The sequence below is a fragment of the Mucilaginibacter terrenus genome (genome assembly GCF_003432065.1).
Taxonomy (GTDB): Bacteria; Bacteroidota; Bacteroidia; order Sphingobacteriales; family Sphingobacteriaceae; genus Mucilaginibacter; species Mucilaginibacter terrenus.
This window is the reverse complement of record NZ_QWDE01000001.1, coordinates 173,015-230,685: the sequence shown is the minus strand read 5'-3', so window position 1 is coordinate 230,685 and position 57,671 is coordinate 173,015. Positions and strand designations below refer to the sequence as shown.

General features: G+C 43.4%; 52 protein-coding genes (2 of these 52 running past the window's edge). 31 read left to right on the top strand and 21 right to left on the bottom strand.

The genetic code is table 11. The features are described 5' to 3' along the window. Nucleotides 1-219, bottom strand: the start of a protein-coding gene (locus tag DYU05_RS00980) for a TonB-dependent receptor (RefSeq protein ID WP_117381125.1). It extends 2,148 nt beyond the left edge of the window; 219 of the gene's 2,367 nt are visible here — the first part of the coding sequence; it begins with the start codon at nucleotides 217-219; its stop codon lies beyond the left edge, outside the window. Nucleotides 220-429: 210 nt separating this feature from the next. Here DYU05_RS00980 and DYU05_RS00975 point away from each other — a divergent pair, with 210 nt between their 5' ends. Genes DYU05_RS00975 through DYU05_RS00965 form a run of 3 tightly spaced genes read left to right on the top strand, consistent with a single transcriptional unit; the run spans nucleotide 430 to nucleotide 2,942 of the window. Then, nucleotides 430-1,146, top strand: coding sequence for an SDR family NAD(P)-dependent oxidoreductase (locus DYU05_RS00975; RefSeq protein ID WP_117381124.1), 717 nt, complete (start codon nucleotides 430-432; stop codon nucleotides 1,144-1,146). An 18-nt stretch (nucleotides 1,147-1,164) separates the two neighbouring features. Continuing rightward, nucleotides 1,165-2,229: an oxygenase MpaB family protein gene (locus DYU05_RS00970; RefSeq protein WP_117381123.1), complete on the top strand. Its 1,065-nt coding sequence runs from the start codon at nucleotides 1,165-1,167 to the stop codon at nucleotides 2,227-2,229. A gap of 32 nt (nucleotides 2,230-2,261) precedes the next feature. Next, on the top strand, nucleotides 2,262-2,942 hold the full coding sequence (locus DYU05_RS00965) for a MarR family winged helix-turn-helix transcriptional regulator (protein ID WP_117381122.1): 681 nt from the start codon (nucleotides 2,262-2,264) through the stop codon (nucleotides 2,940-2,942). A gap of 87 nt (nucleotides 2,943-3,029) precedes the next feature. Here DYU05_RS00965 and DYU05_RS00960 read toward each other — a convergent pair whose 3' ends face one another. Continuing rightward, entirely contained in the window at nucleotides 3,030-3,683 is a 654-nt protein-coding gene (locus tag DYU05_RS00960; protein WP_117381121.1) for an NAD(P)-dependent oxidoreductase, read from the bottom strand. Nucleotides 3,684-3,918: 235 nt separating this feature from the next. Between DYU05_RS00960 and DYU05_RS00955 the strand changes: the two genes are divergently transcribed. Then, on the top strand, nucleotides 3,919-5,574 hold the full coding sequence (locus tag DYU05_RS00955; RefSeq protein WP_117381120.1) for a gliding motility-associated C-terminal domain-containing protein: 1,656 nt from the start codon (nucleotides 3,919-3,921) through the stop codon (nucleotides 5,572-5,574). A 17-nt stretch (nucleotides 5,575-5,591) separates the two neighbouring features. On the opposite strand, the gene DYU05_RS00950 is transcribed toward DYU05_RS00955, so the two are convergent. The 4 genes from DYU05_RS00950 to DYU05_RS00935 all read right to left on the bottom strand — a co-directional run bounded on the left by DYU05_RS00950 (nucleotide 5,592) and on the right by DYU05_RS00935 (nucleotide 9,353). Then, complete coding sequence (locus tag DYU05_RS00950) at nucleotides 5,592-6,722, bottom strand: TIGR03364 family FAD-dependent oxidoreductase (protein WP_117381119.1); 1,131 nt, start codon at nucleotides 6,720-6,722, stop codon at nucleotides 5,592-5,594. Further along, complete coding sequence (locus DYU05_RS00945; protein WP_117381118.1) at nucleotides 6,719-8,008, bottom strand: DUF5690 family protein; 1,290 nt, start codon at nucleotides 8,006-8,008, stop codon at nucleotides 6,719-6,721. Before DYU05_RS00945 ends, DYU05_RS00950 begins: the two co-directional genes overlap by 4 nt. Beyond that, entirely contained in the window at nucleotides 7,998-8,696 is a 699-nt protein-coding gene (locus tag DYU05_RS00940) for an HAD-IA family hydrolase (protein WP_117381117.1), read from the bottom strand. The genes DYU05_RS00945 and DYU05_RS00940 overlap by 11 nt, the downstream gene beginning before the upstream one ends. Nucleotides 8,697-8,768: 72 nt before the next feature. Further along, complete coding sequence (locus DYU05_RS00935) at nucleotides 8,769-9,353, bottom strand: helix-turn-helix domain-containing protein (protein WP_117381116.1); 585 nt, start codon at nucleotides 9,351-9,353, stop codon at nucleotides 8,769-8,771. A gap of 162 nt (nucleotides 9,354-9,515) precedes the next feature. Between DYU05_RS00935 and DYU05_RS00930 the strand changes: the two genes are divergently transcribed. The 14 genes from DYU05_RS00930 to DYU05_RS21375 all read left to right on the top strand — a co-directional run bounded on the left by DYU05_RS00930 (nucleotide 9,516) and on the right by DYU05_RS21375 (nucleotide 34,321). Next, nucleotides 9,516-10,115 (top strand): HDIG domain-containing metalloprotein, encoded by a 600-nt coding sequence (locus DYU05_RS00930; protein ID WP_117381115.1) that lies wholly within the window; start codon nucleotides 9,516-9,518, stop codon nucleotides 10,113-10,115. Between the two features lie 234 nt (nucleotides 10,116-10,349). Continuing rightward, on the top strand, nucleotides 10,350-13,571 hold the full coding sequence (locus DYU05_RS00925; RefSeq protein WP_235853928.1) for a SusC/RagA family TonB-linked outer membrane protein: 3,222 nt from the start codon (nucleotides 10,350-10,352) through the stop codon (nucleotides 13,569-13,571). Between the two features lie 18 nt (nucleotides 13,572-13,589). Then, on the top strand, nucleotides 13,590-15,188 hold the full coding sequence (locus tag DYU05_RS00920) for a SusD/RagB family nutrient-binding outer membrane lipoprotein (protein WP_117381113.1): 1,599 nt from the start codon (nucleotides 13,590-13,592) through the stop codon (nucleotides 15,186-15,188). 59 nt (nucleotides 15,189-15,247) lie between these two features. Further along, on the top strand, nucleotides 15,248-16,339 hold the full coding sequence (locus DYU05_RS00915; RefSeq protein WP_117381112.1) for an alkaline phosphatase family protein: 1,092 nt from the start codon (nucleotides 15,248-15,250) through the stop codon (nucleotides 16,337-16,339). A gap of 274 nt (nucleotides 16,340-16,613) precedes the next feature. Next, on the top strand, nucleotides 16,614-18,212 hold the full coding sequence (locus DYU05_RS00910; protein WP_117381111.1) for a DUF6377 domain-containing protein: 1,599 nt from the start codon (nucleotides 16,614-16,616) through the stop codon (nucleotides 18,210-18,212). A gap of 641 nt (nucleotides 18,213-18,853) precedes the next feature. After that, the gene (locus DYU05_RS00900; protein ID WP_117381109.1) at nucleotides 18,854-21,865 is read left to right on the top strand and encodes a SusC/RagA family TonB-linked outer membrane protein; all 3,012 of its coding nucleotides are present in this window, start codon (nucleotides 18,854-18,856) and stop codon (nucleotides 21,863-21,865) included. A gap of 40 nt (nucleotides 21,866-21,905) precedes the next feature. Next, the gene (locus tag DYU05_RS00895; RefSeq protein ID WP_117381108.1) at nucleotides 21,906-23,486 is read left to right on the top strand and encodes a RagB/SusD family nutrient uptake outer membrane protein; all 1,581 of its coding nucleotides are present in this window, start codon (nucleotides 21,906-21,908) and stop codon (nucleotides 23,484-23,486) included. Nucleotides 23,487-23,560: 74 nt separating this feature from the next. Then, nucleotides 23,561-24,622, top strand: coding sequence for a SusE domain-containing protein (locus DYU05_RS00890; RefSeq protein WP_117381107.1), 1,062 nt, complete (start codon nucleotides 23,561-23,563; stop codon nucleotides 24,620-24,622). Between the two features lie 66 nt (nucleotides 24,623-24,688). Further along, entirely contained in the window at nucleotides 24,689-26,542 is a 1,854-nt protein-coding gene (locus DYU05_RS00885; protein ID WP_117381106.1) for a glycoside hydrolase family 13 protein, read from the top strand. After that, complete coding sequence (locus DYU05_RS00880; RefSeq protein WP_205771754.1) at nucleotides 26,539-27,936, top strand: MFS transporter; 1,398 nt, start codon at nucleotides 26,539-26,541, stop codon at nucleotides 27,934-27,936. The genes DYU05_RS00885 and DYU05_RS00880 overlap by 4 nt, the downstream gene beginning before the upstream one ends. Before the next feature lie 35 nt (nucleotides 27,937-27,971). Then, nucleotides 27,972-29,927 carry a type I pullulanase gene (gene pulA / locus DYU05_RS00875; RefSeq protein WP_117381105.1) on the top strand — a complete coding sequence of 652 codons (1,956 nt, stop codon included), beginning with the start codon at nucleotides 27,972-27,974 and terminating at the stop codon, nucleotides 29,925-29,927. A gap of 47 nt (nucleotides 29,928-29,974) precedes the next feature. Further along, nucleotides 29,975-31,894, top strand: a complete 1,920-nt coding sequence (locus DYU05_RS00870) for an alpha-amylase family glycosyl hydrolase (RefSeq protein ID WP_117381104.1) — start codon at nucleotides 29,975-29,977, stop codon at nucleotides 31,892-31,894. A gap of 409 nt (nucleotides 31,895-32,303) precedes the next feature. Next, the gene (locus tag DYU05_RS21380) at nucleotides 32,304-32,966 is read left to right on the top strand and encodes a M13 family metallopeptidase (RefSeq protein ID WP_205771752.1); all 663 of its coding nucleotides are present in this window, start codon (nucleotides 32,304-32,306) and stop codon (nucleotides 32,964-32,966) included. After that, on the top strand, nucleotides 32,948-34,321 hold the full coding sequence (locus DYU05_RS21375; RefSeq protein ID WP_317127852.1) for a M13 family metallopeptidase: 1,374 nt from the start codon (nucleotides 32,948-32,950) through the stop codon (nucleotides 34,319-34,321). Before DYU05_RS21380 ends, DYU05_RS21375 begins: the two co-directional genes overlap by 19 nt. Nucleotides 34,322-34,770: 449 nt before the next feature. Here the strand turns inward: DYU05_RS21375 and DYU05_RS20850 are convergent, their stop codons facing one another. Further along, on the bottom strand, nucleotides 34,771-35,019 hold the full coding sequence (locus DYU05_RS20850) for a hypothetical protein (RefSeq protein WP_133300141.1): 249 nt from the start codon (nucleotides 35,017-35,019) through the stop codon (nucleotides 34,771-34,773). Between the two features lie 84 nt (nucleotides 35,020-35,103). Here DYU05_RS20850 and DYU05_RS00855 point away from each other — a divergent pair, with 84 nt between their 5' ends. Further along, complete coding sequence (locus tag DYU05_RS00855) at nucleotides 35,104-35,457, top strand: YidH family protein (protein WP_205771748.1); 354 nt, start codon at nucleotides 35,104-35,106, stop codon at nucleotides 35,455-35,457. Nucleotides 35,458-35,681: 224 nt separating this feature from the next. Here DYU05_RS00855 and DYU05_RS00850 read toward each other — a convergent pair whose 3' ends face one another. From DYU05_RS00850 to DYU05_RS00830, 5 genes are all read right to left on the bottom strand, one after another. Beyond that, a complete protein-coding gene (locus DYU05_RS00850) occupies nucleotides 35,682-36,437 on the bottom strand; it encodes a LytR/AlgR family response regulator transcription factor (RefSeq protein ID WP_235853991.1) in 756 nt (251 codons plus the stop codon). Then, nucleotides 36,430-37,473 carry a sensor histidine kinase gene (locus tag DYU05_RS00845; RefSeq protein WP_117381100.1) on the bottom strand — a complete coding sequence of 348 codons (1,044 nt, stop codon included), beginning with the start codon at nucleotides 37,471-37,473 and terminating at the stop codon, nucleotides 36,430-36,432. The genes DYU05_RS00850 and DYU05_RS00845 overlap by 8 nt, the downstream gene beginning before the upstream one ends. Beyond that, the gene (locus tag DYU05_RS00840) at nucleotides 37,470-37,949 is read right to left on the bottom strand and encodes a hypothetical protein (protein WP_117381099.1); all 480 of its coding nucleotides are present in this window, start codon (nucleotides 37,947-37,949) and stop codon (nucleotides 37,470-37,472) included. The genes DYU05_RS00845 and DYU05_RS00840 overlap by 4 nt, the downstream gene beginning before the upstream one ends. A gap of 2 nt (nucleotides 37,950-37,951) precedes the next feature. Further along, the gene (locus DYU05_RS00835) at nucleotides 37,952-38,881 is read right to left on the bottom strand and encodes a heme-binding domain-containing protein (RefSeq protein WP_117381098.1); all 930 of its coding nucleotides are present in this window, start codon (nucleotides 38,879-38,881) and stop codon (nucleotides 37,952-37,954) included. A gap of 140 nt (nucleotides 38,882-39,021) precedes the next feature. After that, nucleotides 39,022-40,002: a YeiH family protein gene (locus DYU05_RS00830; protein WP_117381097.1), complete on the bottom strand. Its 981-nt coding sequence runs from the start codon at nucleotides 40,000-40,002 to the stop codon at nucleotides 39,022-39,024. A gap of 172 nt (nucleotides 40,003-40,174) precedes the next feature. On the opposite strand from DYU05_RS00830, the gene DYU05_RS00825 reads away from it, so the two are divergent. Beyond that, a complete protein-coding gene (locus DYU05_RS00825) occupies nucleotides 40,175-41,068 on the top strand; it encodes a LysR family transcriptional regulator (RefSeq protein ID WP_117381096.1) in 894 nt (297 codons plus the stop codon). Between the two features lie 50 nt (nucleotides 41,069-41,118). Here the strand turns inward: DYU05_RS00825 and DYU05_RS00820 are convergent, their stop codons facing one another. Next, nucleotides 41,119-41,535 carry a winged helix-turn-helix transcriptional regulator gene (locus DYU05_RS00820; RefSeq protein ID WP_117381095.1) on the bottom strand — a complete coding sequence of 139 codons (417 nt, stop codon included), beginning with the start codon at nucleotides 41,533-41,535 and terminating at the stop codon, nucleotides 41,119-41,121. 106 nt (nucleotides 41,536-41,641) lie between these two features. Here DYU05_RS00820 and DYU05_RS00815 point away from each other — a divergent pair, with 106 nt between their 5' ends. From DYU05_RS00815 to DYU05_RS21270, 4 genes are all read left to right on the top strand, one after another. Next, on the top strand, nucleotides 41,642-42,388 hold the full coding sequence (locus tag DYU05_RS00815; protein ID WP_117381094.1) for an SDR family oxidoreductase: 747 nt from the start codon (nucleotides 41,642-41,644) through the stop codon (nucleotides 42,386-42,388). Nucleotides 42,389-42,511: 123 nt separating this feature from the next. Beyond that, on the top strand, nucleotides 42,512-42,685 hold the full coding sequence (locus DYU05_RS21280) for a hypothetical protein (RefSeq protein ID WP_235853927.1): 174 nt from the start codon (nucleotides 42,512-42,514) through the stop codon (nucleotides 42,683-42,685). Continuing rightward, the gene (locus DYU05_RS21275; protein WP_235853926.1) at nucleotides 42,682-42,864 is read left to right on the top strand and encodes a hypothetical protein; all 183 of its coding nucleotides are present in this window, start codon (nucleotides 42,682-42,684) and stop codon (nucleotides 42,862-42,864) included. The genes DYU05_RS21280 and DYU05_RS21275 overlap by 4 nt, the downstream gene beginning before the upstream one ends. Nucleotides 42,865-42,880: 16 nt before the next feature. Beyond that, a complete protein-coding gene (locus DYU05_RS21270) occupies nucleotides 42,881-43,354 on the top strand; it encodes a polysaccharide deacetylase family protein (RefSeq protein WP_235853925.1) in 474 nt (157 codons plus the stop codon). A 166-nt stretch (nucleotides 43,355-43,520) separates the two neighbouring features. Here the strand turns inward: DYU05_RS21270 and DYU05_RS20975 are convergent, their stop codons facing one another. After that, nucleotides 43,521-43,685, bottom strand: coding sequence for a hypothetical protein (locus tag DYU05_RS20975; RefSeq protein ID WP_165851969.1), 165 nt, complete (start codon nucleotides 43,683-43,685; stop codon nucleotides 43,521-43,523). A 240-nt stretch (nucleotides 43,686-43,925) separates the two neighbouring features. Here DYU05_RS20975 and DYU05_RS21480 point away from each other — a divergent pair, with 240 nt between their 5' ends. Then, complete coding sequence (locus DYU05_RS21480; RefSeq protein WP_117381093.1) at nucleotides 43,926-44,048, top strand: ketopantoate reductase C-terminal domain-containing protein; 123 nt, start codon at nucleotides 43,926-43,928, stop codon at nucleotides 44,046-44,048. Between the two features lie 366 nt (nucleotides 44,049-44,414). Here the strand turns inward: DYU05_RS21480 and mnmE are convergent, their stop codons facing one another. Next, the gene (mnmE, locus tag DYU05_RS00800; protein WP_235853924.1) at nucleotides 44,415-45,794 is read right to left on the bottom strand and encodes a tRNA uridine-5-carboxymethylaminomethyl(34) synthesis GTPase MnmE; all 1,380 of its coding nucleotides are present in this window, start codon (nucleotides 45,792-45,794) and stop codon (nucleotides 44,415-44,417) included. A gap of 87 nt (nucleotides 45,795-45,881) precedes the next feature. Between mnmE and DYU05_RS00795 the strand changes: the two genes are divergently transcribed. Both DYU05_RS00795 and DYU05_RS00790 read left to right on the top strand, forming a co-directional pair. Further along, nucleotides 45,882-46,940, top strand: coding sequence for a nucleoid-associated protein (locus DYU05_RS00795; RefSeq protein ID WP_117381092.1), 1,059 nt, complete (start codon nucleotides 45,882-45,884; stop codon nucleotides 46,938-46,940). 24 nt (nucleotides 46,941-46,964) lie between these two features. After that, on the top strand, nucleotides 46,965-47,348 hold the full coding sequence (locus tag DYU05_RS00790) for a hypothetical protein (protein WP_117381091.1): 384 nt from the start codon (nucleotides 46,965-46,967) through the stop codon (nucleotides 47,346-47,348). Nucleotides 47,349-47,357: 9 nt separating this feature from the next. Here DYU05_RS00790 and DYU05_RS00785 read toward each other — a convergent pair whose 3' ends face one another. Continuing rightward, the gene (locus DYU05_RS00785; protein WP_117381090.1) at nucleotides 47,358-47,723 is read right to left on the bottom strand and encodes a DUF5655 domain-containing protein; all 366 of its coding nucleotides are present in this window, start codon (nucleotides 47,721-47,723) and stop codon (nucleotides 47,358-47,360) included. A 100-nt stretch (nucleotides 47,724-47,823) separates the two neighbouring features. Here DYU05_RS00785 and DYU05_RS00780 point away from each other — a divergent pair, with 100 nt between their 5' ends. Continuing rightward, entirely contained in the window at nucleotides 47,824-48,723 is a 900-nt protein-coding gene (locus tag DYU05_RS00780; protein WP_117381089.1) for an NAD(P)/FAD-dependent oxidoreductase, read from the top strand. Nucleotides 48,724-48,726: 3 nt separating this feature from the next. Here DYU05_RS00780 and DYU05_RS00775 read toward each other — a convergent pair whose 3' ends face one another. The 5 genes from DYU05_RS00775 to proS all read right to left on the bottom strand — a co-directional run bounded on the left by DYU05_RS00775 (nucleotide 48,727) and on the right by proS (nucleotide 53,185). Further along, nucleotides 48,727-49,602 (bottom strand): TIGR02757 family protein, encoded by an 876-nt coding sequence (locus tag DYU05_RS00775; RefSeq protein WP_117381088.1) that lies wholly within the window; start codon nucleotides 49,600-49,602, stop codon nucleotides 48,727-48,729. A 1-nt stretch (nucleotide 49,603) separates the two neighbouring features. Then, the gene (locus DYU05_RS00770) at nucleotides 49,604-50,020 is read right to left on the bottom strand and encodes an SMI1/KNR4 family protein (RefSeq protein ID WP_117381087.1); all 417 of its coding nucleotides are present in this window, start codon (nucleotides 50,018-50,020) and stop codon (nucleotides 49,604-49,606) included. A 29-nt stretch (nucleotides 50,021-50,049) separates the two neighbouring features. Further along, nucleotides 50,050-51,189, bottom strand: coding sequence for a cystathionine gamma-synthase (locus DYU05_RS00765; protein WP_117381086.1), 1,140 nt, complete (start codon nucleotides 51,187-51,189; stop codon nucleotides 50,050-50,052). Between the two features lie 64 nt (nucleotides 51,190-51,253). Then, on the bottom strand, nucleotides 51,254-51,628 hold the full coding sequence (locus DYU05_RS00760) for a four helix bundle protein (RefSeq protein ID WP_117381085.1): 375 nt from the start codon (nucleotides 51,626-51,628) through the stop codon (nucleotides 51,254-51,256). Between the two features lie 84 nt (nucleotides 51,629-51,712). Continuing rightward, a complete protein-coding gene (proS, locus tag DYU05_RS00755; protein WP_117381084.1) occupies nucleotides 51,713-53,185 on the bottom strand; it encodes a proline--tRNA ligase in 1,473 nt (490 codons plus the stop codon). A 104-nt stretch (nucleotides 53,186-53,289) separates the two neighbouring features. Here proS and DYU05_RS00750 point away from each other — a divergent pair, with 104 nt between their 5' ends. The 3 genes from DYU05_RS00750 to DYU05_RS00740 form a co-directional block, all read left to right on the top strand. Beyond that, nucleotides 53,290-54,168, top strand: coding sequence for a hypothetical protein (locus DYU05_RS00750; RefSeq protein WP_117381083.1), 879 nt, complete (start codon nucleotides 53,290-53,292; stop codon nucleotides 54,166-54,168). 25 nt (nucleotides 54,169-54,193) lie between these two features. Beyond that, a complete protein-coding gene (locus tag DYU05_RS00745) occupies nucleotides 54,194-55,699 on the top strand; it encodes an OmpP1/FadL family transporter (protein WP_117381082.1) in 1,506 nt (501 codons plus the stop codon). A gap of 271 nt (nucleotides 55,700-55,970) precedes the next feature. Next, nucleotides 55,971-57,671: the 5' portion of a patatin-like phospholipase family protein gene (locus tag DYU05_RS00740; RefSeq protein WP_117381081.1), read on the top strand. Its footprint extends 1,620 nt past the window's final position; 1,701 of the gene's 3,321 nt are visible here — the first part of the coding sequence; it begins with the start codon at nucleotides 55,971-55,973; its stop codon lies beyond the right edge, outside the window.

Sequence of the window (57,671 nt, the reverse complement as noted above, 5' to 3'; positions counted from 1 at the left end):
TGTAAACAGCAGGCTGTAGTTGCCCGGTTTAAGCTGCAGAGTATAGTTACCTGCCGAGTCGGTTACCGTACCCTCGTTTGTGTTGGCCACCTTAACGGTAACGTTTTGCACTACTGTGTTTGACAAGCCACTGGTGACCGTACCTTTTATAACCGCAGTTTGCGCGGCAGCCGAAAAACAGATAACAAACAGGATTATGGTAGATAGAATTAACCGCATATAGTTTTATAAAGCTTTAACAGCACTGCTCCGGGGTGTACTTGCAGGTTTATGCTCCAAATATAAATAAACATCCAAGCGCAAAATCATTGCTTACCTTGATAATGCTATTATCATTTTGTTACAAAAATATACCAAAAATCATGTAAATAGCATTTATTTGTACATAATAAATATCTGTAACCTCTATTTAGTAGCTAGCACCACCAGATGAATTTAAAAAACAAGAACATTTTAGTTGTTGGCGGTAGTACCGGCATAGGTTTATCGTTGATTAAACAACTATCAGCAGCAGGAGCAAACATCTACAATATCTCCAGGAATGGATCGGTGGAGTGGCCGGCAAATGTAAATCATCTTGCGTTGGACATCTTAGGTGATGTTACCGCAACGGCAGCATTCCTGCCTCAGCAATTGCACGGGCTGGTATATTCTGTAGGAAGTATTAACCTTAAGCCTTTTAACCGCCTGTCGGAAGATGACTTCCTGAATGATTACCGGCTCAACGTTTTAGGGGCCGTTAAAGTAATTCAACAAGCCTTAAAGCCACTTAAAAGCGCTGCAGGTGCTTCTATTGTGCTTATCAGCTCAGTTGCCGCACGTACGGGAATGAGTTTCCACGCAAGTATCGCCTCAGCTAAAAGCGCGGTTGAGGGCCTGGCATTATCACTTGCTGCGGAGCTGGCACCAAGCCAGGTACGGGTTAATGTGGTTGCACCTTCGCTAACCGAAACGCCTTTGGCACAAAACCTGCTTAACACCCCTGAGAAAAAGGAAGCTTCGGCCAAACGCCATCCGCTCAATAAATATGGGCAGCCAGAGGACATTAGTTCGGCGGTAGCTTATCTTTTGGCAGATGAGAGCGCATGGATGACCGGACAGGTAATTGGCATTGACGGCGGCCTTGGCAAGCTAAAAACCAGCTAGTAGAAACAAATATACAGTATGCTTAAAAGCAACCCCTACCCGGATAATGTACTTGCGGCAAAACGGCTACAGGGAGATAACGCTGCCGACAATTTTATTGCCGGTGTATTTGCCAATACAGAAAACAAAAAGGCTTTATATGAATGGCTGGGCACTTTAAGCCATAACACGCAACTATTACACCTGCCAACCCTGTTTGCTAATGAGCCTGTACTAACTACAGCCGCTACCCTGCCGCATTGGGCCAATACCAGGATGATGCAAAGGGGTTCGGTGTTCTTTATTCGCCATTCCGAAACTATAATGAACCTCCTGGGTTTGCTTTCCCTACCATATTGTTACACAGCAGCCAATGGCGCAATGGTGCTCTATTTGTCTGACAGGATGCGGAGCGATACCACCAAACGACTTTACGAAACGGCCGCCTTTGTTTGGGAGGTGATGGCACCAGATGCTTTTGCAAGTACAGGTGAAGGTTTTGCCAGTATCTTGAAAGTGCGTTTAATGCACGCCGCCGTTAGGTTTTATACCTACAAAAGTGGCCGTTGGAACGATGAATGGGGCACGCCGGTAAACCAGGAAGACATGGTCGGCACTAATTTGTCGTTTTCGTTATTGGTAATGCGCGGCCTTAGAAAGCTGGGCATCACCGTGGGTAAAGAAGATCAGGAAGGTTTTATGCACTTGTGGAATGTGATAGGCGCGCTATCCGGATTAGATGAGTACCTGCTACCCGGTAGTGTTAAAGAAGCACAGATACTGGATACCATCATCAGCAAAAGACAATTTTCTTCTTCAGCACACGGAGAAGAGTTAACATCATCATTAACAAAACATATAACCGGCGTTAACAACACGGGTGCCTCGGCAAATGATATTTTAGGCTTGATGCGCTACCTGCTTGGTGCGCCTGTAGCCGACATGCTGAAGATAGATGCACCTGAGCTGCCGTCTTACAAAATACAGTTGCTAAAGCTGACTAACCTTGTAAAAGGATTAAAGCCTGTGGGCAACACTAACCTGGCTTACAAAGAGGCATACAGCCGGTTTAAGCAGCAGAGCCCTGCCGAAGCTTTAACTTAACCCCGAATACGTACTTTATAAATGTTAGCTCAATGAAATCGTACAAACTTATACACGAATTGATTTCCATGGTTGAAAAGCTGGAAACAGAGAACAACGGCGTAGAGGTTTCCTTACATGATTTCGCGGGATTTTTGGTAAACCAACTGGAAACAACAAGCTTATACACCAGCCAGGCCGATGCGCGGTTTGGAGAACAGGAACAACAAGCGCAGCAACTTGCCTACCAACTGGACAACAGCATAGGCCGCTTATTTGTTTATATGAGCCGCTATGCAAAATCTTACATTAAGAAAGCGCTTGAGGGAACCCCTTTACAAAGTGGCGAAGATTTTACCTGTTTGGCCATATTGCTTACGCATGAACAGCTTTCCAAATCGGACCTGATAAGCCGTAACCTGCAGGAGAAAACTTCGGGCACGGAGGTGCTAAGGCGACTGATAGGTAATCAATTGATAACGCAATGGGATGATACTGGCGACAAACGCGGCAAGTGTGTTGCCATAACCGAAAAAGGGAGGCAGTTGCTTTACCAGGTATTTAATGAAATGAACCATGTTGGCAAGATGATAGGCGGCAATTTAACCATTGCCGAAAAGCTTTCGCTACGGTACAAATTACAAAAGCTGGAGAACTTTCACCACCAGCATTATCAACACAAAACGATAACGAACAAAGCAGCTTTAAAGGAAGTTACAGCCCAACTTGTTTAATGGCGGGGTTGGAGTCGTGGGTTCGAGTCCCAGCGGGACCAGCATTTTTGAGCGGACTTGTTACATACAGCGGCAATTGTCCGCCCGTTACCACGAAATTGCAGGAGCTAAACGTAAAAACGTGTTTTCTTCCAATATTTTTACCGCAAACCTGGCTACATCCAGCCGGCTTATAATAATTGAGGGCTTATCCTTACGGTTAAGAATAACTTTAATCTCTTTTTTTGCTTTTGAGTTTATAAGACCCACGGGCCTTACAGCGGTCCAGTCGAGATCAGATGCTGCAAGTAAGTCCTCCTGCCTGCCGTGATCCAGGTAACCATATTTAATGTTACTATAACGGATTGTCCACCTAAACCACCAGGGTATATCGGCCATGGTTTCGTTAACGCCCCAGGCCGACAGGACTATAACCCTCTTTAGCTTCATTTCTTTTGCAATAGCGATAACGTTTTTTATAGTTGCGGACATTAATAACTCAGGTGTGCGCAGCCGGGACCATGGAAAGTCGCTATACCGGGAGATGTTCAATGCGCTAATTACTGCATCGCAGCCGTTCATTGCCGAACGCATTAAAGTTTCATCGAGCGTAGATCCCTCAAAAACGGCAAGCACAGGCGAGTTTATCGATATCTTATTTTTATTGCGTACGATTACTTTAACAGCATGCCCCCTGGCTAATAACTCACTGAGTATTAACTTACCTGTGCGCCCTGTACCCCCTAACAAAAGTACTGTCATGTTTAAAGGTAATAATTATATGACAAATGACCAACGCGACACGACGCATGGACGCTAGTCTTTAAGATTAAGGCTAATTATCAGCAAACCAAATTATTATACTATATTTATAGCACCCATTGTAGCCGCTGCCTGTACCTCCTTAAAGAGAATCATTGTAGTTATTGTATTTGCCGTTTAAATAAAAAACAAACATAGTAGCGACAATTTAAGCCGGTAGGCGAAGTGAACACCGATGAAGTTTTTTGCTGTTGTATTATCGATAATCTTTTCGCTGGTTTGTTTTACAGCCGAAGCGCAAAACATCGGTTTTGAGAAAGGCAACTTCGACAACTGGGAATTTGCCGTCGGAACGATAGACACAGCAGGTATCATAACAACTACACCAACCATCGCGGTACCCGGCAAGTTTGAACTGCTAAAAAATACCAATGACGGGATGATCGATCTCATAGGCGGCTTCTCTGTATACTCCCCCAACGGCAGCAAATACTGCATGAAATTAGGTAACATTGATCAAGGTAATGGTGTGCAACAAGCATCTTATACTTACAATGTGCCGCCAGAAGGTGCAAGCAGTATTATACTTAACTACGCGGTAGTACTGGTAAACCCGGGCCATCCGCCCAATCAGCAGCCCAGGTTCACCGTGAAAATTTACAATGTAACCGATGGTAAGTATTTGGCTTGCCCGGCGTTTGATTTTATATCCTCCTCAGATCTTCCCGGCTTTAAATACAACAGCGATGGTGTGTTTTACAAAGACTGGGCTACTACTTCTATAAACCTTACAGGATTAAACGGGAAGCAGGTACGCATGGAGTTTACTGTAAACCACTGCCCGTTTAAAGAACATTACGGCTATGCCTACCTGGACATTAATGAGGATATAGGTTCGCCTATAAAGGGTAATATCTACTGTGCTGATCAAAAAGATGTGACACTTACCGCCCCTCCCGGCTTTAAAACCTACACCTGGTACACTGCGGACTTCTCGAAAGAACTAGGCACCGGGCAGGTAATTAACTTATCGCCGGCACCGGCCGACCTTACCAGCGTGGCGGTTACTATTACGCCTTACAACGGCCTGGGTTGTACCGACACCTTGTACAGCACCGTGAAGAAAATAGCAGAACCATTTAACTTTGTAGTACAAAAAGATATAAACGTTTGTCCCGGCTCGCCTTTAGACCTAACAAGGCCTGAGTTCAAAGCAGGCAGCAGCAGCGGGCTTACTTTCCGGTATTTTGCCGACGAAGCTGGATTGATCCCGTTACCTTCTCCATCAGAGATTACTGCTGCCGGCACTTACTACATCAGCGCGGTAAATGCAGGTGGTTGCAGCGGTATATTACCAGTAAACGTAACGTTTAATGCGCCGGAACTAACTATAACCGATCCGCCGGCTGTTACATTCCCGGCGACTGTTTCTATTTTAAACAGCTATAATCCGCAAGCGGGAGTAAGTTACTCATACTGGAAAGACCCTTCGGCCACTATTGCTCTTGATGATGCCTCTGCCCTTACACAAAGCGGAACTTATTACATTAAGGCCGAGCTATTAGGCTGTACAGCTATAAAGCCGGTTAAAGTTACCATCTTACCTCCACCGCCCTCTATTATAGACGCTCCTACCGCTTTCACGCCTAACAACGACGGTGTAAACGACTGCTTTAGGTTTTATGTTAAAGACTTGGTGTTTGGGTCACTGGAGATATTCAATCGCTACGGAACTATTGTTTACCGAACAACAGCTCCTGACTGGTGCTGGGACGGTAATTCAGGCAAGCAAGCGCTCCCGGCAGGCACCTATTATTGGGTATTCCATGGGATAGACGGATATTCCCGTAAACCGGTGCAAACAGCATCGTACATAACGCTGATAAGGTAGATTTTGATTATTTCTGACTAGTCGAACTTTGCCGCGATAGTTTGTTCACAAAGGCCAAACGATAACGTCATGCCGTTGCCCCCCAGTCCGTTTATGATGGTAACGCTGGGTTCCGGCTGGTGGACAAATTCCGTTTCGCCGTTTGTCATTTTTGCATACGTCCCGTTCCATGTTTGTATAACCTGTTGGTTTTGCAACTGTGTAAAGGTGGCAAGATAATCCAGGATCATTCGGTTGATGAAATCTTTATCGAACGGATCATGCACCAGGCCATATTCATGAGAATCGCCCACTGTAAGCTCACCTAAATGGTTTTGACAAACCATTACGTGTATACCCCATTTCAACTGTTCCCCATACTGCTCCTCATAACGTGCGCGCAAGGCAGGTAAGCTTGCTGCCGATTTAAAACCAGGATAATGTATCATAGACAAGCTACCGCAAAGCGCGGGGCCGATTCGCTGGTTTGCCGGTTGCGCAGCTAATCTCAGCATCTGCAACTTGCACTTAGTGATGGCGGTAGCCGCAAAGAGTTCCGGGTATAAGGTTTCAAACTCAACGCCGCTGCAAATAAATATTTCATCGGCCTGCCAGGTGCGTTCGCCGGTAGTTACCGTAGTGCTGCTTACCCGGCTTACTGCCGTGTTCCAGTAGAACTGAACGCCGTATTTCTCTGACAAATGTTTTGCAACAGCGCCAATTGCATCGCGAGCTTCAACTATCATTTCGGTACCGCTCCAAAGAGCGCCTTTAAGCCCGTTAGTGTTCACCGCCGCCGACTTGTTTAGCGCTTGTTGCGGCGTTAATAAGCTTACATCTCTTAGTCCGCTGTTAATGGCTGCGTATTGCTCCATTACTTCCAGCTCGTCGTCATGGTAGGCCAGGTGCATAGATCCTACCTCATCATGCCAGATACCAGCCTCGGCACATACCTGTTTCCATATACTTTTTGACAGCATTGCCCGTTCGAACAACGTGCCCGTAGGCTGCCCTATTGGCCATACCATTCCAAAGTTGCGTATTGAAGCGCCAACAGCACGCTCATTACGTTCAAAAACGGTTACATCGTATCCTCTAACGGCCAAGGCGCGCGCTGTTGCAAGGCCAACTATGCCAGCACCTATTACTATGGCAGACGGTCTATTCATAAAGATTTAGCAATGATCTGAGCATCTTTTCGGTAAGATCTCAGGAAATAAATAAGTGAAAACACACAGCTTAGTCCGCCAATCAGCGCGACCGCTATCAAGCCATCTTTAAAAAGATCGCTCCAGCTTACAGTTGGGTTGCCGAGCTCTTTTATCAGCAGTACCGTTACGCTGCCAAGGTATCCCACAGAATCGGCAACATAGATGAGGAAACCAACATTACCTTTGTAGTGGAATGTAGCGATCATACGCTCAAAAAAAATAGCATTGTAAGGTACGTAACCCAGATAAAGGCCAAGGCCGGCCAACGTCATCCAGCTTACAGGGCCTATTATACTCATGCTAAACATAACGGTAGAAATACCAGCAATGGCACATCCTAAAATGATCATCAAGTGTATTAGCGTAAACGCCTGTAAATTCTTCTTCACTAAAACCAGCAGGCCCATAGCCGCTAAAACCATTATGGATATGGGCGTGTCAATCCGCGCGAAAATGTTTTTATCAGTTACGCCCAGGCTGTGCCATATCTCCACGTTGAAGTTATCCCGTACATCGCGCATAACGGTAAGTATCACGTAAATGATGATGGTTAACACCATTCCGGGCCAAAAACGGGCAAGAAATACCTTTCGTTCTTCGCTGTTCATGGGCAGGCGCTCGGTACGCAGCTGCTTATCCTCAACTGTTGGCGATGGCATCAGCTCCAGCAAGAATACAAACAGTATCAATGGGATAATAAACATAGCGCCGGTTACAAATGGCATGTAGTTTTCACTCACTCCATAGTTAAGCATCAGCGTTTGACCAACTGTCTTTACAAATCCAGATCCAAATATAAAGCTGATAGAAAGCACCGCTGCCATGAACTCTGTAGAACGCCTGCCTTCTATATACCCAAACACCAAACCCCATATCAGCCCAAGCGGAAACCCGTTTATAAATAAGAATATGATATTATATGGCCTGGGGGTTACGGCAAATAAAAGCAACGCCAGCCATGATATACCCACAAGCAATATAATGGTCTGACCTCGTTTGGCTTTTATCTCGGCAATAAACCTGATCCCATAAAACTTGCTGAACATATAACCGAAAATCTGCGCAATCACCAGCCAAACCTTAAAGTCGATATGCAGGTACTGGTCGCCTGCAAAAGTAGCTGCGGTAAAAGCCTTGCGAAACGCGTACATAGATGTATAAGCCCCAAATGCCGAGAGTGCAGCCATAATGGTTACGGCGCTGTACGGCCATTTGGCAACACGTTGTTTAAGCTTAAGCAGCATGCGGCTCGTTTATGATCTTTTGCACATCTGCAATATCGTCAATTATGTGTGTAGGATGATAGGGCTGTAATTGCTCTTTGGTAAAAGCGCCTGTAGTTACGGCTATTACATATCGGCAGCCAACGTTCTGGCCTTCGCGGATATCTACCTCTGTGTCTCCAACTTTAGCCACTTCTTTTGGGTCTGTTATGCCAGCCTGCTGCATCATGATGCTGATCATTGCAGGGTCTGGGCGGCCTTGTAGCACTTCGTCAGAACATACCATGTAGTCGAACATGCCTCTCTCGCGCCAGCGCAGCTTGGTTATAATGTTTTCGGCTATTTCCCGCGAGAAACCCGTATTAATACCAATTTTCTTACCCTCAGAACGCAAAGCCAGCATTGTTTCCTCTGCATTTGGAAGTGGTTTTAGGTCTGTCGCATCCTTATAGTACTGAACCATTGATTGCACAAAATCTCGGTGTATATTACCAATTAGCTCGCCGGTTATCTTGCTTTTATCTGCTTCGTTTTCAAGGAGCATTTTTTCTATAGCAACCTTTTTTTCATAGCCCATGATAGGATTAATCTGCTCGATAGCAACATTATAGCCGTATTTAGCCATAGCAGTTTTGAAAATGGCTGTTACACCATTCTCATCAGCAACCGTGGTTCCGGCCATATCAAAAACAACAAGTTTGATAGACATGTTAAAACATTTATGTTTAGCAATATTAAACTATGTTTATTAAAATTAAACCAACACAATGTTAAAATATTTTTAAGAAAGTAGGTCAGCTTCAAAAAAGTACACCACCAACATGCGGGCTACATTTTTCCCAATGTTTTTAGGTGTATGTGGGGCACGACCATCAAACAGCATAGAGTCGCCCTCGTCAAGCACATACCTATCTTCACCAAACTGGTATTCTATTTTACCACTTAGTATGTATTTATATTCAAATGCTTCGGTTTGTACCTGCGGGCGGTGTGCATCCGTATCCAGTTCAAGCAATACTATATCTACTGTAGACCCTTTTATTGACTGTGTAAAAATACGTTTGTAGTAAAAGCCCGCTGCGTCCTCCTTTTCAAATCCTTCGTATTCCTGCTTACGCTTTATAATAATGGGATATGGAGTTGTTTTGGAACGGATATCTTTAAAAAACACATTTAAATCTATATCCAAGGCCTTTATAATATCTATTAATACAATGAGCGAAGGAATGGTGCGGCTGTTCTCTATTTGTGATATTAATCCTTTACTCACATTGGCTTTGTTGGCCAGCTCTTGTACGGTAATATTCTTTTCACGCCGCCTCTCCTTTATCCGGTTGCTTATTTGTATCAAAACATCATCTTGCATCTGTGCGCTTATAGTTGGTTGGCGGGAAAGTAGAAATTATATAAAAAGCAAACAAGAAAAGGTTTACAATATTGATTGTTAAATAGCATAAAGTTGTATTTTGTATAAATATTACGCTGGTTTAATACAGGCGTAACACTAACCCTCGTCATTTGCCCTATTATGATAGATCCTACTTTTCACCGCGCGCCGCAACTCATCACCGATAAAGTATTTGCCTTGTATGAACTGCATGGCGATGAGGATTACATTGGCGAACCCGTATCGCAACTAGAGCATATGGCGCAGGCAGCATTGCTTGCCAAAGAAGAAGGATATGATGATGAGGTGGTACTGGCTGCATTCTTCCACGACATAGGCCATTTATGTGCTGCCGAAGGAGAGGCAGAAAGCATGGATGGTTTGGGGAATGTTGACCACGAAAAACTTGGGGCCGAATATTTGTTGAACCTGGGGTTTTCGTCCCGGGTGGCCAGCCTGGTGCAAAGCCATGTTGTAGCCAAACGCTATCTTACCTTTAAATACCCCGACTACTATAATAAGCTATCACCTGCCAGCAAGGGTACGCTGGAATTCCAGGGAGGGGTGATGACTGCTGAAGAAGCGGCTGCTTTTGAGGCTAACCCGGACAAAGATCTCATTATCCGTTTCCGGCACTGGGATGATGAAGCAAAACTGCAAAACCTTCCTGTTAGTAATGTACCTGAGCTAAAGCAGATGACCATTAAGCATCTAGCTGCACAACTATCAGAAAGGCACTAATGTTAACTATGTTTAACTTAAACATATAGCTTACATTACCATTTCACCTACGTCTTAACCTTGTTTCAACATACCTTTAAGGTTTACTTAACTTAAACTTAGTTTATAAATAATAAACAAAGTTTAGTATTGCTGCTGACAAATTCCAACTAATCACATTAGAATTTTTGTAAGCAGATGAAACAAATTTACCCCCATTTTAAAAGGTTTGCTATGCTACTGTTATGCAGCCTTATGCCGCTTATTTTGTTTGCACAAAACAAGATTACCGGTACAGTAAACGACGAAAACAAACAGCCGCTGCCTGGTGTAAGCGTAATGCTTAAAGGCACCACGCAAGGCACCACTACTGATGTTTACGGCCGTTTTATTATTACAGCCAGCCCCGGCCAGGTGCTGGTATTTAAATTTTTAGGCTTTGCACCCCAAGAGGCTACGGTTGGCACCGGCACAACCATGGTAGTTAACCTTACAGGAGACAGTAAGGCCCTCAACGAAGTTGTAGTAACCGCACTCGGTGTAAAAAAAGAAACCCGCCGTGTAGGTTACGCGCTGCAAACCGTAGCTGGTGAAGACCTAACACTGGCACGCGACCCCAATCCTATCACCGGCCTTACCGGTAAAGTAGCCGGCCTTTCGGTAGGTCCGTCTGCAGAGTTACTCGGCGCGCCAAGTGTGCGCTTACGCGGTAACGCCATTTCATTGTACGTGGTTGACGGGTTTCCTATTAACACCGACACTTACAACATCAGCCCGGACGACATAGAATCGTATACAGTACTTAAAGGCCCTGCTGCAGCGGCTTTGTACGGTAACCGTGCATCGTATGGCGCTATTCTGATCACCACAAAAAAAGGCAACAAAAACAAAAAAGGTTTAACTGTGGATGTTAACAGCTCAACAGTAATAAACTCTGGCTTTCTTGCATTTCCAAGAGTACAAAAATCTTATGGTGCAGGTGAGAACACTTTTTACCAGTTTGTTGACGGCAAGGGCGGTGCACCGGGCGGTGTAGACGCTGATTACGACGTATGGGGCCCGTATTTTAACGGACAATTGATACAGCAGTATGATAGCCCTGTTATAAACGGCATTCGGCAGGCAACTCCGTATACCGCGCGTGGAGCAAACAACCTTAACAATTTCCTGCGCACCGGTTACCAAACCAACAACAACGTTGCTTTAAGCGCTAACGGTGATAACTACACTGTGCGTTTTTCGGCTTCACAGCAACACCAAAACAGCTATATTCCGGAACAATACCTGGATATTGCCAATGCAAATATCTACGCATCTTTCAACCCAAACCCGCGCTGGAAATTTGAGGGCAACGTAAACTTTAACCGTCAAACTACAGACAACTTTCCTGACGTACAGTACGGCCCTAATAGCTTAATATACAATTTAGCTGTATGGACCGGCGCAGACTGGGACGTAAACGCGCCGGACATTAAAGCCATATGGCAGCCCGGTAAAGAAGGTATTCAGCAGCAATTTGCCGAGTATACCCGTTACCATAACCCGTGGTTCATGGTTAAAGAATGGACCCGCGGTCATTACAAAAACAATACAACTGGTTACTTATTGGCTAACTACAAGATCAATAATAACCTGAATGCCACTCTTCGTTCACAAATAGATACTTACAACCTGCTGCGTACCGAAAAAATGCCGTTCTCGGCACACCCTTACGGCCGTGAAGGTAACGAAGGTGACTACCGTGAAGATCGCCGGGACCTGTTCGATAACAACACCGAGTTGATGGTAAACTATGATTATACCATCAAAAAGTTCCTGAACCTGTCGGGCTTGGTAGGTGGTAATATGCGCAACCTAACCTATAACTCTAACTGGACATCTACCGATTACCTGAACGTGCCGGAAGTGTATTCTTTCAGCAACTCAAAAAACCCGGTGCAGTCTACCAGTTTCAATGCGGATATGCGTGTACTAAGCGCTTACTACTCGTTAGATGCAACCTTCGGTAAGTATGCTACTATTTCCAGCACAGGCCGTATAGATAAATCTTCGGCTTTCCAGGTACCAACCACCTATTATTATCCAAGTGTATCAGTAGCTACAGTGATATCAGACTACGTTAAAATGCCGGAGTTTATCTCCTTTCTTAAAGGCAGGGCTTCGTTCTCTAACATCCGTTCAGACGCAACCTCTACAACAATTGGCCCTGCACCGTTCAACTCCATTACGGTGTTTGGTGGCAGCACGGGTTCTTCGTTATTCACCAATCCACTTGGTTACGGCTCTACCTACAACTCGCCGTACAATGGGCCGGATTACTCATTGGCAACATCGTACAACATCAGCAAACCGTACAACAGCCAAACCGCAGGTTACGCATCAGATTACCTGTACCAAAATGGCATTAAAACCTCTACCCGTGTAAACTACGAAGAAGGGTTTGATATTAAGTTCCTGCAAAATCGCTTAGGGTTTTCCGGTACGGCTTTCCAATACATAGATGGTCCAAGGATCTTGCCTAACGTGATATCAACAGCAACCGGTTATAATATTGAGTATCTGAACGCGCTAAAAACTAAAAAGACCGGCTATGAAGGATCGCTCAGCGGTACACCATTTAAAAACCCGGATGGTTTCTCATGGAATGTATTGGCCAACATCTCAACCTTTAAGGAGGTGTATAAAGAGCTACCTGAAGGACAGGATACTTATGCTACATTCTTTGCAGCAGGAGACCGTACAGATAAATTATACGGAAGTGCATTTGTGCGCAATCCACAAGGCCAGATCATTAACGATGCTGCCGGCAAACCGCTTATTAATCCTGTTGCACAATACCTTGGCAACATGAACGCCAAGTTCGCCTGGAGTATATATAACAAATTTGAGTACAAGAACTTTAGCCTGGGCGTACAGTTTGATGGTTCTGTAGGCGGCGTTATTGTAGACTACATGCACAACAAGACCATGCGTGGCGGTGCTAACGCAGAAACCGCCGAAGGTGCGCTGGGCGCAGCCCGCTACCAGGACTGGTTAAACTTTGGTAAAGCAGGTTATAGCGGTACTTACGTTGGCGAAGGTGTTGTTATATCAAACAATGCGTCTATCAACTACGACTCTAAAACCGGTGCGGTGCTTAACTATAGCGCTTTGCAGTACGCACCTAATGTTACAAAAGCTTTTGTGCAGGATTATGTAAGTAAGTACTACAATGCGGACGAAGCCAACCTGATGAGCAAAACTTACACCAAATTGCGCGAGGTAACACTAAGCTTTGCATTTCCTAATAAAGTAGTTGAGAAAACTTTCATAAAGAAGGCATCAGTTACTGTATATGGCCGTAACCTGCTTTATTTCTATAAAGATAAACGCTTTAAAGATGTGGATCTGGATCAGTATAACTACGCTACCAGCTTAACGGGCCTGCAATCGCCTACTGTACGCAGCTTTGGCCTTAACCTAAATGCATCATTCTAACAAAGAGGACCAGCGATCATGAAAAAAACATTAAAATTATACATACTACCTGTAGCAGTTTTGCTATCGGTAACCGGGTGTAAAAAGAGTTTTGACGAGCTTACTAAAAACACCAACAAACCAAATAATGTATCTGCAGCGCTGTTGCTGAACGGTGTTGAGAACAGCATTGCAGAATTACCGGACGGACAAAAAGAAGTAGTAGACCAATACTATCTGTACAACTATGATTATTACGGCAATAACCGTTATGATTTTGGTGGCGGTGACGACTACTATACTACACTAAAGAACGTGCTGGCTATGGAAAAACAGGCGGCGGCCAGCGGTGGCGCTGCAATAAACCCGTACGAAGCGTTGGGCAAGTTCTTTAAAGCATACCTGTTTACCAAAATGAGCCTGGAGATGGGCGATGTACCTATGACCGAGGCTTTACAGGGCTTAGATAACCTGGCGCCGAAGTACGACTCGCAAAAAGCGGTTTTTAAACAATCTCTGGATTGGTTGGAAAGTGCAAACAGCGACCTGGGCCAAATGATTGCTAAACCTAACGACTTTGGTACCGGCGAAGGCGCGGTGCTGAAGAATGACTTTTATTATAGCAATGATCTTAGCAAATGGCAAAAAGCTGTTAACGCCTTAAGGATACGCTTACTTGTTCAGCTAAGTAAAAAGACATCTGATGCAGATCTGAACATTACCGCACAATTTGCAAATATTATTGGCAACCCATCAAAATACCCCTTGATGACAAGCTCTGCAGACAATCTGCAATATGTGTTTGTATCGCCAAGTAATTACTACCCGCAAAACCCTAACAACTTCGGTCAAAGCGGGTCGCGCAAGAACATGTCCAGCACCTATGTTGGACTGTTGACTTCGCTCAAAGACCCAAGGGTATTTGTAACTGCTGAACCCGTACGCGACCTTGTTGACAACAAAAAACAAAGCGCAACAGATTTCGCCTCTTTTGTAGGTGCAGATGCTGGCCTTGATCAGGGTGTAATGTACAATAATGCAGGCTTACAACAGTACTCGTTCTTAAACCGCAAATACTTTTACTCTACTTATACAGGTGAGCCGAGTATACAGATAGGGTATCCGGAGTTGATGTTTAACGTTGCAGAAGGCATTAACAGGGGTTGGGCAGCGGGCAATGCCGAGACGTGGTACCAGGCGGGCATTAAAGCATCAATGGCATCATACGGTATTCCTGAAAATGGCACCTTCACTGCTTACTTCTATCGCCCGGGTTCTACCAGCGTAACCGCAAGTGGCAACTACGACACCTTCCCTATCAACTTCAGCTTTGCTGATTACTACAATCAATCTGCTGTAAAGTACGCGGCGGGAACAGATGGTCTTACCAAGATATTGAAGCAAAAGTACGCTGCACTGTTCCGCCATTCGGGTTTGGAGTCTTACTTCACTTATCGCCGTACCGGTGTACCAACCTTTACCACCGGGCCAGGAACAGGCAACGGCAACCGTATAGCCCAGCGCTATCAGTACCCGTCTGCCGAGCGCACGGCCAACCGCGCTAATTACCAGGCGGCCCTGGATGCACAGTTTGGCGGTAACGACGACATTAACGGCCTGATGTGGATACTTAAATAATTGAATTAATTACCTGCCGGGCCGTTAGCAATAGCGGCCCGGCTTTTTTACAACCTACCATGAAAAAACTGATCTTAATTGCAGCTATAGCAATTGGCATCCTGCCGGCTTCAGCACAAAAGCATCAAACACAAAATGTGATTATAGTAACTCTTGATGGAATGCGCTGGCAGGAGGTGTTCCGCGGAGCCGACTCAGCACTTATTAGTTCTAACTTCACCGAAGACAAAGAAGAGGTAAGGAAGAAATTCTGGGCAACATCTGCTGAAGAAAGACGCAAGTTATTGTTCCCGTTTTTGTGGTCGGTTATAAGCAAGCAAGGCCAACTATACGGAAACCGCGATTTGGGTAACAAGGATGAAGTAGCCAATCCTTATCGTTTCTCCTACCCTGGCTATAACGAAATATTCACCGGCTTCCCTGACAAGCGGATGAACACCAACGACCCAATTACCAACCCTAACATGAATGTGCTTGAGTACATTAACAAACAAAAGGGTTTCGAAGGCAAAGTTGCAGCTTTCGCATCGTGGGAACGATTTCCGCAGATTTTAAATAAGCAGCGCTCCGGCTTGGCGGTGTATTCTGGTTACGTTGATGTAAATAAGCCCGATGCCAACGAGCGTATAAAATATCTCAACGAATTACAACACAATGTGCCCCATTACCTGGGCGATTCAACCCGTCTAGATTTCATCACCTACGAATACAGCAAAGAATATATAAAACAATTTAAGCCAAGGGTACTCTACATGGCATTTGATGAAACCGACGACATGGCTCATGCAGGCAATTACAAATCTTACCTGGAACGCGCCAAGCAGGAAGACGGGTACATTAAGGCTTTATGGGATATGATACAGAATGATCCGGTTTACAAAAACAAGACAACCTTGCTAATTACCTGCGACCATGGCCGCGGCGAAAAGCCACTAGATTCGTGGAAACACCACGGTGCCGAAGTGGCAGGCGCGGAACAAACCTGGTTTGCAGTCATCGGCCCGGATACGCCCTCATCAGGAGAAGTAAAAACCGCCACGATTAGTTACCACAAACAGTTGGCACAAACTATAGCGCAGCTACTAGGCTTAAACTTCGAGGCTAATGCAGGTCATGAAGTTGGCGACGCTGTCACATCCGTGATGAAGTAGAACAAATTACTAAATCTACTAATACCAGTTACCGAGGGCTGCATTATATAAATGCAGCCCTTTTTGCTTTATATACTCCGTTGTAATTATTGACACATTTACAGCACTACTTTCGCAAAGCTCGTCCTAACTGTAAACTCACGTATTCATTGTAGAGTAAGTACCTAATTGCATAACTTACCAGCGCACTAAACTGATGCTGATTTATGTTGTATAAAGGTGTTATATTAGTTTACTTTTTCGATTGCCAGGCGACACTGGCTTGTTGTTGATTATGAGAGGATTATTGCTCTTTATTTTCAGTCTTTTACCATTTGTACTGTTTGCCGACAACGGCAACGGTGAGCTTTTTGATGAGTTAAAGACAGAGTTTAGCAAAAAACACGCTTACGATAAAAAAAAAGAAGAGCAAATTCAGGTTATTAAAACCACGCTCCGGCAATTACCCGCTAGTGATCTTAACGGCCAGTTTGAGGTTTGTAATAAGCTATATGACGAGTACAAATCTTATCAGTACGACTCAGCTTACGTTTATGCTAACAAGTTACTGTCATTAAGCCAATCACTTCACGACAAGTCCAAAGAAGATTTTAGTAAAATAAAGATGGGCTTTATCCTGCTGTCGTCGGGAATGTTTAAGGAAACCTTCGAGAGCATGCGGGGTATTAACGTAAAAAGCCTGGAAAGTTCCGTTAAAATGGAATATTATTCCATAACCATGCGCGCCTATTATGACCTGGCTACTTATAATAACGACAAGCATTATACACCTGTTTATACCTCACTGGCAAATAAGTATATTGATTCGGCCATAGCTTTAAGTAAACCCGGCTCTTACGATAACTTATATCTTTCCGGATACAAAAAATACAAGAACGGGTTGAATGACTCTGCGGCAACAATATTCTACCAACTCCTAAAGTCGAAGAAGCTTACCGAACACCAGGATGCAATTGTAGAATCTACCTTAAGTAACGTGTACCAAAGCATGTCGCAGCCCGATAAAAGCATCGCGTTGCTTATACGTGCAACCATAAGTGACATTCGCTCGTCTACCAAAGAAACCATTGCATTATTTTGGCTGGCCGAAATATTATACAAAAAGGGCGACATAAAAAACGCCTACGTAGCGCTTGAGCATGCGCTTGACGATGCAGAATTTTATGGTGCCAGGCAGCGAAAAACCCAGATTGGTTCGTTACTGCCCATGGTAGCCTCCGAAAAACTTTTGTTTATAGAACGTGAAGAACGCTTATATATAAGGAGCCTTAGCATGATTACTGCTTTAGCAGTAGCTGTTGTGGTAATTTCTGTCCTTTTATATAAGCGAAATAAAAAACTGAAAGCAAAAGAGCGGGTAATAGAGCGGGTGAACGAAAAGCTTATAGAAGGCACCAAAATCAAGGAAGACTATATTGGCTATTTTTTCAATGTAATATCAGGATACATCCTCCAACTGGAACGCATCAAACGTTCTGTAGATACAAAATTACCTGCAAAACGGTATGAGGATATACAGTTGATGGCTAACAACATCAACATAAAAAAAGAACGGGAAACGCTGTTTAACACCTTCGACCAGGTTTTCTTAAAAATCTTCCCAAACTTTGTTGAAGAGTTTAACACTCTCTTTAAAAAGGAGAACCAAATATGGCCGAAAGAGCATGAGGTACTTACTACCGACCTGAGGATATTCGCTTTAATGCGAATGGGAATTACAGACACAGAGACGATCGCAAAAATACTGGAGTACTCAGAGAAGACCATCTACGTATACAAAATGCGAATTAAAGCCAAGGCACTCATCCATGGTGACGAATTTGACCAGCGAATAATGGCAATTAAAGCCGTTGACACGGGCGCAAAAAACTAACAATGCAACTTCTCCAATCAGGAGCAAAACCGGTACTACTTTCCGTACTTAATACACTAAGGTAAAATACTTCCTTTCTTACTTCCCTTTTTATAAGCCTTATACAAGTTGAGGTTTATGGCTACAAGTTAGATCTTCTAAATTTAGCTCTTTTCGACCCCTCCTATCGCATGGAAATCGATTTTTAAACATGCTTCGTGTATTGAAATATGCTACAGCCGTTAAATTTTTGCAGATTTTTAAAATTTATATTATTGATTATCAATACTATAAATTTAAACAAATCGCCTTTTTATTAAATTTTATGTAAATAAATAGCTTACCGTTTTTCAGCTCATTTAATTTGTATCAGCGAAGCAAATCATCCCGTTAACACTGGATACTCTTCGAAAACAAACCAATTATAATTTATCTGCATAGCAAAAATTTCTGCTTGCATAACAGTTGATCTAATCATATAGGCACTAGTTATGGCCATTGGCAATACACATACTTTATGAATTGCCGGGCCGATTGGAAAGTCTGTAAATAAATATTGATCAACAAAAATTATTAATACGATAACAACCGTGCAGCCTTTAAGCAATTGATGGCTGTAATTAAAAGCAACCAATTTAAACTATTAACCAACTTAAAATTAAATGAGAAACAATTACCTAAAGAAGTATTTGCTCCTTTTTGCAGTGATGCTGATATCGCAAGCGATATTTGCGCAAACAAGAAGCATTACCGGTAAAGTGGTTGACGAGAACAACCAGCCGTTAACAGGTGCAACCGTACTTATTTCTGGCACCACTATGGCCGGTGCTGCTGATCTGAATGGCATTTACAAGATAAACGGAGTGGCGCCGGGTACTTACACCTTAACAGCCAGCTTTATCGGCTATACATCTGCACCTCAAAGTGTAACTGTTGGTACAGATAATGCTACAGTCAATTTTTCTTTACAACCATCATCAAAATCACTGAACGAGATTGTGGTCATCGGCTATGGTACCGTTAAAAAGAAAGATCTTACGGGCGCTGTTACAACAGTGAGTTCAAAAGATTTCCAAACAGGTAACATTACGTCGCCCGAGCAATTAATTGCCGGTAAGGTAGCAGGTGTATCCATAACGCCAAACGGTGGCGCACCAGGCGCAGGTAGTACCATCCGTGTACGCGGTGGGGCATCTATCAGCGCCAGCAACGATCCGCTGATTGTAGTGGACGGTGTACAGTTAAGCAACGACGGTATTGCCGGTGCCCCTAACGCATTAACGCTGATCAACCCGAACGATATTGAAACTTTTACCGTGTTAAAAGATGCGTCAGCAACTGCCATTTATGGTTCAAGGGCATCTAACGGTGTAATTATCATCACCACCAAAAGAGGCGCGACAGGCAAGCCGGTAGTAAATTTAAATACCCAGGTTTCCGCTTCGGTACTTACCAAAGAAGTAAGTGTACTGTCTGCAGATCAGCTGAGGGATTATGTAAAAGCTAACGGTAATGCAACCTTCCAGGGCCTTTTAGGTACAGAAAGTACAAACTGGCAAAAAGAGATCTATCAAACCGCTATCAGCAACGACAATAATCTGAGCGTATCCGGCGGGTTAAAAAATCTGCCATACCGAATCTCTGTTGGGTATTTGGATCAGAAGGGAATTCTACGAACCGGCTACTTAAACAGGGCTTCAGCTTCTATTAACTTGTCTCCAAAACTGTTCGATAATCATTTGAAAATCGATTTTAACGTGAGGGGTACCGCAAGCAAAGCGCGCTTTGCCAACCAGGGTGCAATAGGTGCTGCCATAAGTTTCGACCCTACTAAACCTGTGTTGTCAGGCAACACTAACTACGGTGGCTATTTTGAATACTTAGACAGCGACCCTTCATCGGCAACAGGCCTTAAACAGCTTGCACCACGCAACCCGGTAGGTTTGTTAGAAGAACGTGAAGACAAAAGCGATGTAAAAAGAAGTATTGGTAACCTGCAGTTAGATTATAAATTTCACTTTCTGCCTGATCTGCATGCCAACGTAAACTTTGGCTACGACGCATCTGAAGGTAAGGGTACAATTGTACAGCCTGATTTTGCTGCATCAAGCTTCAGGAGGTATAAAGACGCCAACAACGTATTACATAGTGGTGTAAACAACCAGTATAACAACAAAGTATTAAATACCACATTTGAGGGCTACTTAAACTATGTTAAAGAAGTTAAGGCCATTGATACACGGATTGATGCGGTAGCTGGTTACGCTTATTACGATTACAAAACTACGATAACCAATTACCCGGATCTTACAACAGACGGTACAGTTGTATCAAGCCCAACTTATCCGTTTGATATTCCACGCAACCGTTTGTTGTCTTACTACGGCCGTTTAAACTTAACAATTGCCAATAAATACCTGTTAACAGGTACTATCCGTCGTGATGGTTCATCAAGGTTTAGCCCGTTAAACCGTTACGCGGTATTCCCTTCAGGTGCGCTGGCCTGGAAAATTAAAGAAGAGTCTTTCCTGAAAGACAATACATTATTTTCTGATCTGAAACTGCGTGTTGGCTATGGTTTAACCGGTCAGCAGGATGGTTTATCCAACTACGCTTACACACCATATTATTCACTTAGTTCACAAACCGCTTCGTACCAGTTCGGTAATACATTTTACCAGTTATACCGCCCGATTGCTTATGACCCTAAACGTAAATGGGAACAGAGTGCTACCACAAATGCAGGTATCGATTTCGGTTTCCTTGGCGGACGCTTAACGGGTAGCATCGATGCCTATTACAAAGAGACCAAAGACCTTTTGGCACCAGTTAACGTAGCTGCGGGTGCAGGGTTCTCTAATACATTTGTTACCAACGTTGGTACCATGACCAATAAGGGTATCGAGGTATCGTTAAATGCACAAGTGGTGAGAAGTAAAGATGTAGCCTGGGATGTTGCCTTTAACGCCACTTACAACCAAAACAAAATTACAAAGTTAACTTTCGTAAATGATCCTAACAGTACGGGGATTGCGTCTGGCGGTGTATCAGGCGGAACAGGCTCTAGCGTACAGCGTATTATTGTTGGTCAGCCTCGTGGTGCATACTACGTTTACCAGCAGGTGTATGGTACAGATGGTAAACCGTTAGATAACGTGTACGTAGACAGAAACGGTGATGGATCTATTAATGATAAAGACCTGTATCTATACAAACAGCCGGATCCTAAGTATATATTCGGTTTCTCCAGTAATGTTAGCTACCGCAACTTCAATCTTGCTGTAGTAATGCGTGCTAACGTAGGTAACTATGCCTACAATAACGTTTATTCAAGTACAGGTACCAGAAACAGCATTCTTAATCCGCTTGGTTATTTAAATAACGGCTCCACCAATGTATTGGAAAGTGGCCTGATAGGTGCAAACGATAAAAATGTTTTATCTGATTACTACATCCAGAATGCATCATTCGTGAAGATGGACAATGCGAGCCTTGGTTACAACTTTGGTAAAATACTAGGCGGCTCTGCACAGCTTAGCGTAAGTGGCAACGTGCAAAACGTGTTTACTATCACCAAATATAAAGGGGTAGATCCGGAAGTAAACGGTGGTATAGATAATAACATTTACCCACGCCCGCGTACTTACGTACTAGGCGTAAACCTGAAATTTTAACTCAATCGTATATTAACGTATACAGCTAATAATAAGCGATATGAAAAAGAACTTTTTAAAAGCATTTACAATTACAGTGCTTACAGGCAGTGTATTTTCGTGTGACAAAAAACTCGATTTACTGCCAACAAACGACATCACCTCGGCAACGGTTTACAAAAATGCCGACGGTTACAAACAGGCATTTGCCAAAGTTTACGGCTCCTTTGCCTTAACAGGTAACCAGGGCCCTGCCGGTAACGGCGACGTACAAGGCATAGACGAGGGTACATCAGACTTTTTACGCCTTTATTGGAAAGCGCAAGAACTAAGCACAGACGAAGCTGTAATTGCCTGGGGCGATGTAGGCATACAGGACTTCCATAACATGAACTGGTCTGCAGCCAATCCTTTCCTGAAAGGCCTTTATTACCGTAGTTTGTACCAAATCACGCTGGCTAACGAATTCATCAGGCAATCTGCCGATGACCAGTTAAGCAGCCGCGGTATCTCCGGAGAGGACGCAGATAAAATCCGCAGGTTCAGTGCTGAGGCTCGTTTCCTTAGGGCATTTCAATACTGGGTTTTGCTTGACCTCTATGGTTCAGTACCATTGGTTACAGAAAGTGACCTAATAGGTGTTACCGTACCTAAACAAGCAGATCGCAAAACGCTCTTCAATTATGTTGAATCGGAATTGAAAGCCATAGAACCAACATTAGCTGCGCCAAAATCAAATGAATACGGCCGTGCCGACCAGGCTGCTGATTGGGCTTTACTAGCCAGGCTTTATTTGAATGCCGAAGTTTATACTGGCACAAAAAGATTTGATGACGCTATTACTTATGCCAACAAAGTTATTGGTTCCGGTTACTCACTTATAAGCAATTATCAGTGGTTAATGCTTGCCGACAATCAGCAAAACACCAGCGAAAACATCTTTACTATTAATTATGATGGCTTACGCACCCAAAGCTACGGCGGTACAACTTTCCTGACCCACGCACCGGTTGGCGGCTCAGAATCTGCCAGCAACTTCGGTATCAGTGGCGGTTGGGGTGGCGCACGTACTACCAAGAACCTGCCCAACCTTTTCCCTGATTATACAGGAGCTGCAGACAAACGCGCACAGTTCTACACTAACGGCCAGAACTTAGAGATTAAAGATCAGGGTGCATTTACCGATGGCTTTGCCGTTACCAAGTACCGCAACGTTAACCGTTCAGGCGCAGCCGGCCAAAGCCTTGATTTTGCTGATGTTGACTTTCCACTTTTCCGTCTGTCAGAGGTGTATCTTATTTACGCAGAAGCCGTTTTGCGCGGAGGCGCTGGCGGTAATTTAGGTAATGCGTTAACTTATGTTAACAATATCCGCACACGTGCTTATGGCAATACAAGCGGCAACGTAACCTCTATTTCGCTGGATTTTATCTTGGACGAAAGGGCACGCGAGCTGTATTGGGAAGGTTTCCGCCGCACTGACCTTATTCGTTTCGGTAAATTTACCACAGGCACTTACCTGTGGCCATTTAAAGGTGGTGTTGCCAACGGTAAAAGTGTAGAAGACTTCAGGAACATCTACCCTATCCCAACAGACGATATTACAGCCAACCCTACACTAAAACAAAATCCGGGTTACTAAAACAACTTACAGGCCCGGCATTGCCAGGCCCGTAATACTGCTATAATTTAAACGTATTCAAACAAGATTTTACAATGAAAAGAATCATTACCAAATTTTTAGCATTCAGCTGCCTTGCCGTATTTGTGCTGGCATCATGCAAAAAAGATGAAGTACGGGTTACAGCACAACCAGCCACTGGGGGTGCCTTAGCGGCTTCAACAACCAGCCCGGCACTTTCAAAAGCTAATTTAACCCAAACAGCAATTACCATAACAGCCAGCCCGCAAGATTATGGGTACAAAGCGGCGGTAACCAACACCCTGCAAATTGCGGCTAAGGGCACTAACTTTGCTTCTCCAACAGAAGTCGCATTAGCAACTGGCGCGTTAACCAAAACCTATACCGTACAAGACTTCAATAATTTGCTTTTAGCCATGAATATGCCAAGTGGTGCTGCTGCGCAAATAGAAATGCGGTTAAAATCATCTTTAAGCTCAACTACTCCGGGTAACATTGCTTACTCAAATGTAGTTACAATTACCGCTACTCCGTTCGCCTTGGTGTCTTACGTTTATGTGCCGGGTGCTTATCAGGGCTGGAACCCACCAACTGCCGATAGCTTGCAATCTGCAACAGGCAATGGCATTTATACGGGTATAATAAACTTCACTACTGGTAATTTAGATTTTAAGATAACACCTGAAAAGAAATGGGATGTTGCTTATGGTATAGTTAGCGGCAGCGCAATTAGCACATCCGGAGGGAACATAAGTGCACCTGGTGTAGGTCAGTACTTTGTAACGGTAGATTTAAATGCAAAAACGATTACAATGGTAGCCGTTGATGCTTACTACAGCCTGATAGGCGACGCAACAGCCGGTGGATGGGGCAGCGATACTGATATGAAGTTTAACAACGGTACACGCGCTTGGGAAATCACTCTTCCGCTTATTTCGACAGGGCACTTCAAAGTAAGAAAAAATCACGATTGGGGAACCAGCTACGGCGTTCCTAAAACTGGCGCGGACGGCGCAACTCTGGCATCGAGCAACTCCGACGATATCCCGGTTGCAACAAATGGAACTTATAAATTCACGTTCACGCCAATCGGCACAGATAACGCGAAAGCTGCGTACACACTGGTAAAACAGTAGTACGCTAAGGCTGGCCTTTTAAAGTAGGCTGGCCTTTTATTATTCCGGTTCTTAACTTACACCATTATGAAATTAAGGTTTAATATTACGCTGACCTTTTTGTTATTGTCAGGCTGCCTGCTGGCGCAAATTCCTGCCCTTGAACGGATAGAACCTGCTTTTTGGTGGGTAGGTTTCAAGAATCCTAAAGTACAGCTTATAGTACATGGTGACAAAATATCTGCAAGTGCTGTGAGCTTAAGCTATCCGGGGGTGAAACTTACTGCAGTGCATAAAGTAGAGAATAGCAATTACTTGTTTCTTGATCTTAACATTGGCGCGGCAACCCGCCCGGGCAAATTCCCTATCACCTTTAAGCAAGCTGGGAAAAAAGATGTGGTTTACACCTATGAGCTTAAGCAGCGAAATAAATCAGGACAATGGGCGCAAGGAGTAACCAATAAAGATTTGATATATCTGCTGATGCCCGATCGTTTTTCAAATGGTGATCCGTCTAACGATGTGGTACCAGGCATGTTAGAAACAGGGCTGCACCGAGATTCGATGTATTCTCGTCACGGCGGAGATATACAAGGGTTAATCAACCACCTCCCCTACCTCAAAGACTTAGGTGTAACTGCAATATGGATGACACCCGAGATAGAGAACGATGAGCCGCATGCATCTTACCATGGCTACGCCGTTACAGATTACTATAAAATAGACAGGCGTTTTGGCACCAACGAGTTATTTAAAACTTATGTTGCCAAAAGCCACGCGATGGGATTAAAAGTGATAAAAGACCTCGTACACAACCATATTGGCACCGAAAGCTGGCTTATACAAGATATGCCGATGAAAAGCTGGGTGCACCAATGGCCTAAATACACAAATTCTAACTTCCGTGATGCTGCAGTGATGGACCCACATGGTGCTGCTGCTGACAAAAAGCAGATGCTGGATGGATGGTTTGACAAACGCATGGCTGATGTAAACCAAAGCAACCCTTACGTGCAAAACTATCTTACGCAAAACCACATATGGTGGATAGAATACGCTGGTATAGATGGATTAAGACTGGACACTTACCCTTACAATGACGCTGCATACATGGCAGACTGGGCCAGGAAAATAAAAGCAGAGTTTCCTCACCTTTCCATCTTTGGTGAAACATTGGTATGGTCTGTTGCTAACCAGGCGTATTTCACACAAGGAAATACAGTAAACCGTGGCTTTGACACTCAGTTACCCGGCATTACCGACGCGCAGATCAAAGACGCTATTACCGAAGCATTAAATGGAAAAGAAGGATGGACAGATGGCGTGAACAGGTTGTACAATATTGTAGCACAGGATTTTATGTATCAGGACGCCACGCGCAATACAATTTTTTTGGACAATCATGATATGAGCAGGTTCTACTCTGTGGTGAATGAAGATTTTACAAAGTTTAAATCTGGTATGGCCATGCTGTTAACTATGCGCGGTGTACCGCAAATGTACTACGGCGATGAAATATTAATGAAAGGCTATTCCAACCCGGACGGGCTTGTTCGTGAAGATTTTTCCGGCGGATGGGCTGGCGACAGAAAAGATAAGTTCACCGCTGATGGTCGTGATAAACAGGAAAACGAAGCTTTTAATTATGTGCGTACCCTGGCCAACTATCGTAAAACCACACCAGCGCTGCAAACCGGCAAGCTTATGCAATACATACCGCGAAATGGCATTTACACCTACTTTAGGTACGATGCGCAAAAAACCGTTATGATAACCTATAACGGCGGCGAAAAAGATGCTGTTTCAAATGCTGAAGACTTTAAGGAGCGCACAACTGGTTTTACAACTGGCACTAACATTATAACTCACGAAAAACTGGGTAATTTAAAGCAGCTAAACATCCCTGCAAAAACCGCCCTGGTAATAGAACTAAGCAAATGACAGTTTTAACAGAACAGGCAACGGGGCAAGCTATTGTAGAACCGCACAAGGTTATTGAGCGCCCGCAACTTACCTTCTGGCAGATATTCAATATGAGCTTTGGCTTTTTGGGTATTCAGTTTGGCTTTGCGCTTCAAAACGGCAACGCATCACGCATATTGCAAAGCTTTGGTGCAGATGTGGAGCACTTGTCACTATTTTGGCTTGCGGCGCCAATTACCGGCATGATCGTTCAGCCTATCATAGGGCATTACAGCGACCGCACCTGGAACCGCCTGGGCCGTCGCAAGCCGTATTTTTTAACAGGTGGCATTCTGTCTGCTTTGGCGTTACTATTTATGCCAAACTCAGCTATGCTGATGTTTTTACCACCGGTAATGGTAGGTGCAGGTATCCTTATGATAATGGATGCGTCTTTTAATGTTGCGATGGAACCCTTTCGGGCGTTAATCGGTGATAACTTGCCGGATAACCAACGCAGTTTAGGATTTTCTATCCAAACGTTTCTGATTGGGCTGGGCGCTGTTACGGGTTCTGTACTACCTTGGCTTATTAGTTACTTCATGGGTACCAAAGCAGCAGCTCCGGGTCATGTACAACCAAATGTGATTTACTCCTTTTATGTAGGGGCTGCTGTAATGATTATTTGCCTGTTGTGGACAGTTCTGCGAACCAAAGAGTACTCACCTACCGAATATGCGCAATTTCACCCGGAAGAAGCAGAAGCGGAACAGTCCAACGGATTAGGTGAAATTATAAAGGATTTTAAACGTATGCCAATGGCGATGAGGCAACTGGGTTTAGTGCAATTCTTCTCCTGGTTTGCGTTATTCTCTATGTGGGTATTTGCGTCGCCCGCCATCGCTACCCATGTTTTTCATGTAGATTTAAAAGATACAACATCCGTCAATGCGGCAAAAGCCGGCGATTGGGTAACGCTAATGTTTGGGGTTTATAACGGTATCTCAGCGTTGTACGCTTTATGCTTGCCAGCCATTGCCCGCGCAACAAGCCGTAAGCTGGCACATTCATTTTCGCTGATAGCAGGCGGTATAGGGTTGATCTCTATCTTCTTTATTCAAAATCAATACATGCTTATTATCAGCATGGCAGGTATTGGTCTTGCCTGGGCAAGCATATTGGCTATGCCTTATGCGATCCTTTCAGGTTCTATCCCCGCTAAGAAGATGGGCGTTTACATGGGGATCTTCAACTTCTTTATCACTTTTCCACAGATCATAAATGGCTTTTTCGGAGGCTGGATTGTAAAGAACCTTTTTGGCGGACAAGCCATTTACGCGCTGGTGCTTGCAGGCATTTTCATGCTTTGTGCTGCGGTATCTGTGATATATGTACAAGACGGTAAAGACATCAAGTATCAAAAAATCAAATAGCAGAAAATCAGATGAAGGGGTGTAGGTTTTACGTAATGATACTTTTATTGGTGATCACTTTAACATCACTCAGGCCGGTAGCAGATAACTATCCGGTTTATAACGGAACTGACCTGGGCGTCACCTATTCCCCTTTAAAAACAGTATTCAAAGTTTGGGCGCCTCAAGCATCGGCTGCTAAGCTTCGCCTGTACTCCAAAGGCCACGGCGGTAATGCGCTCCAAACGCTTGACTTGAAGCAACAAGAGAATGGTGTTTGGTCGGCAACGGTGTTAAAGGATATTAAAAACCAGTATTATACCTTTCAGGTGATGCAAGCCGGTAAATGGTTGCTGGAAGTGCCTGATATGTATGCTAAAGCCGTAGGTAGTAATGGAAAACGCGGCATGGTAGTTAACCTGGCAGAAACAAACCCTGCTGGCTGGGCTGCTGATAAAAAGCCGGCATTAAAGAACTTTACCGATATAGTACTGTACGAGACTCATGTAAGAGACATTTCCATTGACCCAAATTCCGGGATTACACATAAAGGAAAATTTCTGGGCTTAGCCGAAGTGGGTACCAGAAGCACCGACGGCCAGTTTACAGGATTAAGCCATATGAAAGAGCTGGGTATAACCCATGTTCATCTACTCCCCTCTTTTGACTTTGCTACAATTGATGAATCTAAATCATCAAACGGTCAGTACAATTGGGGTTATGACCCACAGAACTATAACGTACCTGAAGGTAGCTACGCAACCGATGCATATAACGGTAATGTTCGCATCCGCGAATTTAAGCAGATGGTAAAAGCCATGCACGCTAACGGGCTGAGGGTAGTTTTAGATGTAGTTTACAATCACACAAATGATACTGAACACTCGGTATTTAATCAGTTTGCACCGGGATACTTTTACCGCAAAACTGCTTCGGGCCAATACTCCAATGGAACGGGATGTGGTAATGAGACTGCATCTGAACGGCCGATGATGCGCAAATTCATGATCGAATCGGTATTGTATTGGGCCAAAGAATACCACATTGATGGTTTTAGGTTTGACTTGATGGGAGTGCATGACATTGCTACTATGAACGCGTTAAGTGATGCGCTTCACAGATACGACCCCACTATATTTATCTACGGCGAAGGCTGGACCGCTGGTGATAGCGTATTGCCTGACAGCCTGCGTGCAACCAAAGCCCACACAGCACAACTACACCAGATAGCCGCATTTGGGGATGACATGCGAGACGGACTTAAAGGTGGCTTTAGTGATGTAAAATCCCGAGGGTTTGTGAGTGCACAGGCTGGTACCGCAGAAAGTGTAAAATTTGGCATTGCCGGTGCAGTACAACACCCCCAAATAGATTACAGTGCTGTAAATTATTCTAAAGTGCCATGGGCTAGTCAACCCTACCAGGCTATAAGTTATGCATCCTGCCATGACGACAATTCTTTGTTCGATCGCCTTAAAATAGCTAATCCTGATGCTACTGAAGCAGAGTTGATAAAGATGGATAAACTTAGCAATACAACAGTGCTTACCTCACAAGGTATATCGTTTTTGCACTCGGGTGCAGAATTCCTGCGAACTAAGAAAGGAGTAGCCAACTCTTACAAATCGCCAGATAGTATTAACCAGATTGACTGGTATCGCAAAACTCATTATAAGGCTGTTTATGATTACTACAGGGGTCTTGTTAATTTACGTAAAAGTCATCCGGCATTTCGAATGCCAACAACTGAACTGATTCAGAAGCACCTCAGTTTTATAACAACGAACGACAAGGAACTAATTGCTTACACATTGAACGGCAACGCGAATAGAGATAAGTGGACCACTATTATGGTTATCCTTAACGGCAATGCTTCTGCAAAGCAATATAAATTGCCGGCCGGCAACTGGACAATCGTAGCTGACGGTGACAAAGTGAACCAGCAAGGCATTTCTACCGTTAGCAATATTATTACCATACCTGCAACTACCGGTTATATTTTACATCAATAAAATCAACAAAACATAACAGCTGAAGCTGTATTAACAAACCTGTACTTATGAGAAGGATTATTTTACTAACGGGAATCATTGGCTTGCTGTTGGGCACCGTAAGCTGTAGCAAAAAAAATGTTGATCCCGGCACGCCAACAACCGGCGGAGGTGGCGTAGTTAACCCACCAGTAACCAATGGTAAAGCACTGCCCGTTGGTGCGGGCGACGGAGTAACGTTTATCAACTCTGGTACATCTGCCATATTTAACTTATATGCACCCGGCAAAATCTCAGTTGGTGTAATTGGCGAGTTTAACAACTGGCAGCCTACTGCAATGAACGTTACCCCTGATGGAAATAACTGGTGGGTACAAATAGACAATCTTGATGCTAATAAAGAGTATGCTTATCAATTCTTGGTTGATGGTAATTTAAAAGTGGCCGATCCCTACTGTGAAAAAGTGCTTGATCCTGCAAATGACCAATATATACCGGCTTCTGTTTACCCTGCCTTAAAGCCCTACCCTGCCGGCCAGGATGGTATAGTAAGTATTATGCAAGCTAATCAGCCGGCTTATGCCTGGAAAAACACCAACTTTGTTCGTCCGGACAAAAATAAGCTGGTTATATATGAACTGCATGTGCGCGATTTTGTTGGCACACACAGTTACAAGACAATAAAAGATACTTTAGATTACCTAAGTAACCTGGGTGTTAATGCAGTGGAACTAATGCCGATAAACGAGTTTGAAGGCAACCTGTCGTGGGGATATAACCCTTCGTTTTACTTTGCAGTAGATAAATACTATGGTACAAAGAACGATTTAAAAGCGCTGATTGACGAGTGCCACTCCAGAGGCATAGCGGTAATATTGGACATGGTACTCAATCATTCTTTCGGACAATCCCCGATGGTGCAGCTTTACTTTGACAAGGCTACACAAAAACCTACAAGTACCAGCCCATGGTTCAACGTGAACCCAACCCATCCATACAACGTTGGGTACGATTTTAATCACGAAAGTGCCGCAACCAAATACTTTGCAAAAAACGTAATGAAGTTTTATATGACTCAGTTTAAAATTGATGGCTATCGTTTTGACCTTGCAAAGGGATTCACCGAAAAAGTAAGCAGCGACGATGCTTCATTTGCCGCCTATGACGCAAGCCGTGTTGCCATATGGAACGAGTACAACAACTTTATTAAAAGTATAGACAATAATAACTTTTATAACATATTGGAGTTTTTCGGCAGTGACCGCGAAGAAAAAGAGTTATCAGATAACGGCATGATGTTTTGGAGCAACGTTAACTACAATTTCAATGAGGCTACAATGGGTTATGTACCCACATCAAACATCTCGCGGCTTTATTTTACCAGTCATTCGGGTTTCTCCCAGCCAGACAACCTGGTTACCTATATGGAAAGCCATGACGAAGAACGCCTTATGTTTAAAAACCTGCAATATGGTAATACATCAGGTGCAAACGGCTACAGCGTAAAAACACTGTCTACAGCATTAGCACGCCAGGAAGCAGCGGCAGCATTCCTATTAACTGCACCCGGGCCGAAAATGATATGGCAATTTGGAGAATTAGGTTACGACGTTTCTATTGATCAGAACGGGCGCACCGGAGAAAAGCCCATCCATTGGGAATACAATAAAGATCCGCTGCGCCATAAACTTTATGCAGCATTCGCTAAGTTGATTAAAATGAAAATCAGCAATCCGGTATTCTCAACATCAACTATCACTGCCAACTCGTCGGGTTCTGTTAAAACAGCGTACTTAACAGGTTCGGGGCAAAACGTAGTTGTTGTTGGCAACTTTGATGTGAATAGTCAATCAGCTACAGTGGCATTCCCTAGTGCAGGTACATGGTACGACTACATGACGGGAACATCCATTAACGTTACGTTACCGTATAACGCTACTTATGCGCCAGGTGAATATCATATTTATAGCAACTTAGTATTAAAATAATCGGGTAACCTAATAAACGGTGGTCTTATTAACAGCAGCTTGATGGAATCACAACGTTAATTTGGCATAAAAGTCTCAAACGATGCCTATAGGTATGCTTAACAATGTGATTTTTGTTGTCACATCGTTAAGCAATTTATATCAATAACTAACCAACCGACGGAAGGCGGATCTCATCTACCGACGCACCTGAACGCCAAATAAAGGTGTAGTATTCAACAGCTGAAAGCAACTTGCGTCTCCTTATATTTTTCTTAATGTGCGGTTTAAATCCTATTCAACACAGCTATTGGGTATACTCCGCAATAAAATCGTAGCAACTTCAATTAAGACTTACGCGACAAACAGGATTAGCCTGTGCTTTTTGGCGACTTAGATACAATTACTACCTTTAAACAAATCTTATTTTATGAAACGGGTAGCTACGCTTTGTTTAACCTTACTATTTCTTCTCGCTTACAATTATTCAAATGCACAGCATAAAAGCTTTGTGGATGTACCGGGGCTTGACCCCTCTGTTAAGCCAGGCGATAATTTCTTCAGGTATGTAAACGGGCGCTGGTACGATACCGCAAAAATAGATAATGACCAGGCGGGTGTAGGCTCTTACTCGTTTTTAAACATCCCGCAGAAGCGTTTACTGCAAAATATTCTGGATAGCGTATCTAAAACAAAAAACACCGCTGGCAGCATTGAACAGAAGGTTGGAGACTTTTATGCTTCAGGTATGGATATGGCAACTATTAATAGCCGCGGATATGCACCTCTTAAGCCTATACTTGCGCGTATTGAAGCTATAAACAGCATATCTATGCTTCTGAAATTCATCGCAGCTGAGACAGCTGCGGGCGACCGTTTATTAATCAGCTTCGGCGTATCCCCTGATAACAAGAACAGTTCGATTAACATAGCCCATGTTTACCAGGCAGGCATCAATTTGCCAGAAAACGGTTATTATTTTAAAACAGATTCAACAACGCTGCAGGTTCAAAAAGCTTATAAAAACTACTTACAAACTTTGTTTCAGCTGACAGGAAGCAGTCATTCGCAAGCATTAAGAATGCGGATATAGTCTACTTAATAGAAAAGGAGTTAGCTGCAGGTAGCAGAACCAATATTGAGTTAAGAGATGTTAACGCAAACTTTAACAAAAAGGCTGTATCTGCTATGTCAAAAAGTCAACCGAATATCGGGTGGACTACTTTGCTCGCCGGAATAGGTGCCACTACCGACTCCATTGACATGGCGCAGCCAGGTTACTATGACAAGTTAAATACAATGTTAAAGTCGGTTAGTCTTACCAACTGGAAAACCTATTTGAAAGCTGCTACGATTCAAAACTATGCACCTGTTCTAAGTCAGCCATTTATAAACGCTTCATTCGAGTTTAACAAAGTCCTGTCAGGTGAGGATACACAGAAGTCGCGCCGCCAGACTATGACCGCGATTGTAGACAACCTGTTAGGACAGGCATTAGGGCAGTTGTATGTAAAGCGGTATTTTAATGAAGATGCCAAAAAGCGCGTGCTTACCCTTGTGAATAATTTACAAAAAGCATTTGAAAACCGCATTAATCAGCTTGATTGGATGAGCGATAGCACAAAAGTGAAAGCCAAAGAAAAACTGTACACCATCATAAAGAAAATAGGCTATCCAGATAAGTGGCGGAACTACGATAATGTGCAGATTACCCGGACCAAACTATTTGAGAACATAATATCGCTTAATAAAAACGACTTTAAATACGAGCTGGCAAAGCTAAATAAGCCTGTTGATAAAACAGAGTGGCAAACAACACCATCAACGGTTACTGCTTACTACAATCCGCCAGTGAATGAAATTGTATTTCCTGCCGGTATACTTCAGTACCCTTACTTCGACTTCTCAGCAGATGATGCCATCAATTACGGTGGAATAGGCATGGTGATAGGTCATGAAATGACACACGCCTTTGACGACCAGGGTGCCCAATTTGATAAAGATGGAAATGTAAAAAACTGGTGGACAAAAGAAGATTACAGGAAATTTAAAGAGAGAACTACAAAGCTATCTGAATTGTATAGCACTTTCACTGTGTTGGACACAGTGCATATTAAAGGACCTTTGACCCTGGGCGAGAACACTGCAGACAATGGTGGCATAGCTATCGCCTACGATGCCTTTAAAATGACGGAACAGGGCAAAGGCAATGAAAAAATTGATGGTTTTATGCCTGACCAGCGCTTCTTCTTATCTATAGCAAGAATATGGCGAGTAAAAACCAGAGACGCTTTTCTGCGTACTTATGTAAACACCAACCCGCATTCGCCGGCCATGTGGCGGGTAAACGGACCACTTATGAACTTCGCGCCTTTTTACCGGGCTTTTAACATACAACCAGATGATAAAAACTATAAAGCAGAAAACGAAAGAGTAAGAATTTGGTGATAAAACAACGAGCTGAATTTTTCAGGCATCAAATTACGTTACTATTGAAGAAATAACAGAAGCATTAAGCCGTATCGAAAAACGGCTTAATGCTTTTTATAATAAAGCCTCAGGATTTAAAACGCGTTAAGGACTTTTTTAATTGTTCGATATAATACTCATAACAATTACCATTACCATTAAAGTGATATTGATGGTGTAAACAGGTCACGCTCATTATTGTTATTCTTGTTTTAGTTGACCGAATACGCTGCAGCACAGTACAGGAGATAATGTTTTAAGGAGCCGTGATCTGAGCTTTAAGGCTTTATCTTCTCAAAAAAAATTTTAATCATCTACATTGAATCAGAAAAAAGCTGCATTATCAGGGATTGAGCGTGCTTAAAAATAAAGCTTTAGTTATGTAATGCAAAATCAGACTACTTATAATTACATGGAGATCGCCGGGATCAAGATCTTTTATCGCGAAGCCGGCATAAAAGACGCACCCGCCCTACTTTTACTGCACGGCTATCCTCGTCCTCTTTCATGTTTAAGAACCTGATTAAGGACCTGTCAGACCGATACCATTTGATCGCCCCGGAACTATCCAGGTTTCGTAAAAGTGAACAACCATCCACCAGCGCACTTGCATACACATCTAACATAGTTATGAATACTTTGGCGACAACATTACCAACCGTCCTGATGCTTATCATTCAGGTTTATTTATCTAATTTGCCAGCGTAAGTGATCAGGCAAAAAACAAAATCATGAATAAAGACAACGAACCAAGATCAACAATGAGTGACCATTTAGCCAACGAACGCACATTTCTTGCCTGGGTGCGTACCAGCATCGCCATAATGGGCTTTGGTTTTGTGGTCGTCAAATTCTCACTGTTTGTTAAACAAGTCTCTATCGTTGTGACGGGTCATCCCTTAGCTACCTCACAGGGACATTCGGCATTTATCGGAACTGGCCTGGTAGCTGTTGGCGCTTTGACCACGCTTTTAGGATATGTGAGATACCTGCGAACGGAAAAGCAGATCACGTCTCAAATGGTAGCTCCGCAAAATGGTTTGTTACTTTTGCTAACGATTGGTATTATAGTGGTAAGCTGCGTGCTATTATTTTATCTTTTGCCTAACCTATGAAAATAGGCCGATTTCACTCGCTGTAAGGCAACTTTAAGACAAGTAGTGTGGATCAAAAAACACTCAGGCTTATAGAATGTCTTTGCTATGAAAAAGAGAACACTTATAAAATCACTTAGTGCAATTACAAATGCTGTTGCAAGACCTCAATCGTGTGAAAATTTAAGATCGTCGAAAAATCGAGCTTCTCATCATTTTGCGGATCGTATCACTTGTAATAACCGCTAACGCTCCCCCAACCATCGCAAAAAAGCAGTGGATTTATCTTTCCCAACTAACAACTTTTCATCTGTTTGAACTGTAAGTCTTATGAGCAGTTTGCGGGCGAAAAAATGTTCCACTTCTTTAATTGCTTTAAAACTGATAAGATACTGCCTGTTAAGTCTGAAGAAAAACTTACCATCTACCTGCCGCGTTGCTTCGTCTAGCGATCGATCAATTGCAAACATTCCACCTTCAAGCGTTACCAGGGTAGTCTGTTCGTTCCGCACAAAAACATAAGCTATATCTGCCACGGCAATAGTGGTATATTTGCCTTTATTATAAACCAAAAAACTTTGCTTAAAACTGGCAGGCTGATCAGTCTGAAGTAATTGCCTGATCATTTCAGCAGGCAATTGCCTCCCCCCGATTGCATCGCCGATTTTTTCGAGTCTGGCAAAGGCTGCCCTAATGGTTTCTTCTGAGAACGGCTTTAAGATATAATCAACGCCATTTGCTTTAAAAGCCCGGAGTGCATATTCATCATAGGCAGTACAAAATACAACGGGTGCATCTACGTTGATCTGATCAAATATTTCAAACGATATCCCATCTGCTAATTGAATATCCATAAAAATAAGGTCGGGAGAAGCATTAGCAGATAAATAGTCTACAGCGGATGACACCCGCTGTAAAGGGCCTGCGATCTGACTGCCTGGCCTGACAGCCGAAATCAGCTTGATAAGTGCTCTTCCGGTCTTCAACTCATCTTCAAGCACCAATATGTTCATTTAGCGGAAGCTTTACGGTAAAACATTGTTCGTTTGCAGCTACCTCTACCGGCCGGCCAGTAAGGTGCAGATAACGCTGTTTGATATTTTCCAGGCCAATTTTTGTAGACAGCTCCGGAATACTTTTTATCTGTAAGTTATTCTCAACCGTTAACCAGTTTCCAGACGAAGTTATTTTTATATATAGTGGCTGATCAACAGAAATGATGTTATGCTTTACTGCATTTTCGGCTAATAGCTGTAAAGTGAATATCGGTATCATGGTCTTCTGATGCTCGGGTAAAATATTCATTTCCAAAGAAATCCCCTCTTCAAAACGGGCCTGTAGCAGATAAAAATACGATTTCAGCATTTTCACTTCTTCCTGCACAGCTACTACATCCTTTTTACGGCTTTCTAAAGAATAGCGGTAAAAATCCGAAAGCCTCAAAATGAAATCAGCCGAATGCTCATCGCTGATCTCCACCATTGATTTCAGGGTATTTAAGCTATTGAATAAAAAATGCGGATTAACCTGTTGCTTTAGTAACTCGTAACGGGCTTCCAGGTGGTCAGATTTGATGCGTTCCAGTTCGACAGCGATCACCCGGTTCATAAAACTCTGATAAAGCAGGTAAATGAACATGTAAACAGTGAGATTGATCAAAACCCCTCTGAACTGATACATCAACATCATCGACCCGATCAACCGATCTTTGAATACCAACTGGTTCATCAGTACCAATATCCCCATCACCAAAATGCCCAGCAACAGGCTTTTGGTTAGACGGTTTCCGAAGAACTTGGTGGTAATGGTCTGGTGCGTGTACCTTGGCAAGGTATACAGATTGTAGAACCACACATACAACGAGTAGCAAAAGGCGATGATGCAGTCGGCAATGATTTCAACTAGGCTGCCCTGAAATTGCAATATCTTGGGAATAGATGCCAATATTCCCATAAAAAGTGCAGAAAGCCAGATCACCTTTGGTGAAATGGCAAATACCCTGGTATTTTCAGGCCCTATGTATCGTTCAAAAATCATGGCATAACAGATGCTTTCTGCGACAGTATAAACCGAATGTGTTCGCCGCTGCCGGTTGTGTCTGCTAACTTACTCAAATCTTTACCCGAAAACTTCTGATACTGGTAAGTAGTTATCCCGTCCCGGCTGATCCAGGTAAGTTTTTCGGCCGAGATCAAATTGCCGGGTATACGTGCGCCGAACCAATGTGGGTCGTCCTGCTGACGCCACGTGACCAATGTATAGGAGGCCCCGGGGATCTTTTTTGCCAAGGTATGGTTCGAAGCTGAGTATGCCTGCTCATTGCCATACAAAATACCCGTAGTGTGCTCCTTATTGTTGATAAAAGAGGTAATTACTTTCTGGTGCAGATCAGACAAGCTGAAGGTTTGCGGCAAAGAGGCCTTCTTATTAATAAGTTGATCAGGATCTGTTGCAGATTGACAACCGCTTAAAATAATAACACCAGCAACTAGTATTTTTAATGAAGATTTCATGGTTAGTTTTTGATGGGGAAGGTGAATACAAAATCATTTGCCTGCATTGGTTTATGGCAATTGATACATTCTGAGGTAAACATTGCACCTTTACCATAAGGCTTTAGTTTAGGGGTTTTAAACCGGGCAAAACCCCAGCCATCAGTCGATTTATATTTCTTCGCATCTTTAATCATAAACTCAACTTGCTTAAATGCACCGGTAGATACCATTCCTTTAACATCTTCCAACTTGTCCCAGGCTACTTTGGCAAAGATGGCTCCATCTGGCCATGGGTTATTGTGGTGTGCTTTAACGGACTGTACGGCAATATCGTTCCCGTAAATGACCCGCATTGTGCCATTGTCAAACCGGTCTGAAGTACTGATGACCTGCCAGTTCTTGTAATCCGGGATGTAGGTGATGCCATTTAAGCTTTCCGGCAATTTTTGAGGCTCAGTTGTGCCTACAGTTTTTCGTTGTTTATGCAGCGCATTAATTTTGGCCGTATCATTTGGCATATTGTGTATCGTACCTGCCAGGTAATTTTTGAGTGTGAGCAATTCCATTTTGGAAACCTTGGCGTCTGTATGAACAAGTGCATAGCTTTTTATCGGCATGGCACCTTGCTCGATCTGGTTTACGGCCTCCCATAGCTTTGCTTTCTCGTCTGCAGGGGCAAGTTTGTCCCAGTTAGAAAAGTTCAGCCCTTCCCGGCCTTCGCGTACATCCCGGGCCACTTTCCAATAAACCGGCTGCACTTTATCATACCAGCGCAAATTGGTTTGATTGGAATGACAATCATAACAAGCCTTAACAAAAATGGCTTTTATATTTGCTGGCGCCTGCAGCTCGCCGGTCACCGGTGGGTTTGGTATACCCGGCCTGAAAAGTTGCAAAACAATCAGTACACCTAAAGCTGCGGATATTGCTACCGAAAGAAACTTTTTCATATTATTTAATTCCTAACTTAAAATAAGCAATATGTTAAAACTCTCAGAAAGGTAAAACCGTGAATCCGGCAAATCCGGGGCTGAAGCCGGCATAACTTTGTGAATTGAAACGAATCCATTAAAAATTTCATTTTTTTTGTTTAAGCCCAGTGCATTATGGCATATAAGGCCGTTGTTGAGATCAGCACCCAAAGCGCTATGCCTTGTATTAGGGGTTTAAATCCTACGGCTGCAAGTATTTTCCTGGATAAGCCCGCACCAATTAAAAATAAGGTGAGGGTGAGCCCTGTTTTTGCAACAACCATCAGGTACGGGCTAATAATCTTTACTGCCGGTATATAGGTGTTGGCGATCATCGCTATAATAAACAGTCCGATAAAATAAGGTATGCTGATCTTTTTTGATTTGTTCTTGAAGATAAAGGTGGACAGGAAAGCTACCGGGATTATCCATAATGCACGGGCTAGCTTAACTGTTGTTGCTACTTCTAAGGCTTGCGGCCCGTATTTACTGGCTGCCCCAACAACCGAACTGGTATCATGGATGGCTATAGCACACCACAACCCAAATTGTGTTTGCGATAATCTGAGGTAATGGCCTACGGCCGGAAATACGAACAACGCAACGGAGTTGAGGATGAACACACATCCCAGGGCAACGGATATTTGCTTTTCCTCTGCTTTGATGACAGGCGATACTGCTGCAATTGCACTGCCCCCACAAATAGCTGTTCCTGAGGCGATCAAGTACGATGTTTTTTTCTCGATATTTAACCAGCGGCCCATCAGGCAGCCAAAAACCAGCGTGCTAATGATTGAAGCAATTGTAAACAGGATACCCTGCTTACCTGCCTGCAAAGCACTATGAACATTCATTCCAAAGCCGAGACCCACCACAGATACCTGTAATAACCAGTGCGTAGCCCTGTGATTCAGGTGCTGGCATGGGTGGCCGATTATCTGGGCTATCACCAAACCTAAAAAGAGTGCAGTTGCCGCACTAACATAGGGTGTTATGCACAAAGCCAAACAGATAACAAAAATTACCTTCCGGCCGGTTTCATTAATTTTAAAGAGGGTATCTGTCCTTAGATTTTCAATGGAATGCTGTTGAGTGTTCATATTTACAATGTTTTGTAGCTGCAAATATTCCATTCATTGACCGTCGATTTTTATGAGAGATAATGATGGTCGATAACCAACGGTTATTAAACCGATAAAAAACAATATCTTTGTTGCCGATTTAATCTATAAGCTGTTCGGCAAAATAACAGATCATTTTATTGATAGCACTATGTTCGATTATAGGTTACACGTTTTTTATAAGGTAGCCAAACGGCTTAACTTTACACGTGCCGCTGAAGAGCTTTTTATTACCCAACCTGCGGTAACTAAACACATACGCGAACTGGAAGCACAATTCAAAACTGCGCTTATTGTGCGTAGCGGAAATCGCAAAGTAAGTTTAACACCTGCTGGAATTACTTTGCTGAAGTATGCCGAACAGTTAAACGGAGTTTATAAAGAGCTGGAGTTTGACATGAACACTTTAGCAAACCAGCAACGGGGCGAATTGAAAATTGGGGCCAGTAATACTGTTGGCCAATACGTGCTACCTGCAATCCTTGCCAAATTCCACAGTAGGTTTAAAGACGTCAACGTCAGCTTAATTACCGGTAATACAGAACAGGTAGAAGAAGCTTTATTGAATAAGGAGATTGATATGGGTATCATAGAAGGCATCAATCGTAACCCCGAGCTCAGTTACCAGGAGTTTTTAAAAGATGAGATGGTGCTGGTAACTGCCACGTCTAATACCACGATTAGAAAAGATGTTATCAAGCCTGATGAGTTAAAAAACTTCCCGCTTTTAATGCGCGAACAGGGTTCGGGATCCCAGGATGTTGTAATGCAAGCATTAAAACAACACAGCATTAAGCTTTCAGACCTTCAGGTCGAAATGAAGCTGGGTAATACCGAGAGCATTAAATCGTATCTTACCGAGAGCAATTGCCTTGCTTTTCTTTCTGTACATGCCGTTCTCAAAGAGTTAAAAGCTAACGAATTGAAGATTATTGATATAAAAGGCGTTTCCCTTAAACGTTCTTTCTACCTCATAAACACGTATGGCCAGCCCGACCAACTGGCCGAGTTATTTGTCAGGTTTGCTGCTAAGCTTCAGCAATAGCTAAATAGGTAAAGCCTGTTAAAACCGACCTACTTAGTTTAAACCTGTGTTTATACTTTATTAAGGCGTTGTAAAAGTTTGTCTTTTAATTCTTTGATAGTGCCTTCCTTGTCAATTTTTATTTTTTTTAGCACCTGCTCCGCGCCTGGAGGATTATATTTTGATCCCCAGATCATCAGTTCAACAATTGCCGGGATAAGATCAATACCTTTCTCTGTGAGATTATAGATAAACTTATTCTTCTTATGTGGTGATACTTCAGATTTTATGAATTCATTTGCTTCCAATAACTTGAGCCGGTCAGCGAGAATATTGGTGGCTATTCTTTCTTTAGAAGCCAAAAAATCCCCATAAGTAGATTTCTCAGTAAATATCAAATCCCTAAGAATTAATAATACCCATTTATCACCTATATAATCTAAAGAAAACGATATAGGGCAATCTGATCTGTGTTGAATTTCTTTCATGACATTAAATGTTAAATAATACTTGCAAATTGAAAGTTAATTGATTTACCTTTGTTTACTTGCAAAAAGCAAGTAAATTTAAAAATAATAATAGAATATAAAAGTCATGAAAATCACAAAGAAAACAGTATTGGTAACAGGCGGTGGTTCGGGAATTGGTTATGCAATCGCACAACTTTTAATTCAAAAGGGCAACAAAGTAATTATCTCTGGGCGCAATCCAGCAAAACTGGAAAAAGCCGCTAAAGAAATAGGCGCAGATTATATCGTTAGTGATGTGACCGATGCAGACTCAGTTGCCAGCCTTGTCAAAAATTTGGAAACTGATTACAGCGATTTGAGTGTGCTGATTAATAATGCCGGTGTGGGTTTCGTTTACAAATTGGGTGAAGGTGCAAATGCAGTTGAAAAAGCAAGACAAGAGTTTGACACTAACTATTTTGCCCCGGTTAGATTGATCGAATTGTTGTTGCCGTTATTGAAAAAACAGGCTGAGGCAGCCATTGTCAATATCACGTCTAATGTGGCGTTTCATCCGTTAGTAGTTCTGCCAACATATTCAGACGCTAAAACAGCTTTACATTCTCACTCTGTAGCATTGCGATTAACCTTGTCATCAGATACCAATATCAAAATCTTTGAGGTAATGCCCTCACTTATCAATACAGACGCCACTAAAGATATGGGTGGTGAGCAGCATGGTTTACCGCCGGAAGTAGCAGCGCAGGATATTTATAAAGGCATTAATGAAGACCGTAATGAAATATTTGTAGGTGAAGCCAGCCAGCAGTATGCAGACTACTTTGCAGACCCTAAAGCAGCCATTGCAAAATTTAATCAGGGACTTTACTAATTATAAAATCCAATCCAATCCAATGCTGTTTCTTCGAGAACAGCATTGGCTGATAATATCAATTACAACAGTACCGTTATGTTAGACAGAAGACATTTTATTAAGCAAACCGGCCTGCTATAGATGGCTGGTATTATAGGAGCAAATCAAATTGCAAATGCTGAAAAGCCGGGTAAGGTTTATGCACCGACGCGTTCAAAATGGGCAGATGGCTCAAGGTTGGTGGTATCTGCCACCATGCTGTTTGAAGCAGGCGGACAGCCGGATAATGCACCAAGTCCATTCCGCCAAACATGAAATCAGGTTACAAAGATCTACCCGCAGCCACCTGGTACGAATATGGTTACAAAGAAGGTATTCCCCGCATGCTGGACAACTGGGACAAATTAGGCATTAAGGTAACAACTCACATGGTAGGTGCAGCCGTTTTTAAAGAATCCCGCTTTAGCCAAGGAGATCGTAGATTGCGGGCATGAAGCCTCTGGCCATGGCATGACCTGGAAAGATGAATACGATATGTCTTATGAGGAGGAAAAAAAATTCATCAAAGAGGGTTTGGACGCAATAAAACATGTAATCGGGCAAACCGCAGTCGCTTACAACGCCAGTTTCCTTCGTCGCAGTGAAAACACGTTGAAAACATTGCAGGAACTCGGATGTATCTATCATATTGATGACTTGAGCCGGGACGAGCCATTTATCATCAAGGTCAATCAAAAAGATTTTGCGGTTGTACCGTACACAGTACGTAATAACGATCTGGGTATGATTGAATTGAAAAACTTCTCTCCAGATCAATATATCACACAGATCAAAATGGAATTCGATCAGCTTTATGAAGAGGCAGCAATAAAGCGCAGGCAACTCTCCTTAACTTTTCATGACCGGGTAAGCGGTACACCGCAGATGGTGAAAGCCGCAACAGAGTTGATCAAGTATGCAGAAGCATCCCGGCGTTTCATTTAAACGCAAAGACGAAATAGCTGATATGACGCTAAAGATCCGACAAGCCTACGCGAGTAATTTAGCACATAGAAGTTCAAAGCTGCTTATTTGGGTAGCCTAACGCCATGCAGACAGGATCACCAATCAGACGAGTTGGAGAGCACTCGGTTGAACCTACCTGACGGTTCTATGCTACAAGCTGATCTGGAGGTAAAAACTTTAGCTCTGTCAGTGCGCCGAACGGTATTTTTATGGTAACCAGTGAATCCTTCGCGAACGAACGGAGAGCAGAAAAGCTGCTAAAGATAGCAGTTACCGCACCCGTGGTGCTCTTGCAAAATGGCTTGAACATTGAATGACCATTCCTAAGTCGCGGTTTCAAAAATTTATACCGCGGCGTATTACTGGCAACCAGCCAGTTTGAGATTGCCGATGAATTGCGGTTTCGGCCAGTAGCTACGAGTCCCATCGGAATTCTTAACAGTGAAACTGCTTTTAACAACCTTGTTGTTGACCAGCTTCATACCAACTGGTTCCCATTCGTCCGGGAGGACGATATTAATAAGATGATCTGGCAGAAGGCGATCATTAACTGTGTGTTTTCAATTCAGTCTGCCCTTTACTGGAGGTGGACAACGGCGCTTTTTATCGCGAACCCGCGGCGATGAAACTAGCAGAGCGCATCATTGAAGAATGTGCTATAATGGCGAATTAGTCAGGGTAATCATTCCAGTCTGAGGAGATAAGAAACACTCTGCTATCGATCAGCCGTGTGTCTGACGGGAAATTCATCTCCACTTTACAGGATATCCGAAATCACCGGCCCACATAAATTGATACTTTAAATCTTGAGGTGGCCGCCATTGTCAGGTCTTTAGTTTGGAAAACAAAGTAGCCATAACCCGAACATTAGGCGAACTTACCGCGCTTAAATCACAATCAAACCGCTAATATGCCACCCGGTTGGAAAAAGAATTCGACAAACTGTTGCTAGAAGAGACTGCTAAAAACAAAGGTCTTAAACGTACCCTCACTGCCTGGTCGTTGATCGGAATCGGCGCGGTTGGGGTGTTTGAAGGGGTCACTTGCCGATACAGAACTTGCTAAAAATATTTTCCAGCAAATCGTCTGTAGTAACTGCTCCTGTTATTTCGCCAAGGTAGTGTAGCGCTTGTTTAATGTCCATCGCCAGGAAGTCCGATGTGATATCATCTATCCCCTTCAACACCCTTGAGAGACTTTCCTCTGTTTTTTGCAGTGCTTCCAGGTGGCGGATGTTGGTTATAAGCGTTTCGTTGCCGTTTAGCTGCTCTTTTACAGCGGCATAATATATCTTCTGTTTAAGCTCATCTATATTCTCCTTCTGCTTTGCGGAAATAAAAATGACCGTTTCAGTATGAGGCAATGGTAACTGCTGTTCATGGTTCAGCAGGTCGGCTTTATTTGCAACTACCAACATGGCTACGTTTGGTCGTTTTAGGCTCTCCAGGTCGCTGTTCAAGTCGTCAAGGGTAATCTGCGATGCGTCAAAGACATACAACAACAACGCACTTTCATTAATTTTATCCATTGTGCGCTGTACACCAATCTGCTCTATAGCATCTGTAGCCTCGCGTATGCCCGCTGTGTCAATCAGGCGAAAGTTAATGCCGTTTATGTTCAACACTTCTTCGATGGTGTCCCGGGTAGTGCCTGGTATGTGGCTTACTATCGCTCGTTCTTCGTTTAATAAAGCGTTTAACAAGGTAGACTTCCCAGCATTTGGCCGGCCTGCTATTACAGTGTTCACGCCGTTTTTAATAGCATTGCCTAATTCAAACGAACTGATAAGACTTGTCACTATCCGATTAATTTCGAATATCAGCTTCTTTAACTGGTCGCGGTTGGCAAACTCTACATCTTCTTCGGCAAAATCCAGTTCCAGCTCTATCAACGATGCGAATTGAACCAACTGCTCCCGCAATGTTTTTAGCTGATTGCTAAAACCACCTCGTAATTGCTGCAATGCAACCTGCTGAGATGCTTTGGAGTTGGAAGCGATCAGATCGGCTACGGCCTCTGCCTGGGACAGGTCTAGCTGACCGTTGAGGAATGCACGCAACGTAAACTCCCCCGCCTTTGCAGAACGTGCGCCATTCTTGATAAGCAACTTTATAATTGAACCAATGATAAAGTTGCTGCCATGGCAGGATATCTCTACAACGTTCTCGCGTGTATAGGAACGCGGCGCAACAAACAACGACGCTACCACATCATCTAATTCGTTTTCACCATCCATTATACGGCCGAAATGCAACGTGTGCGATGCCTGCTTGGTAAGGTCTTTTCCCTTCCACACTTTTTGAGCGATGTTTATTGCATCCGGGCCGGATAAGCGGATAACGCCGATAGCACCCGTCCCAGAGGGTGTAGCAAGGGCCACAATGGTATCTTCAGTTGTAGTCATGTCTTTGTAAAGCATGGATGTTATTGGTTAACCATGGCATCCTGTTTAAACAACAAAAGTCGTTATTTACATCGAACTAAAAACCGCTAACTTCGCCACCCTATGGTAACTTTTTTTGAAGCATCGCTTGATCTTGTATCAGTTCATCACGTCGGCAATCAAACACAAGGTGAGATGTACGCATTGTCTGACCATCCACTTGCTTTAAAGGATGAGGTGATCTCTTCCCTATTGATGCAATACTTTCTGAAACCTTTTGAAAAAGCGAACGAAGTTTACCACCTGATGCATAGTAGCAACAACCTCGAGTTGAACGAGATCTATCATTTTGCAACCGATATGTTCAACAACAAAGAGAACTTCCAAAAATCTGCACAAGATATTGCCCGTCATCTTTACAACGTAAGCACCCACCCCAACATTAAAGGAGGCGAGCTATATGTTGTTTACTTTAATAAAGTACAAATTGAAGGTGACCTGCTGGATGCAATAGGAATTTTCAAATCGGAAAATAAGGAAACTTACCTGAAGGTATACCCGGATGATGGGGGCTTTGCAGTAGATTACGAGCAAGAGGCAATCAACATTAACAAACTTGACAAAGGGGTACTTATCTTCAATATAGAAAAAGAGAACGGCTACAAAGTTGCAGTTGTAGATAAAACTACGGGAGGCCAGGATGCTGCCGTATACTGGAAAGACGAGTTCCTGCAATTAAAAATACGGAATGACAGCTTTAACCAGACCAGCAATGTGCTGGGCATCTACAAAAACTTTGTAACGGAAAAACTTGACGATGAATTTGACATGAGCAAGGCCGATAAGATAGACCTGCTAAACCGATCGATGAAGTACTTTAAAGAAAAAGAAACTTTTGACATTGATGAGTTTGCCGATGAGGTAATCAGCAATCCGCAGGCTATAGAGTCGTTCAAGAACTTTAAAAACCAGTACGAAGACGAGTTTGACACTAAAATTGGTGACACGTTTGAGATATCGGATAATGCCGTTAAAAAGCAGGCCAGGGTTTATAAAAGGGTATTAAAGCTGGACAAGAACTTCCACATTTACATTCACGGCGATAAGGATTTGATTGAGAAAGGCTTCGATGACGGTAAAGCTATGAATTACTACAAGGTGTATTTTAAAGAAGAAGCGTAACAATTAACCCCTATACCGAAGAAAATGAAAAAATTGCTATTTGTTGTGCTGGTGTTCCTTTCGACATATGTATTTGGCCAGGACATTGCCATTGACACTGCAGGAAAACCTTCACCAGCGCTTCGTTCAAAAATACTAAAGGAATCTAAAAACAGCGGTAAGCTGGACATGTGGACACCCATCCAAGGGCATGAAACGGACGGCATCCAAATAGCACCCGGCGTGTTTGCCACCAAGCGGGAAGTAGCGATTATAAAATGGGCTTACAATTTAGTAGCTATCGGTATCACTAACAAGAAAGAAGTAATATCGATCTACGCGGAATTAATTGCCAGAGATGTAAATAGTAGCGAACTAAAGTGCCTTAACTATGGTTATGACCAAGGAATAAAAAGGGCTCACAAATAACCGATTATTCTATTCTTGCTCCTCATTATACGCCAACCGCATAAACCTTAACACCTCCTCATTCATGTCGTCAGCTTGCAGCATCCTAAAATGATGATTAAACTGCTGCTGACCGGGAACCTGCCCTACCTTCTGAAAACAAAGGTTATCCGGGTATTCCGTTTTAAACGGAAATACCACATGGATAAAGTTTTTTCCCAACTGCGTTACCCAGGCTATGCGCTTGTGATCATTAGAGATTCCGATCATGGTTTTTGTAGCCTCTACTCTGATGTTTCCAATTGTTTTAAACTGAGCAACAAAGTGCTCAAACAGCATCAATGTGTGTTGGCTTTTGCCTGCTAGAAAAGCTGCAACATCTTTATCTTCTTGCATTATTTTATATCGTAGCATAAATATAGTCTTTTGAATGTCTTGTTTTAAATATCAAATGCAACTAAGTTGCATTTGATATTTACTGTTTCTACATTTGGGTATGAAAACAAATTTTGACGTAGTAATAATAGGCGGCAGCTATGCGGGATTATCTGCGGCAATGGCACTAGGCAGGGCTTTAAGGGATGTGTTAATTGTAGATAGTGGCAAACCCTGCAACCGGCAAACACCACATGCTCACAACTTCATTACGCACGATGGTGATAAGCCTGCAACTATAGCACAAACCGCATTACAGCAGGTGTTAGATTATCCTACCATTGGCTTGAAATCAGCTCTTGCCCTAGGTGCAGTAAAGGAAGATAATCTATTTAAGATAATGACAGATGACGGTGTTTTTACCGCTCGAAAGATACTATTCGCTACTGGTATTTTAGATATCATGCCAGATATACCAGGCTTCGACGATTGCTGGGGTATTTCAGTACTGCACTGCCCTTATTGCCATGGTTACGAGGTCCGGAACGAACCTACCGCTCTATTTGCAAACGGCGAAATAGCTTATGAGTTCGGCAAGATTATTAACCACTGGACCAAAGAACTTACCTTACTCACCAACGGTCCGTCACAACTTACTCCGCAACAGATAGCCGACCTGCGCCGGCACAAGATTAACATCATCGAAGAGCCGTTAACGGAAGTAGTACACGAAGGTGGTTATTTACGCAACCTCCGCTTTGCTGATGGAAGCAGCCTTAAAGTAAACGCCATTTACGCGAAATTGCCTATTCAACAACATTGCAGCCTTCCGCAAGCACTTGGCTGCGAATTAACAGAAGCAGGATTTATCAAAATAGATGAGTTCCAGTCAACATCGGTAGCCGGAGTTTTTGCTGCGGGTGATAATACAACGATGTTCCGGTCGTTACCTATTGCTATTGCGGCAGGCAACAAAGCAGGAGCGCTCATCAACCATCAACTGATACAAGAAGACTTCTAAGTTCTACGAATTAAAATCCGGCAGGATACCCTCTATACCCCAGCGCTCTTCTATTCCTAACCCAAATAGGGCAAAGTCGTATTTTACGGGATCATGAGGGTCAAGTTCACGTAAATTTCGTGTGAGCTCGACAGCTGTCTGCCAGTCGGTTTGTTTGCGGGTGATTAGTTTAAGCTTGCGGGCAACACGGTCTACATGCAGGTCGCAGGGGCAAATCAGGTCGGCAGGCGTAAGCTTGTTCCAGATGCCGAAGTCCACGCCTTGATCATCCTTACGCACCATCCACCGCAGGAACATGCAAAGGCGCTTGCAGGTGGATTTCTGAGACGGAGATGAAACGTGCTTTTTTGTACGGTGCGGAAAATCAGGAAGCGAGAAGAAATAAGAGCGAAAATGATTTAAAACCCCCTCTGCCCCCTGAAGGGGGAACTCTTGATCTACACCCCGACTTTCCTGTTCCCCCTTTAGGGGCCTAAACGCCTCTTCCAAGCTGTCAAACCGTTCATAATGATACCTGAAAAATGAAATAAAGTAAAGCGTATCAATATCATTAAAGGTGCGGTGCTTAAAGTTAAGCAGCTTCTTCAGGTCGGGTTCCTGATGGTTGATGATGAAATCATAGGGCGCCCCATCCATCAAACCAATAAGTTCTTTACACTTGTTAATGATGGTAACACGTTGCCCCCAAGCCAAAGTTGCCGCCCAAAAGCCCATGATCTCGATGTCCTGCTTTTTAGTGAACAGATGAGGGATGCTAATTGGATCGTTAGCTATAAAATCAGGCCGGTTGTATTGAGCCACCTTTGCATCGAGGAAATGCTTAAGTGCGAGATGCCCGGCACCGTGTAGAGGAGGAGTTTGATTTACATGCTTATGCATTTCAATAAATCAATCTATCATCATTTTCTATTAACATAATCAGTTCTTCAAATGTAGCGTCTATGCGCTCAGCGTCAGGAAGAGTATCTTTCAACTTATAAAAGCCTGTTTTATGACGATGAAATCCAATCGCGTAACAATTTATCAACATGTCGCAAATTCCAATAAAGTCAGGTTTTTCCCACTTACTGTACTCATCTAAGATGCGATCCAGCGGCCATATCGAAATATTGCTATTAGCTAACATATCCCATTCATCAAATCCGTCTATTTTTTGATAAAATTGTTTGAAGCTAAGGGGAAATTTAAAATTCAAAACGGCTTCTATGCGTTCTATCTCGTCAATGGTAGCGGGAGGATTTAGCATTATTCCTTCTAAACTCCATTTAGAGATAATTGGTTCTATCCAGTCCGCCATATCAAGTTTTTGTCCTTTTCAACTATTCATTAAGCCAATGCTTGTTTCAGGTCTTCCAGCAGGTCTTCAATATCCTCTACCCCTACACTCAGGCGAAGCAGGTTATCTACTACACCAGCCTTTTCACGGGCTTCTTTAGGAATGCTGCCATGCGTCATACTTACCGGGTGGTTGATTAGAGATTCTACCCCACCTAATGACTCAGCAAGGGAAAACACTTTAAAGGAACCTGCAATGCGGTAGGTATCCTCAAGCGTAGCATCTTTTAATACTATGGATATCATCCCCCCAAAATCACGCATTTGTCTGTTGGCAACTTCGTGGTTTGGAGAATCGGGAAATCCCGGCCAATATATTTTCTCCACCCGAGGGTGATCTTTCAAAAACTCAGCTACCTGCCTGCCGTTCTCACAGTGTGCCTTCATACGCAGGTGCAGTGTTTTTATACCTCGTAGTACCAAAAAGCTGTCCATAGGTCCCGGAGTAGCGCCGCAGGCATTATAAATGAACCACAGCTTTTTGTATAGCTCCTCGTCGTTAAGCATCAATGCGCCCATGACCACGTCGCTATGGCCGCCAATGTATTTAGTAACGGAATGCATCACCACATCAGCACCCAGGTCTATCGGGTTTTGCAGGTACGGAGAAGCGAAGGTATTGTCAACTACAAAAAGCAGGTTTTTGGCTTTGCTAATCTTACCAATGGCTTCGATATCCACCACCTGCATGGTTGGATTAGTAGGCGTTTCTATCCAGACCAATTTGGTTTTGTCATTAACATACTCGTTAATGATCTCCGGATCGCTCAGGTCTAAAAAGTGGAACTTGATGCCATAGTTAGCATATATCTTTGTAAAAATGCGGTAAGAGCCGCCATAAAGGTCGGTCCCGGTGATCACTTCATCACCAGGTGCAAGCAACTTCATTACCGCATCAGTAGCGCCCATCCCACTTGAGAATGCAAGACCATATTTAGCATTCTCCAACGCAGCCAGGCAATCCTCCAAAGCCTTACGTGTAGGATTAGTACCACGTGAGTACTCATAACCCTTGTTGTCACCAGGCGACTTCTGCCAATAAGTAGAGGTTTGGTATATCGGCGTCATGATAGCGCCGGTAGTTGGGTCGGGCTCCTGCCCCGCATGTATTGCTTTGGTTCCGAATTTCATATATGGGTGAGCGGTTGATTAAGTTGATTAGGTGAGTAGTTGGAATACGGTACTTATTTGCTAACTACTTGCTATTTTCCTGTTTCTTACTTTTTAAATATTGAATATATCCGTTTATCAATCTCAAGCAACTATCATATTCTGCTTGGAAATGAGATAGCTCTTCTTCTGTTATAATTTTTTCGTCCAGCGCAATAATTAAATGATCTAGCGTTTCAGTAAGCGACCCTCGGGCCATTATACAAAACCGAAGATTATCCTGGTAATGAAATCGTCCATGCCCTTCAGCAAGATTGTTTCCTATTGATCTTGATGAACGGATGACCTGATCTGTCAATCTGAACTTTTCATCAGCAGGGAAACTTTTCACAACGCCGGAAATATAAACTCTGATTTTCCTTGCTTGTTTCCATGTTTCAAGTTCAGTAAAGGAAGCCATTAATATTTTAGTTAATTAGATAAACAGTACAAAATACGTTATAAGACCACTCACCTAATCAACTTAATCAACCACTCACCACCATTAATACGCCCTGGCAAACAACACCCTCTGTGTAGATGGGTTGCCTGTAAGAATGCACTTACCCTCTTCCTGCTTGTTGTTTAAAGGTATACAACGTATGGTGGCCTTGGTTTCGTCTTTTATCTTTTGCTCTGTTTCAGAAGTTCCGTCCCAATGCGCAGATATAAAGCCGGGCTGTTCATCCAACATACGCTTAAACTCTTCGTAAGTATCTACCTCAACCGTATTTTCCTCGCGAAACTTGAAAGCTTTTTGATAGATGTTAGTTTGGATCTCTTCCAGCAACGCTTCTATCTTAGCTCCCAGGCCTTCCTGCTGTACCGTTTCCTTTGTCTTTGTGTCACGGCGGGCCAGCTCTACGGTGCCGTTCTGCATATCGCGGCTGCCAATAGCAACGCGCAACGGCACACCTTTTAACTCATACTCGGCAAACTTTGCACCTGGGCGGTGGGTGTCGCGGTTGTCAAACTTTATTGATATGTTTTTGGCCCGCAGTTCTTTTGTCAGGCTGTTAACAAACGTTGTAATATTATCCAGTTCTTCCTGGTGCTTGTAAATAGGCACTACAACTACCTGTATAGGGGCAAGTTTTGGAGGTAAAACTAAGCCGGCATCATCAGAATGCGACATAATAAGCGCGCCTATCAAACGTGTTGATACACCCCAAGATGTTGCCCACACATAATCCTGCACATTTTCTTTATTGGTGAACTTAACATCAAAAGCTTTTGCAAAGTTCTGACCTAAAAAGTGAGAGGTACCCGCCTGAAGGGCTTTGCCGTCCTGCATTAAAGCTTCTATGCAATAGGTGTCTAACGCGCCGGCAAAGCGCTCGTTAGCAGTTTTGCGGCCGCGCACTACCGGCAAAGCCATAAAGTTCTCCGCGAAATCTGCATAGACTTCCAGCATTTGCTCTGTTTCTGCAATAGCTTCCTGTGCTGTGGCATGGGCAGTATGGCCCTCCTGCCATAAAAATTCGCTTGTGCGCAAGAACAAGCGTGTACGCATTTCCCAACGCATTACGTTAGCCCACTGGTTCACTAAAATAGGCAGGTCGCGGTAGCTTTGTATCCATCCGCGGTAGGTGTTCCAGATGATGGTTTCTGATGTTGGGCGAATAATTAATTCTTCTTCTAATTTTGCTTCCTCATCTACAACAATTTGCCCGGTGCCATCGTTCTTAAGCCGGTAGTGTGTTACAACGGCACATTCCTTAGCGAAGCCTTCCACATGGCTGGCTTCTTTGGAGAAGAAGGATTTTGGTATGAGCAACGGAAAGTAAGCGTTTACGTGCCCGGTATCTTTAAACATTTTATCGAGCGCACCCTGTATTTTTTCCCATATAGAATACCCGTACGGTTTTATGATCATGCAACCTCTGACAGGCGAATATTCGGCCATGTCACTTTTTATTATAAGGTCGTTAAACCATTGCGAGTAATCTTCGTCTTTACTAATAACACCCTTGCTCATATCTTGATCTTTGGAATAGAATTTGCCTCTAATTAATGTAACTATCGGCCAAATTTATAAATTTATACGTTTATTTGAACTTGAACTTTACTCTTAAAGCCAAAATGAAAAGGAACCTACTCTTAGGAATTTCGCTTATCGCCGCTATTGCGGTGAGTTCCTGCTCGGTTAACAAAACTGCATCTACTGCCGCAAACAACGACGACGTTTACTTTTCACAGGCAAAAGCCGGTGATGAGCCCGAATATGTTGCCCCAAAGCCTGTTTACCGCCAGGAACCGGAGGATGCTTACAACGACGAGGATGATTATTACTACTACTATGATGATTACGCGTCTCGTATAAACCGCTTCAGCTATTATTCTCCTTTCAGCTATTACGATCCCTTTTACAGCTATTCGCCTTATGCATATGGCAACGGCTTTAGCATCGGCTTGGGCTACAACCCCTGGTATTACGGTTCGGGATGGGGCTTATATGGCGGGTTAGGCTTTGGCTACGGCGCGTTCTCGCCATATGCTGGTTATGGGTATGGTTATGGTTATTCGCCTTACTCCTACTGGGGTACGGGCTATTACAACGGCGGCTATCCATACTGGGGTGTTTATTCGGCTTACAATAACTCAGGCACAGCACGGCCTTATAGGGGCAACGGTAACCCAAGAGGTGTAGTTGGTAATCGTAGTGGAAACGGCATTGGCTACGCTAATGGTAACGGCATGGGTTACTATCCTGGTCGTCCCACCAGAACAAGTGTAGGCGGCAACGTGCGTACCAATAGTAATGGTGGGTATAACAATGGTAATGGCAGTTATAGCCGCCCTGCGCGACCTACACGTAATGAACAACCTTCGTACCAGCCAAGGCCTACACAGGTAGAGCGCTCTTACTCTCCTCCTCCATCAAATAGCGGTGGCGGTGGTGGTGGCGGCAGCTCATCCGGCGGTGGCGGTGGTGGCGGCGGCAGACCAGCCCGACCATAATTTTTTACGATTTACCTAACGCTTTATGAAAATAAAATATCTACTCAGTGTGATCGCTATAGTAGCGGTTACTAAAAATAGTTTTGCCCAATATTCACAGGATGCTATCCGCTTTTCGGGTGGCCAACCGGGTTCTACCGCACGCATTAAAGGCGTTGGTGGTGCCGGTACTGCTGTTGGTGGCGATCTAACATCTGTCAGCTCTAACCCTGCAGGTTTAGGTTTTTTCACCCGCTCTGAATTAAGCATTACTCCTGAATATAATAACATCAAGACCAATTCAACTTATTTCGGCACCAGCTCACAGGCTACCAACAACACTGGTAATCTTAATAACGCTGCTTTAGTTATTTATCAGCAGTTAAAGAAAGCTCGTGGTGCCGATAAAACTAAAGGCTGGTTAAGTGTTAATTATGGTATAGGTTACAGCCGCACCAACAACTACTATGAGAACATCAATTATGGTGGCACTAATAACAGCAGCAGCATAGGTAATTACTTTGCAAGCTTAGCCAACGGTTCAAAACAGAGCGATAACCAAGGCTACTACCTACCGAGCGGATCTTTGGAGTCATGGGCTTACAACCATTACCTTATTGAAGAAAATAACGGCAATTTCACATCTAATGCACAGCCAAATGGTAACCAACAGGTAAACATTAGCCGTACAGGCGGATTAAGCGAGTTAGATTTTTCGCTAGGTGCTAATTACAGCAATAAACTTTACATTGGTTTAGGCCTTGGTTTTACAACCCTCAGGTACAACTCTACCTCGCTGTTCAGCGAAAGCGGCAACGTAATTTTACCTGCTACACCAACACTCCCGGCAGAACAATTGGACTATAGCACCGGCTTTGCGCAAGATCAGTCTACAAGAGGTACAGGTTTTAACGCCCGCTTAGGTTTAATTTACAAACCGGTGGAAGCTGTTAGGTTAGGCGCTACGTTTACTACACCAACGTGGTACAGCATTGATGATGTTTACAGCGAAGGCTTAAGAACACGCTACCCGTCAAGCACAACTAATAGCGACTTTGAAGACCGTACCGATCAGCCATATGCTTTAACCTACAACTTACGCACTCCTTATAAAGTAGCGGGTGGCATAGCTGTGTTCATCAAGCAATTTGGCTTCATTACAGGTGACATTGAGTACGTGGATTACACAAGCACCCACCTGAGCAGCAACGATAGTTATGACGCAGATTACAGGGATAACCCTGAAATAAAAACCCTATACAAGTCGGCAGTTAACTACCGCATTGGTGCGGAAGCAAGATTAACAAACTTCTTTATGCTGCGCGGGGGTTACGGCATACAGGGCGACTACCGTAAAAACTACGGCAGCGACATTAAAACTGCTAGTGGTGGTATAGGACTGCGTTTCGCAAACTATTACCTGGATGCAACATACATGCACTCCACCGGTAGCCAAACAGTCTTCCCTTATGAGATTGGCAGCAACACCCCTAGTGCATTAATAAATAAGACCAATAACAGCGCGTTCCTTACATTAGGATATCGGTTCTAATACCAGATACACAATATTCCTGCTAAAGAGCGATGAAGTTTTTCATCGCTCTTTTTTATTTTAACGCTTTTCCATATTGGGGTTAAATATAAAATGTAAAATAATACATATGTCGTTATAGGTTATAGAGTCATATGAACCTTAAAATAATCATCAACCCGCATGTATAAAACATTTATTGAAATATTATTTGTAAATATTTTAAATATTCATAAAAGGAGTATTATATTTATAATGTTCATTCAAAAGTATCACCTAAACCACTCACAACATGGACATAATCACAGACTTAACTGCGCACGCGGTATCTTACATTACTATTTACCAGGATATTTGTAAAGACAAGTTTTTCAGCGGAAATAAAATTGTCACAAATGACTATTGCTCACAGGAGCAGTATAATCGCATAAAAGAAGTTTTCATGAGCAGAGAGCTGCTGGATGAAAATATGCTTAAAGAACAATTTTCTAGGCGGGTACATCAGCTTTACAGTTGGATAAAAAGTGGTGGCGACGCAGCAATTGCAACCGTGCAGATGACCGCCGACAATGATGACATTTACCAGCCACCTACCTATTGGAGAAAAAAAATCAGGGCTATGTTGTTTGCAGACGCCAATGAGCGTTCTGAGTTAGCTAGGATTCTGAACTATGTGCCTATTCAGGTAATACTTGCAATGGGCGGAAACAAGATTAAAAATTATGACCGCACTTACCAGGCTTATGATAATACGGAACAACCCAAAGAAACTCCGACTACTGGTTTGATCAAAAACCCTCAAAGGGATAAATGGTGGGCGGGTAACTTTGAGAAAAAACCAAGAAGATCTTTGACAATTGAGCTCCTGGAGAACAACGAAAGGCTAAAAAATTGCCTTATAACGGCAAACGCACCATTACCATTTGACACTTTTTTTACAGAGGAACTAAAGGAGGTTGAACAGAGCCGTGAGAGCCGCCGTAAAGAATTAGAACCCGGGATGGTACCTCCATCAAATACCCCTGAACACGCGTTAGACCCCGACCCTTTTCTGCTGGCGTCGGATATGAAACTTAAAGGGTTGGCACTATCAGGCGGAGGCATACGCTCGGCAACATTCAGCCTTGGTGTTATACAAAAGCTGGCCTACCTGGGTCAACTTAGTTCTTTTGATTATCTGTCAACCGTGTCAGGCGGCGGATACATCGGCTCCTGGCTGATATCGTGGATAAAACGTGGCGGCTCTGTTACCAAGGTCAGCAATCGCTTAAACCCCGCTAAGTCTACAGATCCGATGGCTGACGAAGTAAGGCCAATTCGCTGGTTGCGTATGTACAGTAACTACTTGTCTCCAAACGCCAGCATTATGTCTGCCGACGCCTGGACCACCGGCATGACCTGGTTAAGAAACACAATTATTAACCAATGCATATTGTTGCTATTACTACTAAGCGTTCTTGCACTCGTTTCTTCTTTCTTTAACCTGTGGCGTATATTTCAATCAACCGGTAATAACTATAGCACTTGGTCCGTAGGAATTTGGAGTTTTATACTGTTGGCACCGGCAGCTTTTTTAACCGGCTTTGGAATGAGAGGATACAAAACCATGGACGGAGTTAATACCAAACCTCTTATTGCAAATGCTTATACATCATTCCTGATGGTTTTTTGGGCCGCTTTAGCTGGTTGCATTATCAGCTCCTGGCTCTATGCAGGGTTACCTGAACTTGGCGGCTACGTGTACAACGGCAAAAAGCTTTGGCCTGTTGCTGCGGTAGGTACCGCTTTAATGATTACAGTAGCAACAATTGGTAAGTATGCGTCACAAGCCAGTGCAATGAGCACATACAAAATTTACTTTGTACCAGGTTGGCTTCGTATTTGGTGCTGGATTATCCTTTCATCATTAGTGGCGGCTGCAGTGGGGTTGGCTGCTGTAACAGCTGTCTGGACGTTGTTCTGTAATTTACCGGTAGCTGGCTACGGTATTAAC

Bases quoted from the DNA above. Each gene is read 5' to 3' on its own strand.
- DYU05_RS00975 (WP_117381124.1), top strand. From the start codon at position 430: ATGAATTTAAAAAACAAGAACATTTTAGTTGTTGGCGGTAGTACCGGC.
- DYU05_RS00970 (WP_117381123.1), top strand. From the start codon at position 1,165: ATGCTTAAAAGCAACCCCTACCCGGATAATGTACTTGCGGCAAAACGG.
- DYU05_RS00965 (WP_117381122.1), top strand. From the start codon at position 2,262: ATGAAATCGTACAAACTTATACACGAATTGATTTCCATGGTTGAAAAG.
- DYU05_RS00960 (WP_117381121.1), bottom strand. From the start codon at position 3,683: ATGACAGTACTTTTGTTAGGGGGTACAGGGCGCACAGGTAAGTTAATA.
- DYU05_RS00955 (WP_117381120.1), top strand. From the start codon at position 3,919: ATGAAGTTTTTTGCTGTTGTATTATCGATAATCTTTTCGCTGGTTTGT.
- DYU05_RS00950 (WP_117381119.1), bottom strand. From the start codon at position 6,722: ATGAATAGACCGTCTGCCATAGTAATAGGTGCTGGCATAGTTGGCCTT.
- DYU05_RS00945 (WP_117381118.1), bottom strand. From the start codon at position 8,008: ATGCTGCTTAAGCTTAAACAACGTGTTGCCAAATGGCCGTACAGCGCC.
- DYU05_RS00940 (WP_117381117.1), bottom strand. From the start codon at position 8,696: ATGTCTATCAAACTTGTTGTTTTTGATATGGCCGGAACCACGGTTGCT.
- DYU05_RS00935 (WP_117381116.1), bottom strand. From the start codon at position 9,353: ATGCAAGATGATGTTTTGATACAAATAAGCAACCGGATAAAGGAGAGG.
- DYU05_RS00930 (WP_117381115.1), top strand. From the start codon at position 9,516: ATGATAGATCCTACTTTTCACCGCGCGCCGCAACTCATCACCGATAAA.
- DYU05_RS00925 (WP_235853928.1), top strand. From the start codon at position 10,350: ATGCCGCTTATTTTGTTTGCACAAAACAAGATTACCGGTACAGTAAAC.
- DYU05_RS00920 (WP_117381113.1), top strand. From the start codon at position 13,590: ATGAAAAAAACATTAAAATTATACATACTACCTGTAGCAGTTTTGCTA.
- DYU05_RS00915 (WP_117381112.1), top strand. From the start codon at position 15,248: ATGAAAAAACTGATCTTAATTGCAGCTATAGCAATTGGCATCCTGCCG.
- DYU05_RS00910 (WP_117381111.1), top strand. From the start codon at position 16,614: ATGAGAGGATTATTGCTCTTTATTTTCAGTCTTTTACCATTTGTACTG.
- DYU05_RS00900 (WP_117381109.1), top strand. From the start codon at position 18,854: ATGAGAAACAATTACCTAAAGAAGTATTTGCTCCTTTTTGCAGTGATG.
- DYU05_RS00895 (WP_117381108.1), top strand. From the start codon at position 21,906: ATGAAAAAGAACTTTTTAAAAGCATTTACAATTACAGTGCTTACAGGC.
- DYU05_RS00890 (WP_117381107.1), top strand. From the start codon at position 23,561: ATGAAAAGAATCATTACCAAATTTTTAGCATTCAGCTGCCTTGCCGTA.
- DYU05_RS00885 (WP_117381106.1), top strand. From the start codon at position 24,689: ATGAAATTAAGGTTTAATATTACGCTGACCTTTTTGTTATTGTCAGGC.
- DYU05_RS00880 (WP_205771754.1), top strand. From the start codon at position 26,539: ATGACAGTTTTAACAGAACAGGCAACGGGGCAAGCTATTGTAGAACCG.
- pulA (WP_117381105.1), top strand. From the start codon at position 27,972: ATGATACTTTTATTGGTGATCACTTTAACATCACTCAGGCCGGTAGCA.
- DYU05_RS00870 (WP_117381104.1), top strand. From the start codon at position 29,975: ATGAGAAGGATTATTTTACTAACGGGAATCATTGGCTTGCTGTTGGGC.
- DYU05_RS21380 (WP_205771752.1), top strand. From the start codon at position 32,304: ATGAAACGGGTAGCTACGCTTTGTTTAACCTTACTATTTCTTCTCGCT.
- DYU05_RS20850 (WP_133300141.1), bottom strand. From the start codon at position 35,019: ATGATAAGCATCAGGACGGTTGGTAATGTTGTCGCCAAAGTATTCATA.
- DYU05_RS00855 (WP_205771748.1), top strand. From the start codon at position 35,104: ATGAGTGACCATTTAGCCAACGAACGCACATTTCTTGCCTGGGTGCGT.
- DYU05_RS00845 (WP_117381100.1), bottom strand. From the start codon at position 37,473: ATGATTTTTGAACGATACATAGGGCCTGAAAATACCAGGGTATTTGCC.
- DYU05_RS00840 (WP_117381099.1), bottom strand. From the start codon at position 37,949: ATGAAATCTTCATTAAAAATACTAGTTGCTGGTGTTATTATTTTAAGC.
- DYU05_RS00835 (WP_117381098.1), bottom strand. From the start codon at position 38,881: ATGAAAAAGTTTCTTTCGGTAGCAATATCCGCAGCTTTAGGTGTACTG.
- DYU05_RS00830 (WP_117381097.1), bottom strand. From the start codon at position 40,002: ATGAACACTCAACAGCATTCCATTGAAAATCTAAGGACAGATACCCTC.
- DYU05_RS00825 (WP_117381096.1), top strand. From the start codon at position 40,175: ATGTTCGATTATAGGTTACACGTTTTTTATAAGGTAGCCAAACGGCTT.
- DYU05_RS00820 (WP_117381095.1), bottom strand. From the start codon at position 41,535: ATGAAAGAAATTCAACACAGATCAGATTGCCCTATATCGTTTTCTTTA.
- DYU05_RS00815 (WP_117381094.1), top strand. From the start codon at position 41,642: ATGAAAATCACAAAGAAAACAGTATTGGTAACAGGCGGTGGTTCGGGA.
- DYU05_RS21280 (WP_235853927.1), top strand. From the start codon at position 42,512: ATGGCTGGTATTATAGGAGCAAATCAAATTGCAAATGCTGAAAAGCCG.
- DYU05_RS21275 (WP_235853926.1), top strand. From the start codon at position 42,682: ATGAAATCAGGTTACAAAGATCTACCCGCAGCCACCTGGTACGAATAT.
- DYU05_RS21270 (WP_235853925.1), top strand. From the start codon at position 42,881: ATGACCTGGAAAGATGAATACGATATGTCTTATGAGGAGGAAAAAAAA.
- DYU05_RS20975 (WP_165851969.1), bottom strand. From the start codon at position 43,685: ATGTTCAAGCCATTTTGCAAGAGCACCACGGGTGCGGTAACTGCTATC.
- mnmE (WP_235853924.1), bottom strand. From the start codon at position 45,794: ATGCTTTACAAAGACATGACTACAACTGAAGATACCATTGTGGCCCTT.
- DYU05_RS00795 (WP_117381092.1), top strand. From the start codon at position 45,882: ATGGTAACTTTTTTTGAAGCATCGCTTGATCTTGTATCAGTTCATCAC.
- DYU05_RS00790 (WP_117381091.1), top strand. From the start codon at position 46,965: ATGAAAAAATTGCTATTTGTTGTGCTGGTGTTCCTTTCGACATATGTA.
- DYU05_RS00785 (WP_117381090.1), bottom strand. From the start codon at position 47,723: ATGCAAGAAGATAAAGATGTTGCAGCTTTTCTAGCAGGCAAAAGCCAA.
- DYU05_RS00780 (WP_117381089.1), top strand. From the start codon at position 47,824: ATGAAAACAAATTTTGACGTAGTAATAATAGGCGGCAGCTATGCGGGA.
- DYU05_RS00775 (WP_117381088.1), bottom strand. From the start codon at position 49,602: ATGCATAAGCATGTAAATCAAACTCCTCCTCTACACGGTGCCGGGCAT.
- DYU05_RS00770 (WP_117381087.1), bottom strand. From the start codon at position 50,020: ATGGCGGACTGGATAGAACCAATTATCTCTAAATGGAGTTTAGAAGGA.
- DYU05_RS00765 (WP_117381086.1), bottom strand. From the start codon at position 51,189: ATGAAATTCGGAACCAAAGCAATACATGCGGGGCAGGAGCCCGACCCA.
- DYU05_RS00760 (WP_117381085.1), bottom strand. From the start codon at position 51,628: ATGGCTTCCTTTACTGAACTTGAAACATGGAAACAAGCAAGGAAAATC.
- proS (WP_117381084.1), bottom strand. From the start codon at position 53,185: ATGAGCAAGGGTGTTATTAGTAAAGACGAAGATTACTCGCAATGGTTT.
- DYU05_RS00750 (WP_117381083.1), top strand. From the start codon at position 53,290: ATGAAAAGGAACCTACTCTTAGGAATTTCGCTTATCGCCGCTATTGCG.
- DYU05_RS00745 (WP_117381082.1), top strand. From the start codon at position 54,194: ATGAAAATAAAATATCTACTCAGTGTGATCGCTATAGTAGCGGTTACT.